At 36.0% G+C, this 57671-nt stretch carries 53 protein-coding genes and 1 riboswitch (1 of these 54 running past the window's edge); of the genes, 49 read left to right on the forward strand and 4 right to left on the reverse strand.

All coding sequences use genetic code 11. From position 1 onward, the window contains the following. Positions 1-75: 75 nt before the first annotated feature. The 7 genes from C7390_RS02850 to C7390_RS02880 all read left to right on the forward strand — a co-directional run bounded on the left by C7390_RS02850 (position 76) and on the right by C7390_RS02880 (position 6178). Positions 76-933: a hypothetical protein gene (locus tag C7390_RS02850; RefSeq protein ID WP_318295537.1), complete on the forward strand. Its 858-nt coding sequence runs from the start codon at positions 76-78 to the stop codon at positions 931-933. Positions 934-973: 40 nt separating this feature from the next. Next, on the forward strand, positions 974-1723 hold the full coding sequence (locus tag C7390_RS02855; protein ID WP_116443577.1) for a DUF6033 family protein: 750 nt from the start codon (positions 974-976) through the stop codon (positions 1721-1723). 125 nt (positions 1724-1848) lie between these two features. After that, positions 1849-2511, forward strand: a complete 663-nt coding sequence (locus tag C7390_RS02860; RefSeq protein ID WP_116443578.1) for a hypothetical protein — start codon at positions 1849-1851, stop codon at positions 2509-2511. A gap of 39 nt (positions 2512-2550) precedes the next feature. Then, positions 2551-3051, forward strand: a complete 501-nt coding sequence (locus C7390_RS02865) for a hypothetical protein (RefSeq protein WP_055307264.1) — start codon at positions 2551-2553, stop codon at positions 3049-3051. Positions 3052-3117: 66 nt separating this feature from the next. Next, entirely contained in the window at positions 3118-4176 is a 1059-nt protein-coding gene (locus C7390_RS02870; RefSeq protein WP_116443579.1) for a hypothetical protein, read from the forward strand. 47 nt (positions 4177-4223) lie between these two features. After that, positions 4224-5414: a DUF4885 family protein gene (locus C7390_RS02875; RefSeq protein WP_055307263.1), complete on the forward strand. Its 1191-nt coding sequence runs from the start codon at positions 4224-4226 to the stop codon at positions 5412-5414. 131 nt (positions 5415-5545) lie between these two features. Then, positions 5546-6178 (forward strand): DUF3879 family protein, encoded by a 633-nt coding sequence (locus C7390_RS02880; RefSeq protein ID WP_318295538.1) that lies wholly within the window; start codon positions 5546-5548, stop codon positions 6176-6178. 370 nt (positions 6179-6548) lie between these two features. On the opposite strand, the gene C7390_RS02885 is transcribed toward C7390_RS02880, so the two are convergent. After that, a complete protein-coding gene (locus tag C7390_RS02885; RefSeq protein WP_007890424.1) occupies positions 6549-6788 on the reverse strand; it encodes a DUF6061 family protein in 240 nt (79 codons plus the stop codon). A gap of 462 nt (positions 6789-7250) precedes the next feature. Between C7390_RS02885 and C7390_RS02890 the strand changes: the two genes are divergently transcribed. From C7390_RS02890 to C7390_RS02995, 22 genes are all read left to right on the forward strand, one after another. Then, positions 7251-8132 (forward strand): helix-turn-helix domain-containing protein, encoded by an 882-nt coding sequence (locus C7390_RS02890; RefSeq protein ID WP_055175136.1) that lies wholly within the window; start codon positions 7251-7253, stop codon positions 8130-8132. Between the two features lie 2 nt (positions 8133-8134). After that, entirely contained in the window at positions 8135-8980 is an 846-nt protein-coding gene (locus tag C7390_RS02895; RefSeq protein WP_055175133.1) for a CPBP family intramembrane glutamic endopeptidase, read from the forward strand. Between the two features lie 74 nt (positions 8981-9054). Beyond that, positions 9055-9573, forward strand: coding sequence for a DEAD/DEAH box helicase family protein (locus C7390_RS02900; protein WP_055175129.1), 519 nt, complete (start codon positions 9055-9057; stop codon positions 9571-9573). Positions 9574-9616: 43 nt separating this feature from the next. Next, positions 9617-10180, forward strand: a complete 564-nt coding sequence (locus C7390_RS13560) for an HNH endonuclease (RefSeq protein ID WP_318255735.1) — start codon at positions 9617-9619, stop codon at positions 10178-10180. 53 nt (positions 10181-10233) lie between these two features. Further along, on the forward strand, positions 10234-10719 hold the full coding sequence (locus C7390_RS02910; RefSeq protein ID WP_090139701.1) for a YaiI/YqxD family protein: 486 nt from the start codon (positions 10234-10236) through the stop codon (positions 10717-10719). Positions 10720-10737: 18 nt separating this feature from the next. Beyond that, positions 10738-11262, forward strand: coding sequence for a GNAT family N-acetyltransferase (locus C7390_RS02915; protein WP_055175119.1), 525 nt, complete (start codon positions 10738-10740; stop codon positions 11260-11262). 85 nt (positions 11263-11347) lie between these two features. After that, on the forward strand, positions 11348-13603 hold the full coding sequence (locus C7390_RS02920) for a GNAT family N-acetyltransferase (RefSeq protein WP_318295539.1): 2256 nt from the start codon (positions 11348-11350) through the stop codon (positions 13601-13603). 78 nt (positions 13604-13681) lie between these two features. After that, on the forward strand, positions 13682-15403 hold the full coding sequence (locus C7390_RS02925) for an ABC transporter ATP-binding protein (protein ID WP_318295540.1): 1722 nt from the start codon (positions 13682-13684) through the stop codon (positions 15401-15403). Positions 15404-15495: 92 nt separating this feature from the next. Next, entirely contained in the window at positions 15496-17223 is a 1728-nt protein-coding gene (locus C7390_RS02930; protein WP_116443580.1) for a sensor domain-containing diguanylate cyclase, read from the forward strand. A gap of 272 nt (positions 17224-17495) precedes the next feature. Then, on the forward strand, positions 17496-18755 hold the full coding sequence (gene codA / locus C7390_RS02935) for a cytosine deaminase (RefSeq protein WP_022502758.1): 1260 nt from the start codon (positions 17496-17498) through the stop codon (positions 18753-18755). A 202-nt stretch (positions 18756-18957) separates the two neighbouring features. Further along, the gene (locus C7390_RS02940; RefSeq protein ID WP_022502757.1) at positions 18958-20139 is read left to right on the forward strand and encodes a PucR family transcriptional regulator; all 1182 of its coding nucleotides are present in this window, start codon (positions 18958-18960) and stop codon (positions 20137-20139) included. Between the two features lie 322 nt (positions 20140-20461). Beyond that, positions 20462-21814, forward strand: coding sequence for a Na+/H+ antiporter NhaC family protein (locus tag C7390_RS02945; protein WP_318295541.1), 1353 nt, complete (start codon positions 20462-20464; stop codon positions 21812-21814). Between the two features lie 63 nt (positions 21815-21877). Beyond that, positions 21878-22510: a cytidylate kinase-like family protein gene (locus C7390_RS02950; protein WP_055306349.1), complete on the forward strand. Its 633-nt coding sequence runs from the start codon at positions 21878-21880 to the stop codon at positions 22508-22510. A 103-nt stretch (positions 22511-22613) separates the two neighbouring features. Beyond that, complete coding sequence (locus C7390_RS02955) at positions 22614-23627, forward strand: J domain-containing protein (protein WP_318295542.1); 1014 nt, start codon at positions 22614-22616, stop codon at positions 23625-23627. 14 nt (positions 23628-23641) lie between these two features. Further along, entirely contained in the window at positions 23642-24040 is a 399-nt protein-coding gene (locus C7390_RS02960) for a C-GCAxxG-C-C family protein (protein WP_022502753.1), read from the forward strand. Between the two features lie 547 nt (positions 24041-24587). Further along, positions 24588-24794, forward strand: coding sequence for a sulfur carrier protein ThiS (gene thiS, locus C7390_RS02965; protein ID WP_116443582.1), 207 nt, complete (start codon positions 24588-24590; stop codon positions 24792-24794). A gap of 73 nt (positions 24795-24867) precedes the next feature. Next, positions 24868-25641 (forward strand): thiazole synthase, encoded by a 774-nt coding sequence (locus tag C7390_RS02970; protein WP_022501877.1) that lies wholly within the window; start codon positions 24868-24870, stop codon positions 25639-25641. Positions 25642-25673: 32 nt separating this feature from the next. After that, a complete protein-coding gene (gene thiH, locus C7390_RS02975) occupies positions 25674-26906 on the forward strand; it encodes a 2-iminoacetate synthase ThiH (protein WP_116443583.1) in 1233 nt (410 codons plus the stop codon). Positions 26907-26930: 24 nt separating this feature from the next. Further along, positions 26931-27497: a thiamine phosphate synthase gene (locus C7390_RS02980; protein ID WP_022501875.1), complete on the forward strand. Its 567-nt coding sequence runs from the start codon at positions 26931-26933 to the stop codon at positions 27495-27497. 244 nt (positions 27498-27741) lie between these two features. After that, positions 27742-28137: a Fur family transcriptional regulator gene (locus C7390_RS02985; protein WP_022501874.1), complete on the forward strand. Its 396-nt coding sequence runs from the start codon at positions 27742-27744 to the stop codon at positions 28135-28137. A gap of 120 nt (positions 28138-28257) precedes the next feature. Beyond that, positions 28258-28806, forward strand: coding sequence for a rubredoxin-like domain-containing protein (locus C7390_RS02990; RefSeq protein WP_055175846.1), 549 nt, complete (start codon positions 28258-28260; stop codon positions 28804-28806). Between the two features lie 336 nt (positions 28807-29142). After that, positions 29143-30501 (forward strand): GGDEF domain-containing protein, encoded by a 1359-nt coding sequence (locus C7390_RS02995; RefSeq protein ID WP_055175843.1) that lies wholly within the window; start codon positions 29143-29145, stop codon positions 30499-30501. Between the two features lie 141 nt (positions 30502-30642). Here C7390_RS02995 and pdxR read toward each other — a convergent pair whose 3' ends face one another. Then, a complete protein-coding gene (pdxR, locus tag C7390_RS03000; protein WP_116443584.1) occupies positions 30643-32118 on the reverse strand; it encodes a MocR-like pyridoxine biosynthesis transcription factor PdxR in 1476 nt (491 codons plus the stop codon). Positions 32119-32292: 174 nt separating this feature from the next. Between pdxR and C7390_RS03005 the strand changes: the two genes are divergently transcribed. From C7390_RS03005 to C7390_RS03055, 11 genes are all read left to right on the forward strand, one after another. After that, positions 32293-33180, forward strand: a complete 888-nt coding sequence (locus C7390_RS03005) for a DegV family protein (protein ID WP_116443585.1) — start codon at positions 32293-32295, stop codon at positions 33178-33180. 127 nt (positions 33181-33307) lie between these two features. Next, the gene (locus C7390_RS03010) at positions 33308-34408 is read left to right on the forward strand and encodes an aldo/keto reductase (RefSeq protein ID WP_318255728.1); all 1101 of its coding nucleotides are present in this window, start codon (positions 33308-33310) and stop codon (positions 34406-34408) included. 116 nt (positions 34409-34524) lie between these two features. Continuing rightward, positions 34525-35130, forward strand: a complete 606-nt coding sequence (gene thrH / locus C7390_RS03015) for a bifunctional phosphoserine phosphatase/homoserine phosphotransferase ThrH (protein ID WP_022501868.1) — start codon at positions 34525-34527, stop codon at positions 35128-35130. Between the two features lie 66 nt (positions 35131-35196). Next, positions 35197-36582, forward strand: a complete 1386-nt coding sequence (gene trkA / locus C7390_RS03020; protein ID WP_055175831.1) for a Trk system potassium transporter TrkA — start codon at positions 35197-35199, stop codon at positions 36580-36582. 21 nt (positions 36583-36603) lie between these two features. Continuing rightward, positions 36604-38073: a TrkH family potassium uptake protein gene (locus C7390_RS03025; RefSeq protein WP_116443586.1), complete on the forward strand. Its 1470-nt coding sequence runs from the start codon at positions 36604-36606 to the stop codon at positions 38071-38073. An 89-nt stretch (positions 38074-38162) separates the two neighbouring features. Continuing rightward, positions 38163-38615 carry a D-aminoacyl-tRNA deacylase gene (gene dtd, locus C7390_RS03030; RefSeq protein ID WP_055175825.1) on the forward strand — a complete coding sequence of 151 codons (453 nt, stop codon included), beginning with the start codon at positions 38163-38165 and terminating at the stop codon, positions 38613-38615. Between the two features lie 103 nt (positions 38616-38718). Then, positions 38719-38833, forward strand: a riboswitch (FMN riboswitch). A 225-nt stretch (positions 38834-39058) separates the two neighbouring features. After that, positions 39059-40180: a bifunctional diaminohydroxyphosphoribosylaminopyrimidine deaminase/5-amino-6-(5-phosphoribosylamino)uracil reductase RibD gene (gene ribD / locus C7390_RS03035; RefSeq protein ID WP_022501864.1), complete on the forward strand. Its 1122-nt coding sequence runs from the start codon at positions 39059-39061 to the stop codon at positions 40178-40180. Further along, positions 40181-40903, forward strand: coding sequence for a riboflavin synthase (gene ribE / locus C7390_RS03040; protein ID WP_055175820.1), 723 nt, complete (start codon positions 40181-40183; stop codon positions 40901-40903). Between the two features lie 12 nt (positions 40904-40915). Next, positions 40916-42109, forward strand: coding sequence for a bifunctional 3,4-dihydroxy-2-butanone-4-phosphate synthase/GTP cyclohydrolase II (locus tag C7390_RS03045; RefSeq protein WP_022501862.1), 1194 nt, complete (start codon positions 40916-40918; stop codon positions 42107-42109). Positions 42110-42212: 103 nt separating this feature from the next. Then, positions 42213-42680, forward strand: coding sequence for a 6,7-dimethyl-8-ribityllumazine synthase (gene ribH, locus C7390_RS03050; RefSeq protein WP_022501861.1), 468 nt, complete (start codon positions 42213-42215; stop codon positions 42678-42680). Between the two features lie 93 nt (positions 42681-42773). Further along, the gene (locus C7390_RS03055) at positions 42774-44171 is read left to right on the forward strand and encodes a sensor domain-containing diguanylate cyclase (RefSeq protein ID WP_318295543.1); all 1398 of its coding nucleotides are present in this window, start codon (positions 42774-42776) and stop codon (positions 44169-44171) included. Between the two features lie 37 nt (positions 44172-44208). On the opposite strand, the gene C7390_RS03060 is transcribed toward C7390_RS03055, so the two are convergent. Beyond that, on the reverse strand, positions 44209-44856 hold the full coding sequence (locus C7390_RS03060) for an ECF transporter S component (protein WP_055306359.1): 648 nt from the start codon (positions 44854-44856) through the stop codon (positions 44209-44211). A 630-nt stretch (positions 44857-45486) separates the two neighbouring features. Here C7390_RS03060 and C7390_RS03065 point away from each other — a divergent pair. The 3 genes from C7390_RS03065 to C7390_RS03075 are packed head-to-tail and all read left to right on the forward strand — an operon-like array spanning position 45487 to position 49940. Next, positions 45487-47799, forward strand: coding sequence for an ABC transporter ATP-binding protein (locus C7390_RS03065; protein WP_022501858.1), 2313 nt, complete (start codon positions 45487-45489; stop codon positions 47797-47799). Positions 47800-47801: 2 nt separating this feature from the next. Further along, complete coding sequence (locus C7390_RS03070; protein ID WP_055306360.1) at positions 47802-49652, forward strand: ABC transporter ATP-binding protein; 1851 nt, start codon at positions 47802-47804, stop codon at positions 49650-49652. A gap of 3 nt (positions 49653-49655) precedes the next feature. After that, on the forward strand, positions 49656-49940 hold the full coding sequence (locus C7390_RS03075; protein WP_022501856.1) for a DUF1294 domain-containing protein: 285 nt from the start codon (positions 49656-49658) through the stop codon (positions 49938-49940). Positions 49941-50102: 162 nt separating this feature from the next. Here C7390_RS03075 and C7390_RS03080 read toward each other — a convergent pair whose 3' ends face one another. Continuing rightward, positions 50103-50966 carry an undecaprenyl-diphosphate phosphatase gene (locus C7390_RS03080; protein ID WP_022501855.1) on the reverse strand — a complete coding sequence of 288 codons (864 nt, stop codon included), beginning with the start codon at positions 50964-50966 and terminating at the stop codon, positions 50103-50105. A 317-nt stretch (positions 50967-51283) separates the two neighbouring features. Here C7390_RS03080 and C7390_RS03085 point away from each other — a divergent pair, with 317 nt between their 5' ends. The 6 genes from C7390_RS03085 to C7390_RS03110 all read left to right on the forward strand — a co-directional run. Next, positions 51284-52486, forward strand: coding sequence for a VanZ family protein (locus tag C7390_RS03085; RefSeq protein WP_116443587.1), 1203 nt, complete (start codon positions 51284-51286; stop codon positions 52484-52486). 55 nt (positions 52487-52541) lie between these two features. After that, on the forward strand, positions 52542-54881 hold the full coding sequence (gene feoB / locus C7390_RS03090) for a ferrous iron transport protein B (RefSeq protein WP_022501853.1): 2340 nt from the start codon (positions 52542-52544) through the stop codon (positions 54879-54881). 310 nt (positions 54882-55191) lie between these two features. Next, on the forward strand, positions 55192-55749 hold the full coding sequence (locus C7390_RS03095) for a manganese efflux pump MntP (protein WP_116443588.1): 558 nt from the start codon (positions 55192-55194) through the stop codon (positions 55747-55749). A gap of 39 nt (positions 55750-55788) precedes the next feature. Further along, entirely contained in the window at positions 55789-56754 is a 966-nt protein-coding gene (locus C7390_RS03100; protein WP_022501851.1) for a calcium/sodium antiporter, read from the forward strand. A 103-nt stretch (positions 56755-56857) separates the two neighbouring features. Next, complete coding sequence (locus C7390_RS03105) at positions 56858-57202, forward strand: LytTR family DNA-binding domain-containing protein (RefSeq protein WP_022501850.1); 345 nt, start codon at positions 56858-56860, stop codon at positions 57200-57202. 239 nt (positions 57203-57441) lie between these two features. Then, a protein-coding gene (locus tag C7390_RS03110) for a putative ABC transporter permease (protein ID WP_116443589.1) crosses the window boundary here: on the forward strand, positions 57442-57671 show its start. Its footprint extends 736 nt past the window's final position; only the first 230 of its 966 coding nucleotides appear in the window; its start codon is at positions 57442-57444; its stop codon lies beyond the right edge, outside the window.

Here is a 57671-nt window from a genome sequence, read left to right on the forward strand (position 1 = left end):
GATGTAAACACAGTAAACCAGCTATTGACATATTCAAAGCAGGCAGAGGCAGGAATACACCAAAAAGCAATACAGATGTTGCTTGGAGCAGGAAATAATAAAAAACAGGACAGTTTAAGTATTTCTGATGCTGCACGAGGCTTTTCAAAGCAATCCATAGCTGCACTGATAGATAAAAATGCGAATATTTCTAACAGTGAATTAGCTTATTATTTTGCAAACTATAATAATTCAAGTGCTATTTTGGATGCAATCAATTTTGGGAAGAATGTTTCCTGTGGATATAATTCTGATTTTAAGGAGTACGGGGTTATTTCCTTTGACCTTAATGGGAGCAGACAGGTAGTACCTAATTATGCAGTACCGAAAATGAATACAAGCACCATGTCAGGCATTTGTGCTGCGAATAATTCTCTGGTACTAAGTAATAAAAGTTATTATGCATGGACAACATCAAGTGGCGGTAAATATACATGGACGGTCAATAATGGAAGAATAGGCTGGGCAGCCTCGGAATCGTTGCTTGCAGAGAATACAAATCAAAAAGGAACAAATTATAAGTGGGAAATGTGTAAGGCAGGCAATATCCTGTCTGATCTGGCACAGGGAAAGAGTGTGTGGGGGTATCTCTACAGCAATGAGGAGGTATTGTCCGTCTGTGAGAAAGTCGGGATTTCTCCGGGATTCTTTTCTATAGATGCGGGAGCAGGAAAACACACTTATTTATTGCAGGAATCAGGAAAGACCATAAATGTTGACGCAAAGATAAAACAGTTAAATGATATAAACTGGATAGAAATCGGATATAAAGAAGGAGATACGTTTTCCGTTTATGGTAAAGAGTATGCTATTGACAGCAGTGGGCATATCAATGTTTCGGCAGAAGATGAATTTACATCAACGGAAATTAAATATCCAAGTCGTTCAATATAATAGAAATTATTTTAAGTTTCAATAACAGGGAGGTAGGATTATGGCAATTACGGGTATCAATAACAGCAGTTACACATCGTATTATGCTTCAAATTATAAGAATACTGTAAAAAAAACAGATAGTGAAAAGGATAGTACAAATACAAAAGACGGCAACGTGACAACAAGTACAGTTGAATTAAAAACATCACGTCCCGGTGTGACAAAAACAGAGCAGATTAAGACAGGGTATAGTAATGTAAATGATTATTCAAAATACTTGCAGGAAAAATACCATTATGTGAATACGGGAACGACTTCAATGCAAGGGGTTCCGACAACAGTATCCGTTTCAAGTGCATTTTTACAGAAGTGTATGAATGATCCGGAAAAAGCAAAGTATCTGGAGGAAAACTTAGCAGCCATTCCAGATTGTGCCAAAAGTGCGGTTAATGGATGTTTGGGCACTTTGACAAATCTGAGTTATAAGGTTGATGAAAACGGAAATATTTCGGTGGCAATATCTGGTACAAATGATCCAGATGGGAAAATAGCGAAAGAGAATGCTGAACGAAAAGTAAAAGAGAACAGAGAAAAAGAGGAAAAGGTAAAAGAAAAAAGAGCTGCTAAAAAAGCAGAGGAAGAAAAAGCTGCAAAGCAACGTGCAGAAAAATCGGCAGAAAGAAAAGAAACGGGTGATTATACCTTATCCATAACTGGTAATGATGTAAAAAGTATGACACAGAGCCTTGTAGCAGAATCTGTGAGTATTTCTGCACCTGATAGATCAAGTTTTGATATTAAGGCATAAGAGGATTTGATAAAAGAAAAATATCTAATTGGTGCATAGGATGGCATCACCAGAGAGTAGAGTGGCAGAAAGTCAGTAGATATAAAGTTATAGATAGATTTATTTATGAACCGTGGGGTGGATTTATGGGAATCTCTTTTTCAAATATAGGAACAGTTGGAAGGGAACAGTTAATTACTTCTGGTAGTAATGGAGAACCAAACTGGTCTTATATTCCGTCGAAAGGAAAAAGTACGAAAACGCAGACTGAATTTGTGAGTGAGATTAAGAAACTGGCACAAAAGGCTGCCAATGCTCCTGATAAGACAGAACAAGACGCTATTTCAAGGCAGGTATTGCAGTTAAGGGCAGAATATTTGTCAGAGGTTGCACCGGATAGAAAGCAGTTGTACCAGCAGGCAAAAAGTGCAATGAAAAATCAAAATACCAATCAAAAATGTAAAGGTATAGGAGAATTAACCTTACTGGATTTTTTGGAACAGGCAGAAGGAAAGAATCAGAATCTTGCAGATAAGCAGATTGTACTGGCAGGAGGCGGAACATTAAATTTCACTATTTTAACATCAGGTGGTTATGGTGTTCAAATTCAGAGTCAGGGTGTGAATGTATTGTTAAATACTGGTGCCGGCTGGGGGTATGAAATGACTCCGGCAGAACTTACAAAAAAAGATGAATTCTATTCCATTTACTGGAAGGAATATAATGCCGTAAAGAATGGTATGAATTCTGAATTAAAAGAACTACCGGATTATCTGGAGAAAAGACCAGTTTTTGAAGCGAAAGCCTAATGATAATAATGCAATTCAAATAAAAAGGAGTATTGATATATGCAGATTAGTTCCAACTATTCTATGAATGGTGTGCCATATGAAAACAGACGCAGACAGAATGATATTCCTCAATTTAGTACAGAACGTGCTGAACAGGAAAATGAGAGTATAAATCCATATATGGAAGATACGGATTTTAACGAAAAAGCATTTGATATGATTGGTCCGAATGTTCCGCAGGATGTAAAAGGTGCATGGATGGAAGCAGCGAAGGAAGTAAATGCGAATGGTATGGGAATAAAGAAAAATGGAATGTTGAGCCATATATCACAGATGATGGTACAAAGGCTGAATAAGCAGATGAAGGGAGAGGGCGATGTGGATAACATCGACATTTTGGGCAACACAACAGAATCTGCAATTCAGGCAACGAAACAGGCTTTATATAATTTAGACCATCCACTGGAATATGTTCCGAAAAGCATAGAAGTTCAGAGGGCTTGTATGAAAGAGAGAGAATTCTATGTTGCATTTCTGGAAAGATTGGAAAAGTTATAATTGACTGGAACAGAAACGGAAAATGACAACGATGAGACATATATAAAATTATTTAGGAGATAACATATGAGTGATAGTACCCTTCACATTGGAACTCTTGCTTCAAACAATGTAAATAATATTGTAAATGATACAAGTAAATATGATGAATACAAAGAAAAAGTAAAGGAGTTGGAAAAAGAACTTCAAACCCGGAAAGACACCTTTGAGAAAATGACAGAACCACTGGTATATGTATGTGACTGCTATCAAAAATTTAATGTAGTGACAGGCATGCCGAAAAGCACATTCGGAGATTCTTTTGGCTATGCAATGCAGAAAGAGATTTCGGATTATATGCAGGATTTTTATGCTGGAAAGGTGAGCAGAGAGGATCTTGATTCTTATTTTGAGAAATGCTGTACTTCCATGCGTACTTACCGGACGGGGCAGCATCAGACATACGGAACCAATGAAGCAGATAATACACAGATTGTAAGTGAGATGTATGAGGTTTTTGCGAAAGAAAATGCAAGGGCGGCAGGTCAGGCGAACTATCAGGAAGGCAAAGCATGGAATGAAAAATACTATTCTGATGGTCACAGTGATTGGACTTATTATAATTCGGATTATTACTATCAATGCAATGACACCAATGCGGCATTGAGAGAATCTGTCCGGAAGATGACGGAAAAATGGGAATTGGACGGGATTGACTGTGATGAAATCGAAGCAAATTCTAGCCTTACGTTAGACGGTGGTTTTGATTTTAACAGTATATGGAATTCGGATTTCAGAAATCAGGTCGGAAGGAGCAGTCTGGCAAAGGAATCAACGATACCGCCTGAGAATTTTAAGATGTTTTTAAAGGAACAGGTAACGTCTTTTACAGAGGAAAATAAATTTAATGGTAATCTGAAAATAACAATCGGAAAGAGCAATTACGATTTAAACGTCCCATTTCAGACATTACGCACCGGCTCGGAAGGCGAAATCCGTAATGTATGGGATTTAATGGAAGATTATTATTCGGATACTAAAGACAATTCTAAAGTCAAAAATTTCCTGAGAAATATGTCTGTATTTACACGATGGTATTCGTATGAAACAGGAATCAATGACAGATTCGGTGATTATTTAAGATAGTGAAAGATTAGGATACTACGATATATAATAAGAAGGTTGGTGATATTATGAATATATTTTTTAACAGCCGAATTAATGCTAATCAGTCGTTGCTTAATGTTTTGTTTGGTCAACAGCAAAAAGCGGCAAGCAGTCAAAACACTGGTTGTAGAGGCACAAGAGATACTTTAACGATAAGTGCATCGGGAAAGGAAAAATTGACAAAAAGTACAAGTGGAAGGACACATAATACAAGTATTGATAGTAGCATTGACTTAAAGTCCTATATAGCTTCAGCAAAAAAAACGAATCAAGAGCTCATCGAGAATGCAGGAACACAGATTAATGCGAAAACAAGTGAATATATGAGTACAGGTAAAGCATTTAGGGCAGCATTAACGGAAAAGTATTCTAAGCTTGTTGCAGAAGCAAAAACACATTCTAACCCTGAAAATTATATTCATTCCAAGTATTTTGATAAGAGTTCAGAGTATTACGAGACGAATCTGACTGATACAGAACGTAGGATTGCATATAATTATGAGATGCAGATGTGCCGGACAGGAAAAATAAATGGTGTAAATTATCAGGATTCTTTGTTCAGGGGAATTGAAGTGGACGGCGACAGTGTAGATTCGGATAAAATCCAATTTGAAAGAGCATTGGTAAATTCGCAGATTTCAAATATTTTAAAGCAGGCTGGTGTCGATACATCTTCTATTACGAAAGATTGTACTTTTACTGTCGATCCATACAGTTACGAGATAACGGTAGATGGCGTGGATGAAGAAACAAAGGTGTTGATGCAGAATGCTTTAAATGTAGGTAATAATGGGAAAAATCTCTATAAGCATATCTATTATTGCTCAACACAAGATGGCTGTGAGAGTTCTCAAGTAACAGAGGAATCAAAGATGAAATACGAAGCATATCATCAGGTTTATAGTTATACAGGATATGGATTAGACAAACTTGAGGAAAAAAATGGGACATATTATACGGAGTCGGGAGAGAATATATTAGACTTAGTGGATAGTGCAGTTGAAAGTTCCGGAAAAGTTCCGAAAGAGTTTAATCAGCAAATGAAGAATTGGATACATGACCTGGTTTCAACGATATCGACCAGAGGATGGAACAATGTGCCAGATATGACTTTAAGCATTTTATATGGAAAGAGCGGTTTAAAGGACATGAACCAGCTGATTACATACCAGTATGAAGCTGATCGTATGAACAGACAATGGTATTCTGTGCTTTAGAAATATGCTAAAAACAAAAATACTTAATAAAGTGGGTTCCTTTATTTCTTGGAGATTTATGACGATATATGCCATATAACATTGAGTTAATTCTAAACGGATTTTGAATTTATTTACAAGGAGGTTTTTATATGGCAATGAATATCAGCGGATTAGGCAATACCTATAATGGCATCAATACAAATAGCAAACAATATAAGGCTTTGAAAGAAAAAGGCTGGTTATCTGGTATTATGCAAAATGAAGCCATGATGTCACCAGAAGAAAGAATTATATATGAAACATTCGGTGGAAGAGATACCATTATTAAGAATCTGATGAAGCAATTTGATTCGGATGGTGATTTGCTAAATGCAAATGGGGTGGCAGGAATGGATGTTACCGGCAAGGGTACGTCGTGGCAGCAACTCACGAGTGTATCTGAGGAATATCGTCAAAAGATGTTTGATAATGTGAAGAAGGAATTTATTCAGGAAAATGGTCTTTCAAATGGTGATACAACGAAGCGTTCAGATATTTTCAAAGATTATCAGTTAAGTGTAAACAAAGACAAACGGCTAAGTGGCACATGGACTTTAGAGCAATACGAAGGACAGTATAGAGCCGCTATGTATGCAGCAGTGAAATCAGCTAATCCAAATTGGAAACCGGGACAAAAGTTTGATACAAGCATTCTTGATAATGTCAAAAGAGAATCAGTGGAATCTACTCTTGTCAAAAATGGTAATAGGTTAGTTCGTAATTCTATTGATGTATCAGTATAGAATACAACATCTTTGGTGCTAGAGATACGGTCAAATAAGCTGCTCAATCATGGGAAAAGTATAAAATTAGGAGCTTTAGATAATATCACAAGGGAAAAGTTTTCAAAAACTTCTGGTAACTCTTTGAAATACATATCATATCAATAGATACGATAATATAAATTATGTTTGTATTTGTTGATAACAGGTTTATATCGGAAAAATTGTAAATTTATTTTCTATGTGAATTTTCATTTTTGTAGGGCTGGCATTAGGCCAGCCCTTGATTTTATTATAATAGATAAAAAGATATTGAATATATATGCACGGTAAAAAGACGATTCTCAATAAATGAGATTGGGAAAAAGTAATCTTAGTGCTGTTGAAAAAATCACCATAGTTCTAATGAATCTTCTGCATCTACCCATATCTGCATTGTTCCATCAAGATATAATTTTGCATATTCAAGTGGTTTATCAATGGCAAGTGCGTTCAATGCACAGTCTGATCCGGGTGTGGTTTTTAAATCCTTTTCGGCTTCCCAACAGTCAATGCGGAGCATATAACCAGCAGAAGTATAAATATCAATGCTGTTTCTGTGTGGATTGTATTCTGCAAATATTGTTCTCATCGTATAGAATCTCCTTATTATTCAATCAGTCATTCGTTACAAAAATCAGAAGCATTTCAATCAGCTCACCATGTCACTTTTATTTTGTGTTATACTGTTTTATAGATTTTTCTTGCCCTTGTATTTGCCCTTATCAGAGTTTGTAAACACTGGTGGAACGATATAACATAAGGGAAACAATAAGGGAAAGCTCACCTGCGACAAATTCAGTGTTTTCAAGGGTTTGCGGAAAATTTAATAACAAAATATAACAGTTATTAAATCTCTTAAAACAGGTGAAATCTCAATCGGAATTTGGCGATTGGATAAATTTAGTTTTCGTTGTAAAAACCTTTATTTTAGGGCGTTGCTACGGAAAGTAGCAGAAAAATAGTGAAATGACAGCTAATGTTTCTTGTTTGGTAAAGGTTAATTTACTAATCTGTGAAGGAAGTAAAACAAACCGAAAACGGAGGTAGAAAAATGACTTTAGAAGAAAAAATTAAACATTACAGAAAACAGGCTGGACTTTCACAGGAGAAGATGGCTGAGAAAATCGGTGTATCAAGACAAGCCATTACAAAGTGGGAAAATGGAACCGGAACACCGGATATTGCAAATCTGATGGCAATAGCAGATCTCTTCCAGATATCAGTAGATGAATTACTTTCGAATGAGAAATCAGAGAAAAAGCAGTCTAATTACATCTATGAAAGTCGTACTGAATACGATATTGATGGTAAGAAGAATTTTGATATCAAGCTTGGTGGAGCATATGCTGTAGATTTAAAGGCATATCATGGAGAAAAAATTGAAGTCGCAATGTTTTCAAATGTCTATAAGAATCTTCTGGCAGATTATAAAGTTAAGATTGATGATATAAAAAACCGAATCGATATTGATCTTAACAGATTTAATGAAGCCAGTGAAGCAGATGCAAAGGAGAGTTTGGTCATTACTATTTTTATTCCAGTAAAATATATTGGAAAAATCGAGTTATCAGTTAATGCAAGGACACTGAATATTACTGACATAGAAAATGAACATATTGAGGTAAATGGCAAAATTAGCGAAGTTACCCTTCAGGGAAATAAAAGTGAAATTGAGATAGATTCAAATCTTGATATGCAGATCAGTGTTTTATCACATGAGGGTGCGATTGAGATTAATCAGTTGTCAGCAACATCAAGACTTACAATTCCTGCAGATTATAGATTTAGAAGCACAAAAAAGGGAATAGCAACTCATATTTATTATGAGAGACAGGGCAAAAAGGTTGATGACTTTTCAGATGCCGAAGCAGACAATTACATCGAGCTCAATGGTATAAAGAGTGAGCTTGTGATTGTAGAGGCTGAGGTGTAGTCATGGAAAAGTATATATATCGACCGGTCAGATTCTATTTGATTACATTTGCCTGCACTTGGTTCTGGTGGCTATTTGCAATTTTACTTAATGAAGGGACAGGGCTTTATCTTGGAATGTTTCTTGGCTTGGTTTCACCTGCCGTAGTTGCCGTAGTAACTGTATTTACATCTAAGAATAAAGCACTCATTAATGACTTTAAGAAGAAGCTGATTGGGTTTTATAGAATAAAACCTAAATATATATTAATTGCAGTGCTGATATTTGCTGTGATAGTGACGGCTTCAATCGGTACATCAGTATTATTTGGCGGCAGTATAAATCAGTTATCATTTACAGAAGACTTTTCATTTTCTATAGGTGGTACGTCTGCATTTCTTACAATTTTGTTGGCATCCTGCATAGAGGAGTTAGGTTGGAGAGGTTATGGAGAGGATGCTGTTGGTGCATACAACAGCTGGTTTAAGGAGTCTATCATCTTTGGATGTATCTGGTCTTTGTGGCATTTGCCATTATTCTGGATACCTGGAACGTACCAGTATGGACTTAAAGAGATGGGAATCATGTATGTGATTAACTTTCTTCTTAGCGTGATACCACTTGATTTCCTTCAGACATGGGTATATGTAAAGAATAACAGAAGTATGCTTGCAACAATTATTTTTCATTTGTTTATAAATATTATGCAGGAAAAGATAAACATGACTCCTGAAACAAAATGTATACAAACTATTTTTGTTGTTATTGCGGCAATTATAATTGTTGTTATAAATAAAGAAATGTTTTTTGAAACACAGCATGTGGGTAATTTACTTGAAGAGAAAATTATGAATCGAGAGATAAATTGAACTTTATCGATGTAAAGAAATCGACAATTTCCAGTTTGTAGAATTAAGAAAATCGGAATTTACAGGAGAAGAATATGAAGATCATTTGGATAGATGGTACTTTTGGAATTGGAAAGTCTGCTGTTGCTGCTGCGATTGTTAAGAAAATACCACAGGCACATCTGCTTGAATTCGATGCATTGCAAGAAAAATATAAGCCAACTTCAGATTCTGATCGTTTTGGGAGAAGATATCCAGAAGCTAAAAAATATTTGGTTGATGCTCTCGTTGATGAAATAACAGAAATAATACAAGAAGGAGGTTGCAACTGTTTAGTCATTCCAGTTGCATTGATTAATGATTATTGCAATCAGAAACTTATAGATGGCTTCGCAAATATTGAGAGTCACCATTTTATATTAACGGCCAAGACGGAAATCCTACATCAACGCATAAATAACCAAGAAAATCGAGACATCGATTTGGCAGTAACCTATATGCCAGAGGCAACACAGTATTTAAGTAATCACTATTATGATGCAAGCATAATAGATACGTCTAACATGAGCATTGATAGTGTTGCAAAAGAAATAATTGAAAGCATAACTCGGTAACTTCCTGTTTATAAAACTGATAAAGGAAAGCAGGTGTGTTTTTATGGATAAGATTACAACAATCAAACAAAGTGCTAAGAGTATTCTCACAGGTAATATCGAATCGGCAAAGAATCTTATAAATAAGGAATATCCATTTAAGAAGTTAAAACCGGAGGGAAGAAGCTATACAGATAAGGAAAAGTATGAGCAGTTTGTAAGAGACGGATTTATAGACAGATATACCGGGGAAAAGCTTGTTAATCCGGGATTGTTAAAGGTGTTATCATATTACATGCCGGATGCATTTCCATATCAGAGCCATTGGAAGATGGAAGAATGTCACAGTGCCTACTGGGAACTGGTCCCAACAATTGACCACATCATTCCTATTGCCATTGGAGGAGAGGATAATCCGTCTAATTATGCGACAACGTCTATGCTTCACAATTCAGTTAAGAGTAACTGGACATTAGAGCAGCTAAACTGGAAACTGTATCCTGCAGGAGACATTAATGAGTATGACGGGCTTACCGATCTTTTCGTGAGACTTATAGAAAACGACCTTGAGCTTTTTGATGATCCATACATAAAACGCTGGTATAAGTTATCTGTGGGAATGAAATAGAGACTGTTCCTAAATGTATATAACAATTGATTGTAAATGAAAGAGATAAGAGTATGCATATATATGTAGATGCTGACGCATGCCCTGTGATTGGGATAGTTGAAAGAATAGCTAAGAGTCATAATATTGCCGTAACGCTTTTGTGTGATACTAATCATTATCTTACATCAGACTATTCAGAAGTGGTATATGTGGGTGCCGGAGCTGATGCGGTTGATTTTAAGTTAATAAGCCTTTGTGAAAAAGGAGATTTAGTAGTTACGCAGGATTATGGTGTTGCTGCCATGGCATTAAGTAAGGGTGCATATGCCATTCATCAGTCCGGGAAATGGTATACAAACGAAAATATTGATCTTATGTTAATGGAAAGACATATAAGTAAGAAGGCAAGGCGGGCAAGCAGTAAAAACCACATGAAAGGTCCAAGAAAAAGAAGTGATAAGGATGATTTAAACTTTGAAGCCTCTTTTGAGAGACTAGTGGAAAAGTATCAACACTTGGATACCAGCCGGATGTCTGGAAGAGCTGGAGTTAAATAAAAATTAGGAGACAGATATATGAATTTTGAATTAGCATGCCTGGAGGATTTTAATGAGATAGAAAATCTCTATTGGGATTTAATAGATAAAAGCAAAGAAGAACCTTCTTTTCCTGACTGGGAAAAGGGTGTACATCCTTCAGCAGATTTTTTAATGGCTGGTATTGTTAAGAAAGAGTTGTTCGTATTAAGAGATGAAGGAATAATTAAGGCGTGTGCCATAGTTAACAGTAATTCTAATAAAGAGTATAAAAAGGTAGCGTGGAAAGTAAATGAAAGAGATAATAATGTATGGATAATCCATGCTCTCGCAGTGCGATATGAGTACCGCGGTATGGGTCTTGCTACTCAATTTGTAAAAAACTTAATATCATATGCTAAGTTAGAAAACATTGAAGCCATTCATCTTGATGTAATAGATAAGAACACACTAGCTGACAAGTTATATATCAGAGCTGGCTTTAAATATGTAAGTACTGAAAACATATTTTATGAGGTGGTTGGAAACAGGCAGTTTAGAATGTATGAGTATGTGATTGAGTAGAAAGTATTAGATATGCACATATAATGAGCATTATCTACCTTACAGCAAGCTATAATGAAAAAATCATAGTAAAGAAGGAACGATTGTGAATATAAGATATGCAACAATGTCTGATTTAGATGATATTGTATCGGTTGAATCCGAGTGCTTTCCTGTTTTAGAGGCAGCAACTAAAGAAGAATTTGAGCAAAGAATAAAGTATTTTGGAAATCACTTCTGGCTTATGTTTGATGAGGGTAAACTCATTGCGTTTGTAGATGGTTTTGTTACGGATGAGGCCAATCTTACAGATGAGATGTATGAAAATGCATCAATGCATAATGAGAATGGTGCATGGCAGATGATTTTTGGCGTAAATACTCGTCCTGAATATCGCAGATGCGGATATGCGAAAGAGCTGATTAAGAAGGCCATCTTAGATGCCAGAGAACAGAACAGGAAAGGACTTGTATTAACCTGTAAAGAAAGCCTTGTTCCATATTATTCCAAGTTTGGATTTGTTGATGAGGGGATAACAGATAAATCTACTCATGGAAATGTCCTGTGGCACCAGATGAGATTGGATTTTAAATTAAGAAATAATGGAGTAAATCTTTCAGATAACAAAAATGTGACCGCAAACAAGAAATTTGCAGCCGACAGAATACTATCATATTTTAAAGAAGAGTGGAAGGTACTGCTTATAATAACAGTTTCAGGTCTTATATATAACTTTGGACTTTTGTTTGGCCCTTGGTTTGAGGGTAAGATGACAGGATGTCTTATAGATATATTAAGCCAAAATGCTGTATACAAGGATATGTTTATACTTGTAGTGTCATATATTGTATCTATTGCAGTTGTTCAGATATCAAGATATATAAAGCGTTTCTATGTGAGAAGATTTGCGAATAATGTCAACAGAAGAATGAAGAAGATATTGTATGGGACGCTTGTGTTAAAGAGCAAGACAGAACTTGAAAGTGAAGGTATGGGCGATATTATGACAAAGGCAATCCTTGATGTTGATGATTGTGCTGAGGGCATGAGAAAGTTCACAACAGAGGTGTTTGATACAGGAGTAGCACTGGCTGCATATGCAGGAATGCTGCTTGTATATGATGTAAGGCTGGCACTCATTGCAATGATATTTCTACCGATATCTTATCTGCTTGCAGAAAAGATGAAGATTATCGTACAGAGAACAGGTGCAGAATATAAAAGACAGTCAGGAATATTAAGCAATGCCACACTAGACAGAGCTTCTAATGCCATAACTTACAGGGTATACGGAAGGGAAGAGGACAGAAGAATTGCATACGAAGATAATCTTTCATCATATGAGAAAGCTGCTATCATGGCAAATATATGGAATTCTTCAATGACACCCTTATACAGGATTATATCAATGACAGGTATAATATTTATATTATATTTCGGCAGTAAAAATGTACTTGGAACGGGGTGGAAAAGCTGGGATATCGCGGCATTTACGACATTCCTTGCCTGTTTTATAAAGTTATCGGATAAGTCTTCAAAGGCGGCAAAGCTGTTTAATGCAGTTCATAAGGCACAGGTTTCGTGGAAACGTATTAAATCGCTTATGGTTATTCAGGATAAAGATACAGATTGTAAAAATCAGACATCAGGAAAGCTTGAAGTAAAAAACTTAAGTTTTACATATCCAGATGGAAAAACTGTATATAATGATATTTTCTTTACTGCAGAGCCGGGGGAGATTATAGGCGTTACGGGTCCGGTTGCCTGCGGTAAGTCAACATTTGGAAAGACCTTCCTTTGCGAATGTCCATATAAGGGAAGTATTAAGTATAATGGAAATGAATTAAGCAGTGTTGCTGATAATGTAAGGTCGGGAATAATAAGTTATCTTGGACACGACACAGAGCTTTTTAATGACTCTATTAAGAATAACGTGCTTCTTGGTGATGATTGCAATGTATCAGAATACCTCAAGGACGTATGTATCGATAAAGAAGTTGCACAGATGGAAAATGGAGTTGACACACTTATTGGTAATGGTGGTGTAAGACTGTCAGGTGGACAGGCACAAAGAATAGCACTTGCCAGAACGCTTTGTCATAAGAAGTCGGTACTTGTGCTTGATGATCCATTTTCAGCACTGGATATAAGCACTGAGAAAAAGATATATAACAACCTTTGTGATATAGCAAAGAATAATATTGTAATTATTATGACACATCGTCTGTATATGTTCCCTAAGATGGATAAGGTTATATGGATGGATAATGGAAAGGCAATAGTTGGAACACACGAAGAGATTATGTTACAGTGTCCGCAGTACAGGAAGTTGTATGAAAATGTCAGCACACAGATGAGGTAGACGTGGCTGAACATACAGAAAAAGGTACATTACAAAATAAAAATACCAACGAAAATAAGAAAAAGGAGTTGGATAATATTGAGTAGTAATAATGTAAACAGCACAGAAGCCAATAATTATAATATTAATAACGTTGATAATAAGAAAATGAATAACAAGAATTCACACAACGTAGTTTCAATAATATTACATACTATAATAAAGAGAAAATGGCTTTCTCTTGGAATTATAATTTCAGTATGTGGTGCGGTTATAACAGCTCTTTATCCACCACTTGTACTTGGAAAAATAGTAGATACACTCACAACAGGAAGTCAGATGCCTGTATATCTTGTATTTCTTTATATGGCATTTACAGTTATTACAGGTCTTATGGAAGCCACAAGAGAAGGGCTTCTTACAGTATTTGGGCAGAAGATAACACACGCACTTAGAAGTGGACTTATGGAGCATTTTGTAAGACTTTCTACTGACTCACTTAATAAGCAGGAGTCAGGTGCTGTTGTATCAAGGTTTGTAGGTGATGTTGATACAGTTGAGAACCTTTTTACATCGGGAATTGTAAGTATGTTTGCAGATGCGTGTAAGATAATAAGTATTCTTGCAGTTATCTGGTTCAGAAATAAAGGACTTGCAACAGTGCTTATGGTGCTTCTTCCATTTTTATTCTGGTTTACAAGACATATACAGAAGAATATGCTTGATGCCCAGTTAAAAAATAGACGAGCAGTCAGCCGTGCTTCAGGACATGTACCTGAAACACTTCACAATATCCGTACGATCCATAATCTCGGCAAGGAGAAGTATATGGAGAAAAGATACGATGAATATATAAGCGACAGCTACAAAGCTATGGAAAAGACCAACTTCTACGATGCCGTATATTCACCGGTTATTCTTATATTAAATGCAGTTGTAGTGGCGGTGGTTATGTTGTTTTCAGCCTCAGGCAATGCCAAAGTCCTTACACTTTTTGGTATGTCAGCAGGTACAGCAGTAGCAGTTATTAACTATATATCACAGATATTCTCACCGGTTGAAAGTCTTGGAATGGAAATCCAGACGATACAGTCAGCAATTGCGGGCGTGAGAAGAATAAATGAATTCTTTGAACTTCCAGTACTAGATAATAATGAAGAATTACAGGCAGAAAAGACATTTGATAGTAAAAATGATACACCTTATGTCCAGTTCAATGATGTAACGTTCGGATATGAGGCTGACCACACTGTAATAGCTGATAAGACATTTGTTGTAAATAGAGGAGAGCAGGTTACACTATCAGGAAGGACAGGTGCAGGTAAGAGTACAATATTCAAGCTGCTTTTAGGTCTGTATAATCCACAGAAAGGTTCTATCCTTATAAATGATATGAATTCAGCCGCGATACCAGATAACAGAAAGAGAAAAATATTCGGTTATGTTGAGCAGTCATTCCATATTGTTCCTGGAACAGTTAAAGACCAGATAACACTTTATGACAAGTCCATATCTGACGAAGCTGTTATCAAAGCGGCAAAGCTTACAGGACTTCACGATACAATTATGAACTTTGAAAATGGATACGATACCCAGTGTACGCAGGAATTATTCTCGCAGGGACAATGGCAGTTGTTATCCATAGCAAGAGCTACAGCTGCCAACCCGGAGCTGCTTTTACTTGATGAGATAACAGCCAATCTTGATGCCAATACAGAAAGAGATGTTCTTACAGCACTTAAAGGTGTATCTGAAAACAGAACAGTTATATCAATATCACACAGGGTTACGGCAAGAACAGGACGTGTAATAAACTGTTAAATACAATATTTCATAATGACAATGCCGCCAGAATGTGATAATATTTTTCATATTGGGTAATTTAATGAATTAAAGTATATCAGGTGGACAAAGTGGAAGATATTATGTATAGCATTAACAGGCTGTTAAGCATTACGATTGGAAATAATAGGTCATATTTTGATGTGCAATATGTTAATATTGCTATGTTGGTCTGGGGTTGTGTATTCTGCTTAATAGCAGGGGTGGGAATGATTTTAAGTAAGAATTTTGACCGCCGTAAGAGGCTGTGGATGATACTTTTGCAGTTTGCAACAGTTGTTCTGTTGCTCAGTGATGCAACCGCCTGTATATTCAGAGGTTGGACGGGGATATTTGGATATTGGATTGTAAGGATAAGTAATTTTATAGTATTTCTTGACAATAATATAATATTATATTTGTTCCACAGGTATGTGTGCAGTTTTATTTTTACGGAACAGGAAGAAAGAACTTTAAAAAGAGCAACATTTATAAATATACTGTGTGCCGTGGCAGTAGCTCTGGTTATTATTTCACAGTTTACAGATTTGTATTACTATTATGATGCACAGAATGTATATCATAGAAGTGAAGGTTTTATAATATCTATTTTTATACCTGTAACAGGAATGATGGTAGAGATGTCATTTTTGATAGAATACAGAAAGAAATTAAGCAATATTACAATTTCTTCACTTGGTTCATATATTATTCTTCCAATTGTAGCGGCAATAATACAGTTCTACTTTTATGAAATTTCGTTGATTGATATAGCTGTATGTAATTCAATGATAGTTATGTATATAACTGTTATTGGTGAACAGGACAGGAAACTTAACAATCTGGAACAGAAGCAGATTAAGACAGAGGCTGAACTTGAAATATCTATGGTGCTTAACCAGTGTATAGCAGAACTGACAACTGAAGCGGATATTAACATAGCTATACATAATCTTCTTGCAATTATTAATAATTATTTTGGTGCGGACAGATGTTATATTTTTGAAAATAATTACGATGATAATACAATGGATAACACCTATGAGTATGTTGGTGATAGTATTACAGCAAAGAAGGATAAGCTTCAAAAGCTTTCAATGAATATTGTAAGTTTATGGATGGAGAATTTTAAAGAGGAAAAGCCATATTATATAGCAGATGTCAGCAAGCAAAAGGAAGAACCTGTATACAATATGTTGCATGAACAGAATGTAGACAGACTTCTTGCAGTGCCATTAAAAAGAGATGGAAATATAATTGGATTTCTTGGAGTGGACAATCCGGTTAATCATTACGAGGATATGGCATTGTTGTGTTCTATACAATACTTTGTTACTAATAGTCTTGAAAAGCGTGTGCAGCAGGATAGGATGCGTTATTTAAGTTACAGGGATATGCTTACAGGTTTGTACAATCGTAACAAATATATAAGCATTGTTAAAGCGGCTAAAGACCAGATACTTAAAAATGTCGGAGTTGCTTACATAGATCTTAATGGTCTGAAAGCAATTAATGATAATTATGGACACTCTAATGGTGATAAGCTCATATGTACAGCAGCAGACACATTCAAAATGGTATTCCCGGATAATTCTTACAGGATAGGTGGGGATGAATTTGTAATTATAGAGCAGAATATTGAGCGTGATAAATATGAAGAAAGAATTACAGCCTTGAAAAATATAATGCAGGATAAACAAGTAAGCATATCCATAGGAGTTCTGTGGAGAGAGTATGTTGACGATTTAGAAGAATTATTAAAGGCGGCAGATAAGCTTATGTATATGGAGAAAGAGATGTATCATAATAACAGAGAATAAAGTTAAAATAAAAGGGATTTGGGATACACCTTCCAAATCCCTTTTGTGTTCTTTTTGTGCTGTTAAGGGATTTATATTAAAAGTTATGATGGGTATGTATCCCCAGCACAAATATAATTATAAAATGTTGTTAAAACAGCATAAAATGCTTGTTACTTTGGAACAAATGCTTGTTGTTTGTTATATTGATTGTTATAGTCAGACCATATTAATCAATGCCATTTGATATTTGAATTCAGTGTTAATATCTTAGGCAGGAAAAGAGGTATAATATGGCTGGAAAGAAATTTATTAACGCAAAGTTAAAAGGATATAATGAATTACAGGAAATACTTGTTGAGGACGGAGTATTTAAGGCAATTGCACCACATATAGATGTAGATAGTGATTGTGAAATTGAGGATTTGGGAGGCAAGCTTACACTGCCACCATATGTTGACCCACATATTCATCTTGATTATGTATTCACAGCAAGAAAGCAGGGCGCAACTAACGGAACAGGAACATTATTTGAAGGAATTCAAAGGTGGAGTGAAACTAAATCAGATTTAACAATTGATGAGATAAAGGCAAGAGCAATAAAGGCAGTTAAAATGGAGGTGTCACACGGTGTCCAGTTCATAAGAACACACGCTGATGTAACTGACCCTAACCTCACAGCCTTAAAGGCACTTCTTGAATTAAAGGAAGAATTAAAAGATATTGTAACAATCCAGATTGTATCATTTCCACAGGAAGGAATGTATTCTTACAAAGATGGCGACAAGCTTGTTGAAGAAGGACTTAAAATGGGTGCTGATTGTGTAGGTGGTATTCCACATTTTGAGTATTGCAGGGAATTTGGTGAGAAATCAATTCATAAGGTTGTTGAATTAGCTGTGAAGTATGACAAGCTTATTGATGTACACTGTGATGAGAGTGATGACCCAATGAGCAGGTTTGTGGAGCTTCTTACTGCACTTTCAATTGTTGAAGGAATCGGACCTAAGACAACAGCAAGCCATACCTGTTCATTAGGTTCAGTAGATAACAGTTACGCATTCAGAATGATGAAGAATTTCAAGAAAGCAGGACTTAACTTCATTTCCTGCCCAACAGAGAATATATATCTTCAGGGCAGACAGGATACATATCCTAAGAGAAGAGGTCTTACAAGAGTTAAGGAATTATATGAAAATGGAATAAATGTATGCTTTGCACAGGATTCAATTCAGGATCCTTGGTATCCGGCAGGCAATGGCAATCTTATGAATGTGCTTGATAATGGTATACATATAGCCCAGATGATGTCATTTGAGGAAATGGATAACTGCCTTGACCTTATAACTGTTAATGGTGCTAAGACTATGAACATATCAGACATATATGGAATTGAGGCAGGCAAGCCAGCTAACTTTATTGTTGTCGATGCCAGGAGCGAATTCGAGGCAGTATGCGAAAGAGCCGATGTTGTTGCAAGTGTCCGTAATGGTGAATATCTGTTTAAGAAAGCACCAGTGGCTTTCGAGGCTTTGAGTGAATTTATGGCGTAGATAAAGAGTGAATTATGATATAATATGACTACTTCGTAGTCACTTAGAAGTTTCTTCGAAACTTCGGATGCGTGAAAAAGCAACGCAGGGCATATGATATAATGAGCACAAAAGTGCTCATCTTAAAAGTTCCTTATGGCACTATAAATAATTATAATAATATGTAAATAATAATTACAACATACAATATAGGAGCAGCAATATGTTTCAATGTAAAGATCTTCTCACTCTCCCCTCAATGGCGAAAGCCAGAATAATAGCAGGAAAGAGTGGTTTGTCTAATAGAATAAGGTGGGTATATAAGCCTGAGAATATGAATTTTGCGAAGTGGGTAAAGGGACAGGAGCTTTTGATTATAAGCACGCCTGTTATACAGAGTAAGGATTTTGACCTGCAAGCAGTTATTAAGAAAGCTAAGAAGCTTGATATGGCAGGTGCATTGCTTCTTGTTGGTGATAAGTACATTGCCAGTATAGACAGTACAATAATATCCTATTCCAATCTTAACGATTTTCCGATATTTGTCATATCAGGTGAAATTCCTCTTGTTGACATTTTTGAAGAAATCGGACACGCTATTGCGTATAATAAAGACTCAGATGTATTAAGTGATGATATTCTTTCAGGAATTATATTTGGAAAGGACATCAATATAGAAGCATTTTCTATTAAATTTGAAGAAGCTGGCTATGACATCAATGGTAATAACCGTATGTTTATGATTAATATTCATTCAGATAATAAGATAGAGAATTTTGATTATGATTTCATTATGAATAAGCTGAGGGACAGTTTTGCACAGAATAATGGAAGTCTGATTTTATCAAGATATGCTAATAACATAGTTGGCTGTTTTAATTGTTTGGAAAATGCTGATGATACACACGGTCTTATTAATCAATCTTACGAAGCATTATCTGAATATGTGCAGGGCAGGTATACGGATATAAAGCTTGTTATGGGAATTGGACGTGAATATAATGGAATATCACATTTGCAGAAAAGTTTTACGGAGGCTTCAAGGTGTGTAATCCTTTCGGAGAAGATACAGCTTAATGGAAGTGTGTTCTGGTATGAAGAAATGGGAATATATAACCTGTTCTCTGAATTTGGAGATAAAAAGCTTATACAGGACTTTGTTGACAGTACATTAGGCATAATTATTGACTATGATAAGGAGAATAATACGAATCTTTTACAGACGTTAAAAGCGTACCTTTGGAACAATAACAGCCTGCTTCACGCTTCTGAACAGTTATTTACGCATCGTAATACAGTAAAGTACAGAATACAGAGAATAACTGAGCTTACGGGCAGGAATTTTGATGATGCGATGACACGTCTGGAGTTTATGAATGCTTTGATATGTCTTGAGGTAAGATAGACATTTGTGCTGTGAGAACAAATGAAGTAATACAAGATTGTTATTAGAAGTCATAACAATAAAATATTTATAAAAGAATGTTGAAGTATATATGTCTTAGTGATATATTCTTGAACATAGACAAGAAGCAAAGGGGCTTCTGCTAATGGTAATATTAGCGGAAGCCCCTTTTTGTGTATTAGTAAAAATGTTAATCTAACTGGCAGTAAAGGCTGAAATAGAAATTACTAAAGCACATTCATTGTTTATCTTGCGGTATATAAAATGTACCGCTGGACGCGTCAGATATTAATAAATATTTATATAACAGGAGGAAATGATTATGAGCTACGGTCTTATAGCAGTAATAATTGTAATCGGTATTGTCATAGGTGCTATAGCTACTAAGAAATGTGAGCCATTTCTTATAGGCGGTTCAATTATAGGAGCAATATTTTTATATAAGCAGGATTTTATAACCGAATGGGTTAATACACTTGAAGGTGTTATGAGTGATGAAGCATACTTAATACTTGTATGTGGTTTGTTTGGAAGTATAATAGCACTTCTTACAGCCTCTAAGGGACATTTTGGATTTGCAAAGATTGTTTCAAAGATATGTAACAGCGAAAGAAAGACTTTATTCACAACATTTATATTAGGTGTAATTATATTTATTGATGATTATCTTAATGTATTATCAATAGGTACAGCAATGAAGAAGGTATATGATAAAGTAAAAGTACCAAGAGAAGCACTTGCATATCTTCTTGATAGTACAGGTTCACCAGTCTGTGTTATGTTCCCATTCTCATCTTGGGCAGCATATTTTGGAGCTATCTTCTTCGCACAGGAGAGTGTTCAGGCACTTGGTGCAAAGACCTGGATGGGAGCTTATATTAAAGCAATTCCATTTTGTATATATCCAATAGTTGCATTACTTATTGTAATTCTTTTCTCAGCAGGTGTATTTCCTAAGCTTGGCGGAATGAAGAAGGCTTATGAAAGAGTTGCAACAACAGGTAAGGTTTACAGTGATGCAAGTAAGAAGTACAATATGGACGATGGCGAAGGCGAACAGGACGGCAACATATTCAATTTCCTTGTTCCAATGCTTGTACTTGTAGTTGTAGCCTGTGTTACAGGGAACCTTGTAGTAGCACAGATTATATGTCTTGCAGTAACACTTGTTATATATCTTGCAGAAAAGCTGATGACATTTACAGAATACTGGGATAATTTCGTAAAAGGATTTGCAGATATGCTTCCTATTATAATTCTCCTTATAGCAGCACTTACATTCCAGACAATTGCAAACCAGATGCAGATGACAGAGTTCTTCATAGATATTACACAGCCAATATTATCAGCAAAGATTTTCCCAATGCTTGCATTTATCATTACTGGTATATTAGCATTTATGATAGCCAATGCGTGGGGCGTATGTACACTTGTTGCACCAGTTCTTCTTCCACTTGGTGCAAGTGTAGGAGCCAATGCAATACTTATAATGGCAGCAATTCTTTCAGGTTGTGCATTTGGTAATCACGCCTGCTTCTACTGTGACACAACAGTTCTTGCTTCACAGGGTTCAGGTATTGATAACTTTGACCACGCGGTATCACAGCTTCCATATGTACTTATAGGAGCTGGAATAAGTATAATTGGTTTCCTTGTATTAGGATTTGTTATGTAAAATGTGTTAGTTTTATAAAATGTATATAGGAATTATAAGAATAATTTCAGAATGGAGGCAGTTATGAGTGATAAGAAATATGTTGTTACAATAGCAAGGCAGTTTGGCAGCCTTGGACGTCCAATAGCCAAGCTTATGAGTAAGAAGCTTGGAGTTGAATATTATGACAGGGATATAGTGGAGCAGGCAGCTAAGAAGCTTAATCTTCCAGTATCACAGATAGATGAACTTGAAGAAAAGGTTAAGAAGACATCAACTAATTCATATAAGAGAATGATGTATCCTCTTGGAACACAGTCAAGCACAGAGCAGGACAGAATATTTGAAGCCCAGCAGAATATTATGAAATTCTTAGTTGAGAGAGAAAGCTGTATAATAGTTGGACGTTGTTCAGATTTTGTCCTTTCTGATGAAGAAAATGCGGTGCATATATACATTTATGCTCCATATGAACAGAGAGTTAAGAACTGTGTGAATGATCTGCATTTAAGCGAAGAAGAAGCCAAGAAGATGATAAGGTCAGTAGATGAGGCAAGAGATAATTACCATATGCACTATGCAGGATTTCTTCCATCAGACCCTAAGCACAAGACTATAATGATAGACAGCAGCTCTCTGGGCGTTGAGGGTACAGCTGAGTATCTTGTGGATTTTATTCAGAAGAAATTTGATTTAAAAACATATACGCTTGACTAAGTATGTGTTATCATATGCGTAATCTAAACATTTATGGCTTACAATAGTTAATTTAATGAGTTAATAAATGTAACCAATAGAAAGAGCATATCAGGATAACCCTATGAAGATGAGTGTAGAACAGGCATATAAAATATTAGCAGTACCCCGGTCTGCTGATATAAAAGCGATTAAGAAAAAATATAGAAAACTGATGTTAAAGGTGCATCCCGATTCATTAAAGTCAGGGAAGAATACATATCAATATAGTGCGCAGGAGATTAATGAGGCATATTCAATTATTATTAAGAATTTATCTGATAATAAAATGTCCGGTTATTTCAATAATTCCAGCGATGATAATTATTCATCAGAGTACACATATGATGGAGAATATTATCAGGACTATAATTCATATGCTTCCGATGGCGGTAATTGGGATGCACCTGTTAATGATAATGCGTATACAAGCCGTAATATATATCATTATGCAGAAGGTGCAAGAGGAAATATTACTGGAAGCATTGTTATAGCAAAAGGCAAATATATCTGGACGATAGAAGAAGATTTTACATTATTCATAAAGAGTATATCAGAAAGCAGTGATAAGCTGTTATCAGGTATAGATAACAGAAGGAAAGGAAGCATATCGGATACAAGAAGGGCAGTTATAAAAGCACAGCTTGCATACCTTTTAGCCCAGCAGTATATAGATGCAACCTACACACTTAGTGATCTTATTACACCAGTAAAGCACGATAATGCACAGATATTTTATATAGACTCAATGCTTGAAATGCCAGCCAATGCCCCATTCCTACGGGCAGGTATGACACTATACCCACAGTCACTTAAAAATCACCGCCTATATTTAAAGACCAAATCGGGAAATGCCGCAGGCTATATATCATTCAGGGACGACAGGCTATATTACATAATAATTCCACTTCTTGAACAAAAAAGAGCACAGGTAAAAGTCCAGATTGCCACCAGGCAGGATAAGAACAACACAAGACACAATGTGAAATACAAGAATCTTGACTTTTGGATAAAAATTTCTGATAATAATTCAGGAACATTTCCTGAAAGCATAAATATGCAGATTGAGGAAATACTTACTAAATATTCTAAAATGTAATTGGAGGACAATCAATGAATAGACATATAGATAAAGCAATGCAGTTAAGAAATGAAACCCCGATGGTAAGCAACTGTGCCCAGACAATAATGAGAGCCTATGCCGATGAATTAGGAATGACCGAACAGCAGGCAGCAGCAATAGGCTGTAACTTTGGTGGCGGAATGAAATGCGGCGGCACTTGTGGAGCAATAACAAGTGCTCTTATGGTATTAGGTGCAAAAGGAATAGACTCCCCTGCCGTAATAACAGAATTCAGAAAAAGAATAGCCGCCAACCACGATGGCTTAACAGATTGCGTAGACCTTCTAAGAAACAACGCCCGGAAAGGCGGAGTAAAGAAGGAACATTGCGATAATATGATAAAAGAGTCCATAGAATTAATAGACGAAATCACCAACAAAGAAGATTAATGTTGCAAAATATTCCAACAAGTGATATAGTAATAAACAATTAAATAAAAAACAAATAGAGTGAATTTCAAAGAGTTCACGAAGGGGAGCACCACCACCGGCGCTTCCTTTCGTGAACTCTTTTTTGCGTGAGTAGCGATGAGAATACACTAACAAAGACACTTGCCGAACTCTGCTTGCAGAAGTGAGCAAGAGGCTTTGTTAGCGTATTCGAGGAGCACCGCGACAGTGACAGAGCGAAGCTCTGGAACGCGCTACTCACGCAAAAACAGTGGAGGGACGCCACCCAGCAAACCTTATCCCCTCAGTCAGCAACTCCCAGACAGAGGAAGCGAAGCTTCCAAGTGTCGTCCGACAAAGCTAATTCCCCTTCCCACGTCAGCGACCTGCAGACAGAGGAAGCAAAGCTTCCAAATGTCGTCCGACAAGGCTAATTCCCCCTCCCTCAGTCAGCAACTCCCAGACAGAGGAAGCAAGGCTTCCAAATGTCGTCCGTCCTCCCAAAAAAAATTCACTCTCTCAATCCCCAAAGAAAGAAGGACCAGCAATGATAACAATAAAATTCAACGGCAAACCCACCCAAATCCCTACATCAACCCCAATCACCACCTTCCTCACCACCCACAACTACAACCCGATCCATGTAGTAGTCGAACTCAACGAGGTCATAATCCCGAAAGACTCCTACCCCACCACAACCCTGTCACCCGATGACACCTTAGAAATCCTGACATTTATGGGCGGCGGTCAATAACCTTCCGTTATTAACCCCACCCCACCCAACAACCCTTACCAATAAATAACCAAAAAGAAAAGAGGACAAAACAATGAACAACAACGACACATTCAAATTAGGAAAATACGAATTCACATCAAGATTCATCTTAGGTTCAGGAAAATATTCCCTTGAATTAATAGATGCTGCTGTAAAACAGGCAGAAGCACAGATAGTAACACTTGCACTAAGAAGAGCCAACGATGGCGGAATTGCCAATATTCTTGATTATATTCCAGAAAATGTAAAGCTTCTCCCTAACACATCAGGTGCAAGAAACGCAGAAGAAGCTGTAAGAATTGCAAGACTTTCAAGAGAATTATGCCACAGTGATATGGTTAAGATAGAAGTTATAAGAGATACTAAATATCTTCTTCCAGACAACTACGAAACAGCTAAAGCAACAGAGATACTTGCCAAAGAAGGCTTTGTAGTAATGCCATATATGTATCCAGACCTTAATGCAGCAAGAGATATGCAGAATGCAGGAGCTGCCTGTATTATGCCGCTTGCAGCACCAATTGGTTCTAACAGAGGTGTATGCACTAAAGATTTTATACAGATACTTATTGACGAAATTGACCTTCCAATTATTGTAGATGCAGGTATAGGTCGTCCATCACAGGCATGTGAAGTTATGGAAATGGGTGCAGCTGCGGTGATGGCTAATACAGCTATAGCGACAGCAGGAGATATTCCAGCGATGGCATCAGCATTTAAGAATGCAATAAATGCAGGACGTGAAGCTTATCTTTCAGGCCTTGGAAGAGTAAAGAAGGACGGTGCAAGTGCATCATCTCCATTAACAGGCTATATACACGAATAATAATGCAATAGATTACAGAAACGAGGATAATTATGAGCGACAGCAAAGATATGCACATCAATGAAAGTATATTGAGTGATGAAATAAGAGAAGATTTGAAGAAAAACAGAACTAACCATATGGAATATCTTCCAGATATGGAAGTACTTGAGTCAGATATACAGCAAAAAGTTATAGATGCTATGAACAATTATGACTACGATAAATATACAGCAAAGGATGTTCTTAATGCTATCAATAAAAGCAACAGGACACCAGAGGATTTTGCTGCTCTTTTATCACCAGCTGCACTTCCGTATCTTGAACAGATGGCACAGGCGGCCAAGGATGAGAAAGAAAGACATTTTGGTAATTCCATATGTTTTTTTACACCTATATATATTGCTAATTACTGTGAGAATTATTGTATATATTGTGGTTTTAACTGCCACAACAAGATTAAGAGAGCCAAGCTTAATGCACAGGAAATAGAGGAAGAAATGGAAGCAATTGCAAGGTCAGGCTTGCAGGAGATACTTATTCTTACAGGTGAAAGCAAGAAAATGTCAAGTGTGGAATACATAGGAGAAGCCTGTAAAATAGCAAGAAAATATTTCAAGGTTGTTGGACTTGAAGTATATCCCATGAATTCAGATGAGTATGCTTATCTTCATAAATGTGGTGCTGACTATGTAACTGTATTTCAGGAAACCTACAATTCAGACAAATATGAGACACTTCATCTTGCAGGACACAAGAGAGTATTTCCATACAGGCTTAATGCACAGGAGCGTGCATTAAAGGGCGGTATGAGAGGAGTTGGTTTTGCTGCACTTTTAGGACTTGATGATTTTAGAAAAGATGCTTTTGCTACAGGTATGCACGCATATTTGTTACAACGCAAATATCCACAGGCAGAGATAGCATTTTCTTGTCCAAGATTACGTCCAATAATCAATAATGACAGAATTAATCCTAAAGATGTACACGAAGCACAGTTATTGCAGGTCGTAACAGCATACAGATTATTTATGCCATTTGCCAGTATAACAGTATCTACAAGAGAGTGTGCCCGTGTGCGTGATAATCTTATGAATATAGCGGCAACTAAAATATCAGCAGGTGTAAGCACGGGCATAGGAAGCCATTCAGAAGATATTGAAGAAAAAGACAGAGGCGATGAGCAGTTTGAAATATCAGACGGAAGAGATGTTAAGCAGGTATATGATGACCTTGTAAAAATCGGACTTCAGCCAGTTATGAGTGATTATATATACTGTGGTTGATTAGGATTAAGGAGATTAGAAATTATGCAGGACGTGATTGCAATTACTAACCGCAGGCTTTGTGACAGACCATTTTTAGAACAGATAGAAAGAGTATGCAAGCTTTATCCAGCAGCTGTTATTCTAAGAGAGAAGGATCTAAGTGATGCTGAATATGCTGCACTTGCTGCAGATGTGTATTCGGTCTGTAAGAAATATAACGTAAGACTGATATTGCATACTTATGTTGCAGTGGCAGAAAAGACTGGCATTAATGCTATACATTTGTCAATTGATAATCTAAGAAAATATCATAGTCAGCTTAAAGATAGTAATGTAGCTATAAAAGGTTGTTCAATCCATTCCGTTCAGGAAGCTGTCGAAGCGGCAGAACTTGGTGCTTCTTACATTACGGCAGGACATATATATAGTACTGATTGTAAAAGAGGTGTTCCACCAAGAGGCCTGGAATTTCTGAAAGCAGTATGCGAAAATGTTAATATTCCGGTATATGCCATTGGTGGGATTAACATAGATGGCAGCCGCAGGCAGGAAGTACAAGAGTGTGGTGCAAAGGGAAGCTGTATTATGTCTGGAATGATGAAGGCATAAATAAAAACAAAGCCTGCATAATAATATTATAAAAATAATATAGTAAAAATAAGTTGACTTTTTGATAGAAAATGATACACTAATATTAGTAGTAGTTACTATTATTGGTGTATCATTTTTGATTTAAAACCAATAATGAGCGTGATTTATCAAATGGATATTGTGCACTATAGAAAATATTAAACAAGTAACAGTATATAATGACAATATTAATTTAATGTAATTTGAATAGAGGAGTTACAATATGGCAACAGTAAAAAGAAGCAGACAAAGAGATGCAATCAGGAGCTTTTTGATGTCAAGAAAAGACCACCCTACGGCAGAGGTTGTGTATGATAATGTCAGTAAAGAGTTTCCTAACATAAGTCTTGGAACTGTATACAGAAATCTTACATTCCTTGTAGACAATGGAATGGCTATGAAAGTGCCGTGTAGTGATGGTTCGGTGCATTTTGACGGCAACGTGAACCCACACTACCATTTTCAATGTGTCAATTGTGGCAAAGTTATGGATTTGAACTTTGACTCACGGGAAGTTGAGAAGAATTTTAATGAAGCGGCGGCAAAGAATTTTGATGGTACAATCCGGGGAAATGTGACATTCTTCTATGGAGAATGTTCTGAGTGTACAGATAAGTAAATATATTAATAGGAATTATTGCTATTTTGCTTGACAAATGAAATAAGGAGTGTTATATTAAACTCACAAAACAGTAATAATTACTATTTTTAATAAATTAAACAAGAAAAGGAGATTAAGATTATGAAGTATGTATGTACAGTATGCGGTTATGTTTATGAAGGAGAGTCACTTCCAGCAGATTATGTCTGTCCAGTATGTAAGGCACCAGCAGACAAGTTCTTAGCTCAGGGAGATGACAAGGTATGGGCTGCTGAGCACGTTGTAGGAGTTGCTAAGGGAGTAAGCGAAGATATTATTGAAGATTTAAGAGCTAACTTCAATGGTGAATGTTCAGAGGTTGGTATGTATCTTGCTATGGCTAGAGTTGCTCACAGAGAAGGTTATCCAGAAGTAGGTCTTTACTATGAAAAGGCAGCTTGGGAAGAAGCTGAACACGCAGCTAAGTTCGCAGAGCTTCTCGGTGAAGTTGTAACAGACAGCACTAAGAAGAACCTTGAGATGAGAGTAGAAGCTGAAAATGGAGCTACAGCAGGTAAGGTTGACCTTGCTAAGAGAGCTAAGGCTGCTAATCTTGATGCAATCCACGACACAGTTCATGAGATGGCTAGGGATGAGGCTAGACATGGTAAGGCCTTTGAAGGTCTTTTAAAGAGATACTTCGGTTAATCATAAGCTGGTATATGAGTAGTATACAGTATCAGAATTAATGGTACAGTTAATTGGATAGCTTATATTAATCAATAGATTAATAAGGTATTATTACTGCCGTCAGTATTACACTGGCGGCAGTTTTTATATAATAGGAAATTTAATGTTATAAAATTCTATAGTAAGTCCCATTAAAACATTAAATGCCAGCGTGACATTTTCTCCAATATGTGATATTGTATATTCAATTAAGAGTTTCGTAGAAAATGGTCGAATAATAATGAAGAATAAAAGCTTGTTTTTTGCAAGTTAAACAAGTGCTGTTGGTGTACAGTGCTGGAATGGAGAACTTCAATGGAGAATGATTTAGAGCTGGAAGACAGAATACTTACAATGCTGTCAACCCAATATGAGGGGATTTATCAGATTGATATTGATAATGATAGTGTTCTGTGTATTTATAATAGGGGTAATAAGTTTAAGAAAGACGGTAATGTAGAGTTAGAACAGTGGGTTCAGAGAATGGTTGACAGATGTCATTATGAGGACAGAGGCAGGCTGTTAGATTTAATATCAGTAGAGGCAGTTAAAGGCTTTGGCAGTAACGATGAATTTAAGAAAAAGCTTGATGTAAGACTTATGTATGATGGTAAATATAAGTGGATATTAGTGACACTTATGTATGATAAGACATTTAACCAGATAACAGTGACAGAACGTGATGTATCACACAGATATGAATATTATGAGATAATAAAGCGTAAAAATGCTGAACTTAGAAAGCTTTTGCAGACAACAGAGCAGTATAAAGACGCACTTATGTCAGAGTCAATTGTTATGTATCAGGTTAATTTTTCAAAAGATACAATAGAAAATGGCATATATCAGCGAAAGAATAATAAAATGTATAGCGCACTCGATACAGTAGGTATTAGTACATCTAGTTCTTATGATGAATATTGCAGAAGGTGGCAGAAAAGGGTTTCCAAGGATACAATTGAAGATTATTTAAAGCTTGCAACGTCAAAGAAGATTATTGAACTATTTAATAATGGTAATACTATTGTATCTATTGATTACAGGACAATGGATACACAGGATACGGAGATGTGGATTGATAAGTCTATATATCTGTCAAAGGACAAGCTTACAGATGATATTTTAGGAATTATAAGCTTAAGAAATGTTACAGAAAGATATAGACAGGAATATTTGAAACAACGTCTGGAAAAGCAGGCATCACTTGACCTGCTTACAGGTCTTTATAATCACGTTACTGGAGAATTGCTTATAAAGAGCAGGATTGATAACAGCGCCCATATGTATTCGGCATTTGTTATATTTGATATAGACTCGTTTAAATTAGTTAATGATACATATGGTCATTATTTTGGCGACTGTGTTATACAATATGTTGCCAAGAGATTAGCAGAATGTACAAGGGAAGATCAGGATATAGCGATAAGGTATGGAGGCGATGAGTTCGTTGTATATATTGAATATAAAGACAGCGATAATATCGAAGATATCGTGAAGAGAATATTTAATTATGTAACAGATGAGTACGATGGTTATAAGATAAGCGTAAGTATGGGAATAAGCTTATCTGTTAATTGTGGTTTGCATTATTATAATATGTACCAGTGTGCAGATAAAGCGTTATATGAAGCCAAGAACTCGGGACGTGGATGTTATAGGTTTTATTCTGAATAATAACAAGGTGTCACATAAAATGAATTATTTAATGTTAGTAAGGCAGTGAATAGTTCATTCGTGTGACACCATTATTTTTATAAGAGAATATTTATTATTATTAGATTTCTTCCACCAATATGTATTGCATTAAGTAATTATTTATAAGCATATTTCCTCAAGCAATTTTGCCGTAATAGCGACATCGTCCATAGATATTCCAGAGTAGTTGACAATTGCTATATGCGAATAATTATCAGGTGAATAGCTGTTTCCAGTTATATAGTCAGAAAGAAATGATATGAGAAGTCCTTTCTTGCTGGCTTTTTGCTTTAGCTGCTCATCAGTTAATTCTGTGTCGTATTTTAGGAGAAAATGCAGTCCCGAATTTTCCTCGTATATATTAATACGGTCTTTGATACTGCTTTTCATAAGCAGACCTATAAGATTATCCCTTATGTCACGGTAGTGATTGCGCATACGGTTAATGTGTTTATCAAGAAAGCCGTCTTCAATAAAATGTGCCAGAGTATATTGTTCAAAGTTAGATACTGTACAGGCATAGAAGCCAAGCTGCTGTTTGAAGCGTTCAAGGAGCGGCACAGGAAGAACCATATAACTAATTCTTATAGTTGAGGCAAGGCTTTTTGTAAATGTATTAAAATATATTACCTTGTCTGTGGCATCGATTGAAAAGAGTGATGGTATTGGCTTTCCCTGAAGTCGGAATTCACTGTCGTAGTCGTCCTCTATTATGTATCTGCCGTGCGAGTTGTTAGCCCATTGTAACAGACCATATCTTCTGCTTATAGATGTAACTATACCAGTAGGAAAATGGTGTGACGGAGATATCTGTATTATCTGGGAATTCGCAAGTCCAATGCTGTCAGGTATTACACCTTCATCATCCATATCAAGTGCGTTGACCTTGACACCTAATGAGCGGTATATATTTACGATTTTTCTGGAACTTGGATTTTCAAGTCCGTAGGCAAGGTCACGTCCAAGAAGCTGAACGATAAGCCCATATAAATATTCAGTTCCAGCACCAATAATAATCTGCTCAGGATTTACTGTAATTCCCCTGAATTCATATAGATGATGTGCAATGGCACGGCGCAGTTTCATAACGCCACCTGTGGGTGGAACATTGAGTGCATCATCGCCCTCATATGTAAGTACCTGACGCATAAGTTTTGCCCATACTGAAAATGGAAAATTATCTTTAGGGGTGTGGCTGTATACAAGGTTGACAGCTGCATTTTCCAGGGGAGCACCAGTATTTTCCAGGGAAGCACCAGCATTATTATTCACATTGTAAGGCTGGTTACTGCTTGAAATATTATTGAAAGCGGTATTCTTAAAAGAATGATTACCTGTGGTATTGTAATTATTATTAATCTCCGATACATAAAATCCCTTCTTAGGAAGTGAATATATGTAGCCTTCTGCAAGAAGCTGTCCGTAGGCATTTTCAACAGTTACGACGCTTATTCCGTGATTTTTGGCAAAATCTCTTTTGGAAGGGAGCTTTGTATCGGGTGTTAATTTGCCGGATATAATATCATCTTTAATACAGGTGTACAGGTATTCGTAAAGGCTTTTTTTGTTTCTATTATTAAAAGAATATGTAAGCATATATTTATCCTCGTTAAATAAGGCAGGTTTATGGTTGCTGACCATATAATTAATCAAATGTTTATTAAGAATAATAATATCAGATTAATTATAATAAATCAATGGACATAAGATATGATATATAATAAAATTACTGTGTATACAAATATTTATAATATGTATGGAGGCTTAGTTATGAGTGATTATATTATATCGTGTTGTTCTACAGCAGATTTAACAGAGGAACATTTTAATAAGAGAGATATACATTACATATGCTTCCATTATGAGCTGGACGGAGCAGCTTATATGGATGATTTAGGGAAGACAATGAATTTGGATGATTTCTATAAGGCTATGTCAGAAGGTGCTGATACTAAAACATCACAGATAAATGCGGAGGAATATGAGGCATATTTTGAAGAATTCTTAAAAGAAGGAAAAGATATACTTCATCTTACACTTTCATCAGGCATATCCGGAACAATTAATTCTGCTAATATAGCGGCGGAAACACTTAAAGAGAAATATCCAGACAGAAAGATATATGTAATTGATTCTCTTGCGGCTTCATCCGGATACGGACTTCTTATGGATAAGGTTGCTGATTTAAAAGATGAAGGTATGGGTATAGATGAGTTAAAGGACTGGGTTATTGAGAACAGATTAAAGGTTAATCACTGGTTCTTTACGACAGATCTTACATTTTTTATAAAAGGTGGAAGAGTGTCAAAGGTGTCAGGTTTCGTGGGTAATCTTCTTAATATATGCCCACTGCTCAATGTTAATTTTGAGGGAAAGCTTATACCTAGAGAAAAAATCCGTACTAAGAAGAAGGTTATTGCAGCAACTGTTGAGAAGATGATTAATAATGCCGAAAATGGACTTGATTATGATGGGAAATGCTACATATCAATGTCAGCGTGCAGAAAAGATGCAGAAGCCGTTGCAAAGCTTATAGAGGAAAAATTCCCTAAGCTTAACGGCAGGGTGGAGATTAATAATATAGGTACAACAATAGGAAGCCACACAGGACCTGGAACAGTTGCATTATTCTTCTGGGGCAATAAGAGAGTTGACTAACATTGTGGTTGTATATACGGTTATTTATAGCAATAACAGCACAATAGAATTAAGTAAAATAAGAAAAGATAAATAGTATAAGAAAATAAAATATCAAAAGAGAATTAACAATCAGGAGAGAATTACAATGAATAGATTCGGATTTGGAGCGATGAGGCTTCCGTTAATCAATCCAGATGATAAACAGTCAATTGATATGGACGAGTTAAAGCGTATGGTTGATATATATATGGAAGCAGGATTTACATATTTTGATACTGCATTTCCGTATCACGACCAGATGTCAGAAACAGCGTTAAAGGAAGCTTTGGTTGACAGATATGACAGGGACAAGTATGTATTTGCCGATAAAATGCCTACAGTGCTTATAAAATCAGGTGAGGAGTATCCGTTATATTTTAATAAACAGCTTGAAAAGACAGGCGTTGGATATTTTGATTACTACCTTATGCACAATATGGGCAGGGACAGATATTATAATACGGACAAGTGGGGTGGATTTGAATTCGCTAAGAAGATGAAAGCCGAGGGTAAGATTAAGAATTTCGGATTCTCATTTCACGATGATGCACAGTTCCTTGATATGATATTAACCAATCACCCGGAAGTTGATTTTGTTCAGCTTCAGATTAATTATCTTGATTGGGAAAATGATATTATCCAGTCAAGGTTATGTTATGAAACAGCAAGAAGGCATAATAAGCCAATAGCTGTAATGGAGTCTGTTAAGGGCGGGACACTGGCGAATCTTCCAAAGGAAGCAGAGAATATTTTAAGGGAATATAACAAGGAAGCCTCGCCAGCTTCGTATGCTTTAAGGTTTGCAGCTAATCTTGATGGTGTGTTTATGGTGCTTAGTGGAATGAGCAATTGTGAGCAGGTGCTTGACAATACTAAGATTATGGCAAGACCTCAGCCGCTTAACGATAAGGAAAAGGAGCTTCTTAAAGAGGTTGTAGCAATAATTAACAAAAGAACAGCAATTCCTTGTACTTCCTGTGGATATTGTATGGAGGTATGTCCTAAGAATATTAATATTCCAGGACTGTTTGCACTTTATAATAATTATTGCATTAATGACAATTTTTCCAATATGTATTATCAGAGGCTTATATATAATAAGGGAAAGGCTTCAGACTGCATTAAATGTCACAGATGTGAGAAGAATTGTCCACAGCACATACATATACCGGACAATCTTGAGCTTATAGCAAAACTAGCCAAATAAAGCTTATATTGTAAGCTTATATGTTAAAAGGTGTTCACCAATTAAGATTATTGTGTTATAATCCAATCTTGATATTATTTAGAAAATGTGTATACTACACGGAAATGAGGGCAAATATGAGTATGAATATAGTATGTTTAGATCTTGAAGGAGTATTAGTTCCAGAAATCTGGATTGCATTTGCAAAGGAAAGCGGTATTCCAGAGCTTACAAGAACAACAAGAGACGAACCAGATTATGATAAGCTTATGAACTGGAGACTTGGAATTCTTAAGGAACATGGTCTTGGACTTAAAGAGATACAGGAAACTATTGCAAAGATAGATCCACTTCCAGGAGCTAAGGAATTCCTTGATAAGTTAAGAGAAACAACACAGGTTATTATTATTAGTGATACATTTACACAGTTTGCAGCACCTCTTATGAAGAAGCTCGGCTGGCCTACTATATTCTGTAATACTCTTGAAGTAGCTAAGGACGGAACAATAACAGGCTTTAAAATGCGTTGTGAACAGTCTAAGCTTTCAACAGTTAAAGCACTTCAGTCTGTTGGCTTTGAAACAATTGCCAGTGGTGACAGCCACAACGATTTAGGTATGATTCAGGCTAGTAAGGCAGGTTTCCTATTCAGAACAACTGACCAGATTAAGGCAGATTATCCACAGCTTGAAGCATTTGAAGAATATGATGACCTCTTTGAGGCAATAAAGAAGGCTTTATAATTAGAGAATGGAGATAAGTGCTTAGCCATGATGGGCGTACTTTGAAAAGGCACGAATGGAGATATTATGTTTGGATTAAGTAAGAAGGAAAATGGCTTAAAAATCATAATAGTAGGCTGTGGCAAGGTAGGTGCGAACCTTGTTGACCAGTTAAGTAAAGAAGGACATGATATAACTGTTATAGATAAGAAAGCAGAGAAGATACAGGATATTACCAATACCTATGATGTTATGGGACTTGTGGGTAACGGAGCAAGCTATTCAACACAGATGGAAGCTGGTATTGAAGAAACAGATCTTATTATTGCGGTTACAGATTCGGACGAGCTTAACCTTTTATGTTGTACAGTAGCCAAGAGAGTTGGCAAATGTGCAGCAATAGCAAGAGTCCGTACACCGGATTACAGTGAGGAAACAGGCTATTTAAGAGAGCAGTTAGGTCTTGCCCTTATAATAAATCCTGAGCTTGAAGCGGCAAGAGAGGTTGCACGTATATTATATCTTCCAACTGCACTTGAGGTTAATTCATTTGCACATGGACAGGCAGAGCTTGTCAAATTCAAAGTACCAGAGGGTAATCTTCTGAATGGGCTTAGCTTAGCTTATCTTGGTAAGAATATTACTAATGATATTCTTATATGCGCAGTTGAAAGAAACGGAGAAGTATATATGCCTAACGGTGATTTCGTGCTTCAGTCAGGCGATGTAGTTTCATTTGTTTCAGAACGTCATATTGCAAGAGATTTTCTTAAGCAGATAGGCTTAGCAACCAGGCAGGTTAAGGATACTATGATTATAGGTGCAAGCAAGGCAGCATATTATCTTGCTAAAGAACTTCTTAATATGGGCATCTCAGTAAAGATTATTGAAAAGGAAAAAGAGAACTGTGAAAGCTTAAGTGTTAAGCTTCCTAAAGCTATAATTATTAATGGTGACGGCACAGACCCGGATATATTGAAGGAAGAAGGTATAGAAACAGTTCAGTCATTCATTCCACTTACAGGAATAGATGAAGAAAATATTATGCTGACACTTTATGCAAAGCAGGTATCAAAGGCTAAGGTTGTAACTAAGATTAACAGGGTTAATTATAAGCAGGTTATTAATAATCTTGATCTTGGAAGCCTTGTATATCCTAAATATATTACATCAGAAGCAATTATTGCATATGTAAGAGCCAAGAAGAATTCAATGGGCAGTAATATAGAGACTCTTTATCATATGTTTGATTCAAGGGTTGAGGCAATTGAATTCATTGTTGAGGAGAATTCAAAGGTATCTGGAGTACCTATTAAGGATCTGAAGTTAAAGAAAGATGTCCTTATCTCATTTATCAACCACAATGGACATATTATCATTCCTACAGGTAATGATGAGATTGAAGACGGCGATACAGTAATGATAGTAACTAAGAATACAGGATTTACAGGTATTGATGATATTGTAAGATAGGTGTAAGCAGGTAAAATAGATATGAATAGAACAATGATTATATACATTCTGGGTTGCATACTTAAAACAGAGGGAGTGCTTATGGCACTTCCTTGTCTTGTTGCACTTATATATCACGAAAGTCAGGGAATTGCGTATGTAATTGTAGCAGTATTAAGTCTTATTGCAGGTATGCTTCTGACAATAAGGAAGCCTAAAGATTATATTATATATCTTAAAGAGGGCTGCATAGCGACATCTTTAAGCTGGATACTTATGGGAATTGTAGGTTCATTTCCATTTATGATAGCTGGAGAGATTCCATCGTTTATTGATGCTTTATTTGAAACAGTTTCAGGTTTTACAACGACTGGTGCTAGTATATTAAGTGACGTTGAGAGCCTGTCACATTGCAGTATTATGTGGAGAAGCTTTACACACTGGATAGGTGGTATGGGTGTTCTTGTATTTATTATTGCGATTGTGCCACTCAGTGGTGGTTCTAATATTAATCTTATGAGGGCAGAAAGTCCGGGACCATCAGTTGGCAAGCTTGTACCTAAGGTAAGACATACAGCAAGAATACTTTATATTATATATTTTGGACTTACATTACTGGAATTTATAATACTTGTTATGGCTAAGATGCCGGTGTTTGATGCGGTTAATACATCATTTGCAACAGCTGGTACAGGTGGTTTTGGTATTAAAAATGACAGTATAGGCAGTTATTCTGTGGCTATACAGTGGATTGTCACGATATTTATGATACTGTTTGGTGTGAACTTTAATGCTTACTATCTGCTGTTCTTTGGAAGTATTAAGAAAGCACTTAGTATGGAAGAAGTAAGGGCATATTTTGGAATTATATTAGCAGCAATTACAGCTGTCACAATTAATATTTATTCTATGTGTTCTGGTGTATGGGATGCAATTACCAAGTCGGCATTTCAGGTTGGTTCAATTATAACGACAACAGGATTTTCAACGACAGACTTTAACTTGTGGCCACAGACATCAAAAACAATACTTGTATTGCTTATGTTTGTTGGTGCATGTGCGGGAAGTACAGGCGGTGGTATTAAGGTTTCAAGATTTGTAATACTTATTAAGACAATTATTAAAGAGCTTAACTCTTATATCCACCCTAGAAGCGTAAAGAAGATTAAGGTTGAAGGAAAACCGGTTGAACACGAGGTTATACGTTCTGTAAATGTGTATATGATAACATTTATATTAACATTTGTTGTATCAGTATTCCTTGTTTCATTAGAAGGAAAAGATCTGACAACTAACTTTACAGCGGTAGCGGCTACAATTAATAACATTGGACCAGGTCTTGAACTTGCAGGTCCAACACATAACTTTGGACATTTCGGCATATTAAGCAAGATAGTTATTATATTTGATATGCTTGCAGGACGACTTGAATTATTTCCAATGTTATTATTATTTCATCCAGTGGTAATAAAGGAAATGTTAGCGGATAAGAGAAAGTACAGAGTTAAATAGAACAGATCGTATGGTTAAGCGGATGTTTAGCAAATATAAAAATAATATTTTAGAAATACGGTTAAGTACTGTTAAAATGGAGAGATATAATGAAATTTGTTATACAAAGAGTTAATTCAGCAAGTGTAAAAGTTGATGGTAATGTTATAGGAAGCATAGGCAAAGGCTATCTTATACTGTTTGGTGCAGGCGAGGGTGACACAGAGGATATGCTTGTGCCATTTGCTGATAAAATATGCAAAATGAGAATATTCGCAGATGAGAATGGAAAGACTAATCTCTCAATTAATGATGTAGGTGGAGAAATGCTTATTGTAAGCCAGTTTACATTATATGCAGATTGCAGGAAAGGCAACAGACCAAGCTTTGTACACGCCTGTGAGCCGGATCTTGCCAATGAGTTATACGAGAAATTCGTAGCATTGTGCAGGGAAAGAGTTGCAAAGGTAGAAACGGGTGAATTCGGTGCGGATATGAAAGTAAGTCTTGAAAATGACGGACCATTCACTATTGTGTTAGACAGCAGAGATTTTAAATTATAAAATATAAGCTGTAAAATTAATGTTATAAATTAAATGTTGTAAATTAATGTTCAAAAGACTATTGAATTATTAGTTCTATTGTGCTATTTTATAAAAGAATTAAATAATACTTCAGGGCAGGGTGTCATTCCCTACCGGCGGTAAAGCCCGCGAGCATTATGCACGAACTGGTGGAATTCCAGTGCCGACAGTTACAGTCTGGATGGAAGAAGTAAAGTTGATATATTTAATTAGATAATCGTTGTTAAGCATATATTAAGATAATGTATTATGATAATAATATTATTAAGCTATTATAACTGTATTAGCTATTGATATTTGCAGAATATGTATTATATAGTTATTTAAGCCCTGGGAAGATTATTCTCAGGGCTTTTTTATTGATATTTTAAGAATGAAAACCCATTATATACATTTATTAGAGAAAGAAGGCGGGTAATATTATGGCAATGACAGATGAAGAATATATGCTAAGGGCTGTTGAGCTGGCTAAGAAAGGAACAGGCTGGACTAATCCTAATCCGCTTGTCGGTGCAGTTATTGTTAAAGGCGGCAGGATAATAGGAGAAGGGTACCATAAGAAATATGGTGGACTTCACGCAGAGAGAGAAGCACTTGCCAGTGCAAATGAGGATGTGAGTGGTGCAACGATATATGTGACACTTGAGCCATGCTGTCATTATGGTAAACAGCCACCCTGTGTTAATGCAATTATTGAGGCGGGAATAAAAAGAGTGGTGATAGGTTCTTATGACCCTAACCCATTAGTTGCAGGGAAAGGCGTGGATATTTTAAGAGAACATAACATAACTGTTGATGACAAGCTTGTGTGTAGTGAGGAATGTAAAAGCCTTAATTATGTATTTTTTAATTACATAAAAGAAAAAAAGCCATATGTGATATTAAAGTATGCACAGTCCCTGGACGGAAAGATTGCAACGCATACAGGATTGTCACAGTGGATAACAGGGGAAACAGCAAGAAATAAAGTTCATATGGACAGGCATAGATATTCAGCCGTAATGGTTGGTGTTGAAACTGTTATAAAGGACAATCCTATGTTGACGTGCCGCAGTAAAGATATTGTTAATATCAACCAGCCGGCAAGAGTAATATGTGATACTAATCTCAGGACACCGCTTGATTGCAATATTGTACGGAGTGCGAAGCTGTACACAACATATATAGCTACAAGCTGCAAAGACGATGATAAGTGCAGGAAATACACTGAGGCAGGCTGTAAACTTATATATGTCAATAAAAATGATAATGATAATAATTCTCATATAGATATTAAAGAACTGATAATAAAGCTAGGACAGCTTGGCATAGACAGTATTGTGTGCGAGGGTGGAGCGACACTTAACTGGAGTGTTCTGGCAAGTGGTATGGTAGACAGAATACAGGCTTATATAGCACCTAAAGTATTGGGTGGTGTAAATGCTCTTTCACCAGTAGGTGGAATTGGTGTTGATACTCCCGATAAAGCATATGAGCTTGATGATTATACGGTTACAAGATTGGGAAAGGATATATTAATTGAGGGGAAAGTGAGGTGTATATAATTGTTTACAGGAATTGTTGAAGAAATCGGACATATAGTATCTGTTCAAAGACACGCATTTTCTCAGATTATAACTATAAGTGCATCAGATATTCTTGGGGGAACCAATATAGGTGACAGTATAGCAGTTAATGGCGTGTGCCTGACAGTAACGTCAATTGGCAGTAAACAGTTCAGTGCAGATGTTATGCACGAAACTATTAATAAGTCATCACTTGGAAATCTGCGGGCAGGAATGGCTGTTAATCTTGAAAGAGCAATGCCAGCTAATGGCAGATTTGGCGGACATATAGTAAGTGGACATATAGATGGTGTTGGCAGAATAACAAAGATAAGCAAGGATGATAACGCTGTCTGGTACACAATTAATGCAGGTAAAGAGATTATGCAGTTAATAGTTCCAAAAGGTTCAATAACAATTGATGGAATAAGCCTTACTGTAGCAGGGGTTAATGATGATAGTTTTAAAGTATCTGTAATTCCCCATACAAGGCAGGTGACAACATTATCACAGCGTAGAATCAACGATTGTGTCAATCTTGAGAATGATATTGTAGGGAAATACATAAAAAGATTGTTACAGACAGGCGAAAGTCTTGATGTAACAGCGGATGGACTGGGCGAGATATCCACAAGGCAGGATGTGTCAGTAAAAGCACAGTCATCACAAAGACAGAATACATCAGGGATAACAAGAGAGTTTCTTGGTAAATATGGATTTTAAAAAGGAGGATATATGTTTGAGTTTAATACAGTAGAAGAAGCAGTTGAAGATTTAAAAGCAGGTAAGATTATACTTGTCACAGATGATGAGGACAGGGAGAATGAAGGTGATTTCATATGTGCCGCTGAGTTTGCAACAACAGAAAATGTTAATTTTATGGCAACATATGGAAAAGGTCTTATATGTATGCCAATGAGTGAGGAGATAAGCAAAAAGCTATATTTCCCACATATGGTAGCAGACAATACAGATAACCACGAAACAGCATTTACAGTATCAATAGACCATGTTGATACAACTACAGGGATATCTGCAAAAGAAAGAGCCTATACAACAAGAATGGTAGTAAGTGATGATGCCAAGCCGGAGGACTTTAGAAGACCGGGACACAATTTTCCACTTATTGCAAGGAAGAATGGAGTTCTTGAAAGAAACGGACACACAGAAGCAACAGTTGATTTGATGAGGATTGCAGGACTTAAAGAATGTGGCTTATGCTGTGAGATTATGAAAGATGATGGCACAATGATGAGAAAGAACGACCTCATTGAACTTGCCAGAAAATGGAATTTAAAATTCATAACAATAAAGGCAATTCAGGAATACAGAAAATGCAACGAAAAGCTTGTAGAGTGTGTGGCAGTAACTAAAATGCCTACAAAATATGGAGAATTTGTTGCACATTGTTACATTAATAAATTAAATGGAGAACATCACGTTGCTTTAGTAAAAGGTGATGTTGGTAATGGAGAAGACCTTTTGTGCAGGGTTCATTCAGAGTGTCTTACAGGTGATGCTTTTGGTTCATTAAAATGTGACTGCGGACAGCAGTTTGCGGCGGCTATGACACAGATTAATGAGGAAGGCAGAGGAATACTGCTATATATGCGGCAGGAAGGCAGAGGCATAGGTCTTGTTAATAAGCTTAAGGCATATGCACTTCAGGACGAAGGAATGGATACGCTTGATGCTAATCTTGCCCTTGGATTTCCAGGAGATATGAGAGAATACTACATTGGAGCACAGATATTAAAGGATCTGGGTGCTAAGACATTACGTCTGCTTACCAACAATCCGGATAAGGTATACCAGTTATCTGATTTTGGAATGAAGATAAGTGAAAGAGTTCCAATTAAAATGGAAAAGACAGCTTATGATGGATTTTATCTTAACACTAAGAAGATAAGAATGGGTCATATGTTATAGATTTCATATGATTGAAAGTTGAAAAAATCCGACATATAGCAGTATTGATGATTTATGAAAATTGTAATGAAATTAAATTAAAAAGACGAGGAGATTAATAGTTATGAGAGTATTAGAAGGAAAATTAGTAGACAATGGAACAAGAGTAGGTATTGTAGCGGCAAGATTTAATGAATTTATTGTATCAAAGCTGGTTGCAGGTGCACAGGACGGACTTATAAGACACGGAGTAAGCGATGACAATATAGACCTTGCGTGGGTTCCTGGTGCATTTGAAATACCACTTATTGCTTCTAAAATGGCAAAGAGCGGAAAATATGATGCAGTGATATGTCTTGGTGCAGTTATAAGAGGAGCTACAAGCCATTATGATTATGTTTGTGCGGAGGTTTCTAAAGGAATAGCTAATGTATCACTTAATACAGATATTCCAGTGATGTTCGGAGTGCTTACTACAGATACAATTGAACAGGCAATTGAGAGAGCAGGAACAAAGGCAGGTAATAAGGGATTTGAATGTGCAGAGGGTGCTATTGAGATGGTAAATCTTTCCCGTGAGCTTGAAAAATAACAAATTAATTGATTTTATCATCTGTCAAGGGTATATTGAAAGTAATGATAATATGTCTGTCTGGTTATTAACCAGTGTTAAGGGGTGATACCAATGATGATGAAATTAAAGAACAGAATATTAGGAATATTACTTTTGTTTATCCTGCTTCCACTAAGCATTTTTGGTGGATTTTCAATTTACCAGACGAATAGGAAGATTGACGATATGACAGAGTGCAATCTTGCGACGGTGAGTGAGAATCAGAGAATTAATATTAAGAATTTCTGTGAGGACAGGAAGTCCGAAATGGAGATGGTTGCTAATTATGCTATGACACAGGCGGCAATCAAAGAAAGTGTAGGAGAGCCAAGTCCTTATGATGCAGGTAAAGTTGATTTAGAGTATATTAACAATGTGTTGAAGGAACGAAAGAAATATGGAGTGTTTGTTGCAAGTATATCTATATTGGACAAGGATTTCAGGGTAGTAGCCTCAAGTGAAAGTTATGAGGCAGGTGATACAAAACAGAAGAAAAGTCTTTCACATTTTGTGACTGACAGCTCTGAACGTAACAGTTTCCAGAAAGCCTGGGATGAGGTTGACCATAACAGTAACCCGGTTGGTAAAATATATTATAAATACAGGGGTGATAGTTATGTAACTTATTATTCTGATGTTGATAACACTAATTGGGGAATGAGACTTACTGAGAATCTGAGTGCACAGAGGCAGACAGGCAGGTCATACACAGTTATGTTATGTCTTGCGTTTGTATTCTTTGTCCTTGCTATATTTATTGTGCAGATATTTATTACAAAGAATGTATTAGCACCAATAGAACAGATAATGAATGTGTTTAATGATATCAAGGCTACACAGGACTATTCAAAGAGACTGCCTAAATCAAATAGTGTTGAGATGAACCAGCTTTCCGATGAAATTAATGGACTTCTCACACATATAGAAGATGAGAATATTCAGGAAAAGGAAAGGCAAAGACATTTAAGAGAACTTGCTGAGTGTGATCCGCTTACTGGAATTAATAATAAAAAAGCGATTGAGCAGAAAATGCTTGCTATGGTTCAGAGTGCAACTGATAAAAAAGTGCGTATAAGTGTTGGATTTCTTGATATTGATGATTTTAAAGATTACAATACTAATTATGGACATCAGGAAGGCGATAATGTAATCAAATTTGTTGCCAATACATTAAAGGAGAATTTTAAAGGTGAAGTTGGACGAAATGGCGGAGATGAATTTGTATTTGGTTATGAAGGGGATATAAGTAAAGAGGAACTTGATAGGAAAGTAAAGAAGGTCTATGATATTCTTAACAAGGGTTATACAAGAGGCGATTTGCTAAAGAATATGTCTGTTCCTTGTAGTATAGGTATTGTAACTGCGATAGGTGGAAGCTTTGATTATGCCAAGCTGTTAAAAGAAGCAGATAATGCAATGTATGATGCTAAGATTAATGGAAAGAATACATATGTAATAAGGGAGTTATAGGAATATTATTCCTATAACTCCCTTGGTTTATATAGTTTTAAGCATTTTTTACAAGTACAGCATAAAGTGTTCTTGAAAGAATACTTGCGACAACAAAGCATACAACAGCTTCAATTGCACCCTGTGTTCCGACAAATGCGATAACGAAAGTAAATGGATTGCTTGCAGCGAATTTAGTTACATAAGTCTGAATAAAATCAGTTCTATAGAAAAGTGCAACAAGTGTACTCATAAAGAGCAGTGTGTTAAGAAGTGGGCAGGCAAGGCTTGCGATGTAGTAAGATACCTTCTGTACACTGCGGATATTATGAAGTACCTTGAATATAAGTCCTGTAAGAAGTCCCTCAAGTGTTCTTGGAACAACTGTAAGAATAATAGTGAATACAGGGCTGATATTAAATAATGCAAATGTAAATACAGAGCCGCCAGTTACTGCCTGATAGAGGCTTGTAAGACCGAAAGTAAGACCACATATAAGTCCGCCAACAGGGCCAAGAATTATAGCACCAACAGCTACTGGAATTGTCAAAAATGTGATAGTAAGACCTGGAAGTTTAATGTATCCAAGTGGAGTAAAAGCCATAATGATAATAATCGCTATCATAGCGGCAAGTTCAACCATATATTTGGTTGTAAAAGTTTTGTTGGCAGTATTATTAACTGCACTTGTCTGGTTGTTATTCATAAAATCTCCTTTTCGTCTGATAAAACGGCAATCCTGTCTTTCAGACATTTTTAATTGTAGCGTTATGACAGATGGGATAAACACGAATAAGTGTATACAGATACCAAAAATATCTCATATTAGTGTAAGTACATAAATAATGTAGATATACAGACTGGTATAAATTGATATACTATATTGTATATCAATCAAAATGAAATCAGAATATTAATTCAGCATATTTAAAAGTAAAAGTTCAGAATAAAATCTTGTTACACGCCAATTGAGGTCGCACATCAATTCTTTCTTCTACCATTAAAAAACTTCCTTGAAATAATTAAATAAATAATCCAATAATTATAAACTATAAATACCAATGATTACAGGTGATAATAATTACTGGCAGCTGATACATTTTCATCCGAATAACGCTCACGCGTATAATATCATACTTGATAATACAGGGCAATACATAGATTGGATAAAATTGTATACAATGTTTATAAAGTATTAATAAATGCTTCTTATTTCCTTAATTTACATATTTTCTCAATAATGATAAAATAAGAAAATATCGTGGCAGACTACTTTATGTTATTGCCTGATTTGAAGAGATATAGTTTATGAAGAGTTTAATAGAAAGGAAGAATTATGAGCAGAATATTGAAAAGTATTGCCCCATACTGGAAATCAATAATAATTATTCTGTTGTTACTTGTGTTGCAGGCGAATTGTGATCTTGCACTTCCACAGTACACATCGAATATTATTGATGTTGGTATCCAGAATGGTGGTATAGGACATAGTATTCCAGAGAAGATTACTAAAGATGAATATGATATAGCGAAGATGTTTATGACGGACGAAGAGATAAGCATATGGGAGAAATGTTTTGAGGAACAGGATGACTTATATGTCCGTACAGAAAATAATGATAAAAGGTTAGATGAATATGATGATACACTTGCTATGGCACTGATTATTAATAATCAGATGTCATCAGTTACAGTCACACAGTTCAAACAGCAGATGGCGGCACAGATGGGCGTTGATGTATCTGAACTTGAGAATGTTTCAGTTGCAGACCTTGGAAAGAGAATGGGTGTGGAACTTGAAACATTTACTAAGGATATTGAAGATGCTGATGGTAATGAAGTTCCAACAGAATGTGTAGATATGAGAATTATATTCAAGGCAATGTATGATAATGGTGCAATGTCTAAAGATACGTTTATATCTATGAGAGATGAATTCCAGTCAACATTTGATACAATGGGTTCAACCCTTATATCTTCAATGGGAAAGGCTTACGCTAAGTCAATGGATGCAAAGGCTGGAATGGATATGAAGGCCATACAGAAAAGATACCTTTGGATATCTGGTGCTAAGATGGTAGGAATGGCACTTCTTATTGCGGTATGTACTGTATGTGTTGCATTCTTTGCATCAAGGGTTGGTGCTGGAGTTGGACGTGATTTAAGAGGAAAAGTATATAAGAATGTAATGAGCTTTTCTAATGCAGAGCTTGATAAGTTCTCAACAGCTTCACTTATCACACGTACAACTAATGATGTACAGCAGATACAGCTCGTATGTGTTCTTATATTAAGAATGGTTCTTTATGCACCTATTATTGGTATCGGTGGAGTTATAAAGGTAATGTCAACAGGTGCTGGAATGGAATGGGTAATAGCCCTTGCAGTTCTTGTAATTATTGGCTTTGTACTTTTACTTATGGCAGTTGCAATGCCTAAGTTCAAGCTTATGCAGAAGCTTGTTGATAATGTCAATCTTGTATCAAGAGAGATACTTACAGGTCTTTCTGTTATCCGTGCATTCGGTAGAGAGAAGAAGGAAGAAGAAAGATTTGATAAGGCTAATAAAGAGCTTACAAAGACAATGCTTTTTACTAACAGGGTAATGACATTTATGATGCCGGTTATGATGCTTATAATGAACTGTCTCTCAGTAGGTATTGTATGGGTAGGAGCTCACAGAATTGACAGCGGTGTTATGCAGGTAGGTTCAATGACAGCATTTATTACATATGCTATGCAGATTGTAATGTCATTCCTTATGCTTACAATGTTGTCAATTATGCTTCCAAGAGCGATTGTAGCAGCAGACCGTATAGATGAAGTTATTAATACAAAGTCATCAATAACAGATGCAGAGTCACCTAAGAGTATAAGCAATCCTAAAGGACTTTTAGTATTTGACCACGTTAACTTTAAGTATCCGGGTGCTAATGAAAATGCTCTTGAAGATATCAATTTTGTGGCTGAACCGGGGAAGACAACAGCTATTATAGGAAGTACAGGATGTGGAAAGTCTACACTTGTTAATCTTATTCCAAGACTTTATGATGCAACAGAAGGTTCAATAACTCTTGATGGTGAGAATATCAAGAATATCTCAATGAAGGAATTAAGAGATGAACTTGGTTATGTACCACAGAAGGGAATATTATTCTCAGGTACTATTGAGTCTAATATCAAATTCGGTGCACCAGAGGCTTCCATGGATATAGTAAAGGAAGCAGCTGAGATTGCACAGGCAACTGAATTTATTGAAACTAAGTCAGCAAAATATGAAAGTCCAATCGCACAGGGTGGAACTAATGTATCTGGTGGACAGAAGCAAAGACTTTCAATTGCAAGGGCTATTGCTAAGAATCCTAAGATATTTATATTTGATGACAGCTTTTCAGCACTCGATTTAAAGACAGATGCGGCACTTAGAAAGGCACTTGCTTCTAAGGTTACAGACAGTACAGTTATCATAGTTGCACAGAGAATAAGCACAATACTTCACGCGGACCAGATTTTAGTTATGGATGAAGGTAAGATAGTAGGAAAGGGTACTCACGAGGAACTTCTGAAGAATTGTGAGGTATACCAGCAGATAGCCAAATCTCAGATGTCAGCTAAGGAACTGGGAATTGACGGAAAGGAGGAAGCATAATTATGGCAGATAATAACTCATATAAGCAGACTCCAAGACGAAGAGGTCCAGGAGGCGGTATGGCTCCTGCAGAAAAAGCCAAGAATTTTAAAGGCTCAATAAGCAAGCTTATGCAGTATATTGGCAGATATAAGATTGCTATATTGGCAGTTATGATTATGGCGGCGGCTTCTACAGTATTTACAGTAATAGGACCTAAGGTATTAGGTAAGGCAACAACAGGTCTTTCAGAAGGCCTTATGAAAAAGATTACAGGAACTGGTGGAATTGATTTCTCATATATTGGAAGAATTCTTATAATTGTACTCTGTCTGTATGCGTGCAGTGCAATATTCAGCTTTATTCAGGGCTGGATAATGACAGGTGTTTCACAGAAGGTGTGCTACAGACTTCGTAAAGAGATATCAGAGAAGATTAACCGTATGCCTATGAAGTATTTTGAGAGCAGGACATACGGAGAAGTTCTTTCAAGAATAACTAACGATGTTGATACATTAGGAATGGGTCTTAACCAGAGTATAACAACAATTATTACATCAGTTGCTACAATGATAGGTGTTCTTGTAATGATGTTAAGCATTTCACCACTTATGACAATTATTGCGATAGTTATTCTTCCAATATCCGTTGGTCTTGTATCATTTGTTGTTAAGAAGTCACAGAGTTACTTTAAGACACAGCAGGAATATCTTGGACATATTAATGGACAGATAGAAGAAACATATGGCGGACATATGGTTGTTAAGTCGTTCAATAAAGAGAAGGATATGGTGGATACATTTGACAAGACTAATGCTGTATTATATTCATCAGCCTGGAAGTCACAGTTCTTCTCAGGAATGATGCAGCCTATTATGATGTTTGTTGGTAACCTTGGTTATGCAGGTGTTGCACTTTCAGGTGGTATGCTTGCTATCAATGGAGTTATCACAATTGGTGATATTCAGGCATTTATACAGTATGTTAAGAACTTCACACAGCCAATAACACAGATTGCACAGGTTATTAATCAGGTACAGTCTATGGCAGCAGCTTCTGAGAGAGTATTTGAATTCCTTGAAGAAGAGGAAGAAGAACAGATAGCTGCCAATCCAGTACCTACAGATAATATCAGAGGTGAAGTTGAGTTTAAGCACGTTAAGTTCGGATATAAGGAAGACCAGATTATTATTAAGGATTTCTGTGCCAATGTTAAGCCAGGACAGAAGGTTGCTATCGTTGGTCCAACTGGTGCAGGTAAGACTACAATGGTTAAGCTTCTTATGAGATTTTATGATGTTAATTCAGGAGAAATCCTTATTGACGGACATAATATCAAGGACTTTAACAGACGTGAATTAAGAGATGCATTTGGAATGGTTCTTCAGGATACATGGCTTTATAAAGATACTATTATGGAAAATATCAGATATGGAAAGCTTGATGCTACTGATGAAGAAGTAATCGCTGCGGCTAAGGCAGCACACGCACATCATTTTATAGAGACTCTTCCGGGTGGATATAATATGGAACTTAATGAGGATGCAAGTAATGTGTCACAGGGACAGAAGCAGCTTCTTACTATTGCAAGAGCTATTCTTGCTGACAACCCAATCCTTATCCTTGATGAGGCGACAAGTTCTGTAGATACAAGAACAGAGATTCAGATACAGAATGCTATGGATAATCTTATGAAGGGCAGAACGAGCTTCGTAATTGCCCACAGATTATCAACTATAAAGGATGCTGATATTATACTTGTTATGAAAGAAGGAGATATCGTAGAGCAGGGCAATCACGAAGAATTACTTGCTAAGGGTGGTTTCTATGCTGACCTTTATAACTCACAGTTTGAGGAGGCAGAAGCATCTTAAGCTATGAGAGATACATTTATAGAATGGCTTATTTTAATCAATATAATAACATTTGTTATATATGCACTGGATAAATATAAAGCAGTACATCATCTTTGGAGAATACCTGAAAAGACGCTTATATTCTTAGCAATTATAGGTGGTTCTCCAGCGGCACTACTTGCTATGTATACAATAAGACATAAGACAAGGCATATTAAATTCACACTGGGTGTACCAGTTATACTTGTTATTCAGATAATCGTGCTTTATATTCTTTATACAAGATATGGTATATTTACAGGGTGAATATGAAGATTAAAGAAGTAATATGTTAAAAAAGTATAGATATAATATAGGACTGTGAATAAAAAAATCTGGGTTTTACGATTAACATACCGTTATGTGAGTTAATCATAAAATCCAGATTTTATTAATTGAAATTATATAATAAGTATTATAAGCGTCTGATTAACCAATAACGCCTACAAATCCGCATATCAGCACGATTATACCAAGTACAATTCTGTACCAGCCGAACACCTTGAAATCGTGTTTCTTAATGTATCCCATAAGAAATCTGATAACGAAAAGAGATACAACGAAAGCTACAAGCATACCAACAAGGAGAATTATTCCTTCCTGTGAAGTCATTGAGTTATGAAGAAGGAACTTAACACCCTTAAGAAGGCTTGCTCCGAACATAACAGGTACTGCAAGGAAAAATGTATACTCAGCAGCAACAGTTCTTGAAACACCAAGAATTAGAGCACCGACAATAGTTGCACCTGAACGTGATGTTCCAGGGAATATAGCAGCGATAAGCTGAAAAAGACCTATATATGCAGCAAGCTTATAATCAATGCCTTCAATAGTTCTGACCTTGGCTTTCTTGCCGTGGTGCATAGTCTCTACAATAATAAATGCAATACCAAAGAGTATAAGCATAATAGCTACAGTTGTGTAGTTATAGAAAAGTTCTTCAAGCTTTTCATCAAATAATACGCCGACAATTGCGGCAGGTATGCACGAAACAAGAATGTGAAACCAGAGCTTGAATATATCACACTTGATATAAGCACCTGCACCCTCAGATGAGAGTGGTTCTTTATTATTGTTCTTTCCAAATGGCCATAACTTGTTCCAGAATAGTATAACAACTGCCATAATAGCACCAAGCTGGATAACTACCTCAAACATACTATAGAATGCATCAGATACTTTTAATGGCATAATTTCATTTAAAAGTATCATATGTCCTGTGCTGCTTATAGGAAGCCATTCAGTGATACCTTCGACAATACCAAAAAGTATCGCTTTTAAAATCTCTAACATTATTCCTCCAATCGGATACGGATATTGTATCATAAATATATGTATAAAAAATCTGTAAAATTCTTATATCCGTTCACTTTATTTTTTCTTAGAATTAATAATATGTTGTGATTATAATTCTGTTTCAGTTAGTATTCTCTCATTGCATAGAGATACTGTCAACTGTGAATTATCTAATTTACAACAAATTTTTATAAATTTCACTTTACACCGGTTATTGATAAAAAATATTGATAAGAGCCAATATGCGTGTTAAACTTATTCGGATATTTGATAATTACTAAAGCATATTTAATAAGATAACAAGGAGTCAGTTAATGGAAGTATATTTAAAACCAATAATATCAGCCTGCTATGTGTTTCCTATACTTGCTGTAATATTTACAATACCTTACATATTATATGAGTATCACAAATATGGTTCAATCCTTATACTTAGAACGGGGATTGTATATACATTTATATTCTATATGCTGACATCATATTTTATGACAGTGCTTCCACTTCCTCCAAGAAGCTCGGTTACACCAGATACTGCGAGTGTCCTGCTTGTTCCGTTTGATGCAATAAGGAGAATTATAGCTACAGCTAATGTCACTTTGTCACAGCCATCTACATATGTTAACCTGTTTAAATGTTTTGATTTCTGGCAGGCTGCATTTAATATACTGCTGTTATTTCCGTTTGGAGTATATCTTAGATATTATTTTAAAAGACCCTGGTGGCAGGTGCTTATATTTTCATTTGGGTACAGCCTGTTCTTTGAATTGACACAGATTTCAGGACTGTATGGAATATACAGATATCCATATAGGTATTTTGAGGTTGATGACCTTATATGTAATACATTAGGTGGAGTATTAGGTTATGTATGCACACCGCTTATAGTTTTTATGCTTCCGAAAAGGGATAGACTTGATGAGGCTGCATATAAGAGAGGACAGATTGTATCTGAATTCAGGAGAGGTGTTGCGTGGATAATTGATATGGTAATTATAATGATTCCAGTGCTGGCGGCTATGCTGTTGCTTTGGCACGAGCATATAATTACCAGGAAAATGGTGCTGGGTTCGGTATATGATGTGAGATATGTAGTTATTTTATCGCTGTATATCGTTATTGTGTTCACACTTACGACAAAGCTTACAAGAGGGCGGACAATAGGCAAGTCACTGGTTAATATACGTCTTATAGACTGCAAAGATATGGTTATTAATAAAGTTCCACATATAAAAATGTATAAGCTGTTTATAAGATATTTTATAATATATACAATAAGTGTACCCTCATTACTATATGCGTATAACTTTTATCGTATGGCGATTGAACTTGAAGGGGTAAAATTATGGGCAGTTACAGCAGGATGTGTGATATGTATTTTAATTACAATATATATGGCATTTGATTTATTATTGTGTCTGTTTAGCAGCACAAGAAATATGCTATATGACAGAATAACAGGAATTACACATAGAAGTGACGTAATAAGCAGGCAGGATAATACAAATTTAACAAGTTAAAGATAATATTTAGCCGAATAAGATACATTTCGAATATATAACAGGAGGTACGATTGTGACAATAAAAGATTTGCCAGCAGGTAAAAGTGCTACAATATTAAAAGTAGGTGGAGATGGTGCATTAAGACAACATTTTCTGGATATGGGACTTATTCAGGGTGCAGAAGTTACAGTTATAAAATATGCTCCTATGGGTGACCCTGTTGAATTAAGAATTCATAGCTATGAGCTTACCATAAGACTTTCAGATGCAGAACAGATAGAGGTAAGTGAGCCTTATTGTATTGATAATAAAGCTGTGGAAAATGTTAAAATGAATAGTATAGTAAAGGAACATCCGGGATTTGGTGAAGGAGGCAGGTATCACGATAAGGAAAATGAAAATCCTCTTCCAGATGATGAAAAGCTGACATTTGCACTTGTAGGCAACCAGAATTGTGGAAAAACAACCCTTTTTAATGTATTAACAGGCTCCAATCAGCATATAGGTAATTTTCCAGGTGTTACAGTTGATAGAAAAGACGGAGTTATAAAAGGTTATCCTGATACACTTATAACAGATTTGCCAGGAATATATTCAATGTCACCATATAGCAGTGAAGAAATAGTAACAAGGGAATTTCTGCTTATGGACAAACCTAAAGGTATTATTAATATATTAGATGCTACTAATATTGAAAGAAACCTTTATCTGTCAATGCAGCTTATGGAATTAGGAATTCCTATGGTAATTGCACTTAATATGATGGATGAGGTAAGAGTCAATGGAGGTTCTGTAAGAATTAACGCAATTGAGGAATTGCTTGGAGTTCCGGTTATACCAATATCAGCGGCTAAAGGTGAGGGCATAGAAGAACTGGTAAGTCATGCCATTCACGTTGCAAAATATCAGGAAAAACCACAGATATCAGATTTTTGTTCCAAGGACAGTGCGGTTCATAGATGTATACATGGCATTATGTCGCTTATAAGTGACCATGCAGACAAAGCAGGATACCCTGAAAGATTTGCAGCCTCCAAGGTTGTTGAGGGGGATTCACTTGTACTTAAGCATCTTGAACTTGAGCAGAATGAAAAAGAAATGATTGAACACATTATAGTACAGATGGAAGAAGAATGTGGAATGGATAGAGCCTCAGCTATAGCAGATATGAGATTTGCCTATATTGAAGATGTCTGTAAGAATACGGTTGTAAAGCCAAGAGAAAGTAAGGAAAGAATACGAAGCCAGAAGATTGATAAGCTTCTTACTGGTAAATATACAGGTATCCCAATGTTTATAGCAATTATGGGACTTGTGTTTTATCTTACATTTAATGTTATAGGTGCGGCACTCTCCAATGTACTTGATATTTTAATTACATTTGTTACAAATGGGGTTGATAATCTTCTGACAGCAATGAATGTTAATTCGGTATTGCATGCACTTATCATAGATGGAATATTCAATGGGGTTGGTAGTGTATTAAGCTTTCTTCCGATAATCGTAACATTATTCTTCTTTTTATCAATTCTTGAAGATAGCGGTTATATGGCAAGAGTCGCATTTATTATGGATAAGCTCTTACGTAAACTTGGATTATCAGGAAGAAGTATAGTGCCTATGTTAATTGGTTTTGGATGTAGTGTTCCAGGAGTTATGGCAAGCCGTACACTTTCATCTGAAAGAGACCGTAGGATGACAGTTCTTTTAACACCATTTATGAGTTGTTCAGCAAAAGTACCTATATATGCCTTTTTCTCAGCAGCATTTTTCCCACATTATGCAGCGCTTGTTATGATAGGTATGTATTTTATAGGAATTATTGTTGGAATAATTATGGCGTTTATATTTAAAAAGACATTATTTAAGGGAGAACCAGTTCCATTTGTTATGGAGCTTCCTAATTACAGAATGCCTGGTGCTAAGAATGTGGTACATTTGTTATGGGAAAAGGCAAAGGATTTCTTACAGAAAGCATTTTCTATTATATTTATTGCAACAATACTTATATGGTTTATGCAGAATTTTGATATAAGGCTTAACGTTGTGGCAGATTCAAGACAGAGTATACTTGCTGTATTAGCAGGTATGATTACTCCGTTGTTTAAACCATTAGGATTTGGAGACTGGAGACTTGTAACAGCTATACTTACAGGCGTAATGGCAAAGGAAAGTGTAGTATCTACGATATCAATTCTATTTGGAAGTACGATAGAGATGGTATCTGTTATATCAGCTGCGGGTGCAATGTCATTTCTTGTGTTCTGTCTTTTGTATACACCTTGTGTTGCGGCAATTGCCTCAGTTAAAAAAGAACTTGGAGGTAAATGGGCAGCATATGTTGTAGTTATTCAGTGTGTTGTAGCATGGATTGCGGCATTAATTACATATATTATTGCTGGAATTTTATAACTCTGATAAATATGTATGCGAAAAAAAACATTGCAAAATCAGACTATTGATGATAAATTATCAATAAGCTAATTCCTAGAGGGAGTAATCGGCATATTTATATATGCAGTTATATCGACATAATGGCTTATAAGCCCGGTATTACTTTAAATGATGAGACTCGTGAACAGTATCAGTACTGTCTGCGGGTCTTTTTTATATAACTGGAATTCGTTTTCGTTAAAACATCAATTATTATATATGATATGACAATTGGTTATAATCTTTCTTGGAGCAACAGATAAAATATAGAAATGAGGACAATTAAGAAATGAGTATTGTTGAATTATTTATACTGGCAGTAGGACTTTCAATGGATGCTTTTGCTGTATCTATATGTAAGGGCTTGTCGCTTGGAAAGATAAAGCCTAAGCATATGTGCATTGCCGGTGCGTGGTTTGGTGGATTTCAGGCATTGATGCCGCTTATTGGCTATTATCTCGGAAGTCTGTTTGCCGATATGGTTACCAGATATTCACACTGGGTTGCATTTGCACTTCTTCTTGCAATTGGTGGTAATATGATTAAGGAGTCATTAGGGGAAGAAGAAAATGTCAGCAATGATATGGGATTTAAGAGTATGTTATTACTTGCAATTGCAACAAGTATTGATGCACTTGCAGTAGGCGTGTCATTAGCATTCCTTAAGGTTGCCATTCTTCCAGCGGTATTATTTATAGGCTGTATTACATTTGTCTGTTCAGCGGCAGGTGTTAAAATTGGAAGTCTATTTGGTGATAAATATCAGTCTAAAGCAGAACTTTGTGGAGGGATTATTCTTATTCTTATAGGAATTAAGATATTACTTGACGGTTTGGGAATACTTTAGTTATAATATTATAATTAAGTAAGAAATGAGGATTAATATATGAAAGAAATGTTATTGGCATTATTACTGCTTATTATAGGTTTTGTGCTTCTTATAAAGGGAGCAGATTTCTTTGTTGACGGAAGTTCGTCAGTTGCGAAAAGATTAAAAGTACCTTCAATGATAATCGGACTTACAATTGTAGCTATGGGTACAAGTCTGCCAGAATGTGCAGTTAGTGTTACAGCTTCACTTAACAATAATAATGCTTTAGCTGTAAGTAATGTAATAGGTTCTAATATATTTAACCTTATGGTTGTGTGTGGTGTATGTGCATTATTTACACCATTGGCGGTATCAAAAGATACTTTAAAGAAAGAATTTCCATTTTCTATCATATGTGCCATTCTTCTTGCGGCACTTGGTGCTGTTGGAATGACACTTGGAAGAATTGACGGAATAGTATTTCTTGTAATATTCGCAGTTTACCTTTGCTTGATGATTGTATCAGCTAAAAATGCACGTAACGAGGCACTTAATAAAGAACTTGAAGAAGAGGTTGATGAAGAGATAAAAATTCTTCCAGTATGGCAGTGTATTGTATACATTATTGGTGGAGCAGTAGCTATTAAGTTCGGTGGTGATTTTGTTGTTGATGGAGCTTCCACAATTGCAACTGGATTTGGTATAAGCCAGAATCTTATCGGACTTACAATAGTTGCACTAGGAACAAGTCTTCCAGAGCTTGTTACATCAATCGTTGCGGCTAAGAAGAATGAAGTGGATATGGCATTGGGAAATGTCATCGGCTCTAACATTTTTAATATTCTTCTTGTATTGGGTGTTGCTGGGGCAATAAGTCCTGTAGCATTTGTAACAGAAAATCTTATCGACATTGCTATTCTTGTTGTTATGAGTGTGGTTGTATGGATATTCGCGTGGTCAAAGAAAAAGCTTGTCAACTGGCATGGTGCAGTTATGCTTGTATCATATGTGGCTTACCTTGTATACATTTGCATAAGATAAATATTGCATATAAGGCTGTTTACGTCATATATGAATTGTAATAAAATTATATATGGCAGTTCCGATTTCACCGCATCACTAAAGATAAGGAGAGGGACGGAATATGAACACATATAAGATGGTTCTTAATGAGGATACCAGAGTATTAATATATGGTAATAGCATTAAAGTAGTACGCATCAGAATTGATGAAATCAACTATATAAGCTGTGCCAATAGAATTATTATGATTCATACGAATAATGCCAGTGATAGATTTTATGGGAAGATGAAGGATGTATATAATTTATTGGGGAAATATGGGTTTGAGTACATTAATGAGTCGGAGATAGTTAATTGTATGAATGTGAGTAGTATGACGGTTAATTCGATAATATTAAGAGAGGGAACAGAACTAATATGTAGTAAAAAATTCAAACAAAAGTTCAGAAATCTTATGTGGAACTAAATTCATACCAAAGTTAAAGGTGAATTCCTGTCGGGTGCTATAAGGTACTGGCAGGAATTTACTTTTATATAACAGGAAATATATATAACCTAAGAAAGCGGAATGTCAGAATATTAAAAAAGTATAAATAACAAGTTTTTTAAGGCTTGGCTGTTTGTAATTAATAATTATAAGTGGTAATATGTTACATATTTTATATTGTAATTATTATGTTGTAATTAATAGAAATGGAGGCTACAATGCAGGCATATACTGTATCGCAGTGGTTATTATTCTTTTATATATATTGTTTCTTTGGTTGGGTATGGGAATGTTGTTATGTATCAGCCAGAAAAGGAAAGTGGGTAAACAGGGGATTTCTTCATGGACCAGCACTTCCAATATATGGTTCAGGTGCAATGGTAATATTGGTAAGTACTATAGGAGTAAGGGATAATATAGCTTTAATATTCCTGTTTGGAATGATATC

The organism is Bacteroides galacturonicus, from assembly GCF_003096855.1.
Taxonomy (GTDB): Bacteria; Bacillota; Clostridia; order Lachnospirales; family Lachnospiraceae; genus Lachnospira; species Lachnospira rogosae.

Bases quoted from the DNA above. Each gene is read 5' to 3' on its own strand.
- C7390_RS02940 (WP_022502757.1), top strand. From the start codon at position 18,958: ATGTTTCAATGTAAAGATCTTCTCACTCTCCCCTCAATGGCGAAAGCC.
- C7390_RS02850 (WP_318295537.1), top strand. From the start codon at position 76: ATGTTGCTTGGAGCAGGAAATAATAAAAAACAGGACAGTTTAAGTATT.
- C7390_RS03095 (WP_116443588.1), top strand. From the start codon at position 55,192: ATGAGTATTGTTGAATTATTTATACTGGCAGTAGGACTTTCAATGGAT.
- C7390_RS03100 (WP_022501851.1), top strand. From the start codon at position 55,789: ATGAAAGAAATGTTATTGGCATTATTACTGCTTATTATAGGTTTTGTG.
- C7390_RS02950 (WP_055306349.1), top strand. From the start codon at position 21,878: ATGAGTGATAAGAAATATGTTGTTACAATAGCAAGGCAGTTTGGCAGC.
- C7390_RS03075 (WP_022501856.1), top strand. From the start codon at position 49,656: ATGAGAGATACATTTATAGAATGGCTTATTTTAATCAATATAATAACA.
- C7390_RS02980 (WP_022501875.1), top strand. From the start codon at position 26,931: ATGCAGGACGTGATTGCAATTACTAACCGCAGGCTTTGTGACAGACCA.
- C7390_RS02865 (WP_055307264.1), top strand. From the start codon at position 2,551: ATGCAGATTAGTTCCAACTATTCTATGAATGGTGTGCCATATGAAAAC.
- C7390_RS02880 (WP_318295538.1), top strand. From the start codon at position 5,546: ATGGCAATGAATATCAGCGGATTAGGCAATACCTATAATGGCATCAAT.
- C7390_RS02960 (WP_022502753.1), top strand. From the start codon at position 23,642: ATGAATAGACATATAGATAAAGCAATGCAGTTAAGAAATGAAACCCCG.
- C7390_RS03010 (WP_318255728.1), top strand. From the start codon at position 33,308: ATGAATAGATTCGGATTTGGAGCGATGAGGCTTCCGTTAATCAATCCA.
- thrH (WP_022501868.1), top strand. From the start codon at position 34,525: ATGAGTATGAATATAGTATGTTTAGATCTTGAAGGAGTATTAGTTCCA.
- trkA (WP_055175831.1), top strand. From the start codon at position 35,197: ATGTTTGGATTAAGTAAGAAGGAAAATGGCTTAAAAATCATAATAGTA.
- C7390_RS02860 (WP_116443578.1), top strand. From the start codon at position 1,849: ATGGGAATCTCTTTTTCAAATATAGGAACAGTTGGAAGGGAACAGTTA.
- ribH (WP_022501861.1), top strand. From the start codon at position 42,213: ATGAGAGTATTAGAAGGAAAATTAGTAGACAATGGAACAAGAGTAGGT.
- C7390_RS02870 (WP_116443579.1), top strand. From the start codon at position 3,118: ATGAGTGATAGTACCCTTCACATTGGAACTCTTGCTTCAAACAATGTA.
- C7390_RS02915 (WP_055175119.1), top strand. From the start codon at position 10,738: ATGAATTTTGAATTAGCATGCCTGGAGGATTTTAATGAGATAGAAAAT.
- thiS (WP_116443582.1), top strand. From the start codon at position 24,588: ATGATAACAATAAAATTCAACGGCAAACCCACCCAAATCCCTACATCA.
- C7390_RS02970 (WP_022501877.1), top strand. From the start codon at position 24,868: ATGAACAACAACGACACATTCAAATTAGGAAAATACGAATTCACATCA.
- C7390_RS02910 (WP_090139701.1), top strand. From the start codon at position 10,234: ATGCATATATATGTAGATGCTGACGCATGCCCTGTGATTGGGATAGTT.
- C7390_RS02875 (WP_055307263.1), top strand. From the start codon at position 4,224: ATGAATATATTTTTTAACAGCCGAATTAATGCTAATCAGTCGTTGCTT.
- pdxR (WP_116443584.1), bottom strand. From the start codon at position 32,118: ATGCTTACATATTCTTTTAATAATAGAAACAAAAAAAGCCTTTACGAA.
- C7390_RS03025 (WP_116443586.1), top strand. From the start codon at position 36,604: ATGAATAGAACAATGATTATATACATTCTGGGTTGCATACTTAAAACA.
- C7390_RS02885 (WP_007890424.1), bottom strand. From the start codon at position 6,788: ATGAGAACAATATTTGCAGAATACAATCCACACAGAAACAGCATTGAT.
- C7390_RS13560 (WP_318255735.1), top strand. From the start codon at position 9,617: ATGGATAAGATTACAACAATCAAACAAAGTGCTAAGAGTATTCTCACA.
- C7390_RS02985 (WP_022501874.1), top strand. From the start codon at position 27,742: ATGGCAACAGTAAAAAGAAGCAGACAAAGAGATGCAATCAGGAGCTTT.
- C7390_RS03070 (WP_055306360.1), top strand. From the start codon at position 47,802: ATGGCAGATAATAACTCATATAAGCAGACTCCAAGACGAAGAGGTCCA.
- C7390_RS03085 (WP_116443587.1), top strand. From the start codon at position 51,284: ATGGAAGTATATTTAAAACCAATAATATCAGCCTGCTATGTGTTTCCT.
- codA (WP_022502758.1), top strand. From the start codon at position 17,496: ATGGCTGGAAAGAAATTTATTAACGCAAAGTTAAAAGGATATAATGAA.
- ribD (WP_022501864.1), top strand. From the start codon at position 39,059: ATGGCAATGACAGATGAAGAATATATGCTAAGGGCTGTTGAGCTGGCT.
- C7390_RS02955 (WP_318295542.1), top strand. From the start codon at position 22,614: ATGAAGATGAGTGTAGAACAGGCATATAAAATATTAGCAGTACCCCGG.
- C7390_RS03045 (WP_022501862.1), top strand. From the start codon at position 40,916: ATGTTTGAGTTTAATACAGTAGAAGAAGCAGTTGAAGATTTAAAAGCA.
- C7390_RS03060 (WP_055306359.1), bottom strand. From the start codon at position 44,856: ATGAATAACAACCAGACAAGTGCAGTTAATAATACTGCCAACAAAACT.
- C7390_RS03065 (WP_022501858.1), top strand. From the start codon at position 45,487: ATGAGCAGAATATTGAAAAGTATTGCCCCATACTGGAAATCAATAATA.
- C7390_RS03005 (WP_116443585.1), top strand. From the start codon at position 32,293: ATGAGTGATTATATTATATCGTGTTGTTCTACAGCAGATTTAACAGAG.
- C7390_RS02945 (WP_318295541.1), top strand. From the start codon at position 20,462: ATGAGCTACGGTCTTATAGCAGTAATAATTGTAATCGGTATTGTCATA.
- C7390_RS02890 (WP_055175136.1), top strand. From the start codon at position 7,251: ATGACTTTAGAAGAAAAAATTAAACATTACAGAAAACAGGCTGGACTT.
- C7390_RS02855 (WP_116443577.1), top strand. From the start codon at position 974: ATGGCAATTACGGGTATCAATAACAGCAGTTACACATCGTATTATGCT.
- C7390_RS02995 (WP_055175843.1), top strand. From the start codon at position 29,143: ATGGAGAATGATTTAGAGCTGGAAGACAGAATACTTACAATGCTGTCA.
- C7390_RS03055 (WP_318295543.1), top strand. From the start codon at position 42,774: ATGATGATGAAATTAAAGAACAGAATATTAGGAATATTACTTTTGTTT.
- C7390_RS03080 (WP_022501855.1), bottom strand. From the start codon at position 50,966: ATGTTAGAGATTTTAAAAGCGATACTTTTTGGTATTGTCGAAGGTATC.
- C7390_RS02895 (WP_055175133.1), top strand. From the start codon at position 8,135: ATGGAAAAGTATATATATCGACCGGTCAGATTCTATTTGATTACATTT.
- dtd (WP_055175825.1), top strand. From the start codon at position 38,163: ATGAAATTTGTTATACAAAGAGTTAATTCAGCAAGTGTAAAAGTTGAT.
- C7390_RS02900 (WP_055175129.1), top strand. From the start codon at position 9,055: ATGAAGATCATTTGGATAGATGGTACTTTTGGAATTGGAAAGTCTGCT.
- thiH (WP_116443583.1), top strand. From the start codon at position 25,674: ATGAGCGACAGCAAAGATATGCACATCAATGAAAGTATATTGAGTGAT.
- C7390_RS03105 (WP_022501850.1), top strand. From the start codon at position 56,858: ATGAACACATATAAGATGGTTCTTAATGAGGATACCAGAGTATTAATA.